At 72.1% G+C, this 57,671-nt stretch carries 46 protein-coding genes (2 of these 46 only partly in view); 14 read left to right on the top strand and 32 right to left on the bottom strand.

Translation table 11 applies throughout. The annotated features are described in order from the left end of the window. Positions 1-8,717 carry the 5' portion of a type I polyketide synthase gene (locus tag LADH09A_RS09960; protein WP_274529288.1) on the bottom strand. 1,357 nt of this gene lie to the left of the window's left edge, so 8,717 of the gene's 10,074 nt are visible here — the first part of the coding sequence; it begins with the start codon at positions 8,715-8,717; its stop codon lies beyond the left edge, outside the window. A 305-nt stretch (positions 8,718-9,022) separates the two neighbouring features. On the opposite strand from LADH09A_RS09960, the gene LADH09A_RS09945 reads away from it, so the two are divergent. Next, complete coding sequence (locus LADH09A_RS09945; protein ID WP_238644594.1) at positions 9,023-9,397, top strand: DUF5988 family protein; 375 nt, start codon at positions 9,023-9,025, stop codon at positions 9,395-9,397. Positions 9,398-9,475: 78 nt separating this feature from the next. Here the strand turns inward: LADH09A_RS09945 and LADH09A_RS09940 are convergent, their stop codons facing one another. Together LADH09A_RS09940 and LADH09A_RS09935 are read right to left on the bottom strand one after the other, a co-directional pair. After that, positions 9,476-10,228, bottom strand: a complete 753-nt coding sequence (locus tag LADH09A_RS09940; RefSeq protein WP_179778563.1) for an ABC transporter permease — start codon at positions 10,226-10,228, stop codon at positions 9,476-9,478. A 13-nt stretch (positions 10,229-10,241) separates the two neighbouring features. Beyond that, on the bottom strand, positions 10,242-11,210 hold the full coding sequence (locus LADH09A_RS09935; protein ID WP_238644593.1) for an ATP-binding cassette domain-containing protein: 969 nt from the start codon (positions 11,208-11,210) through the stop codon (positions 10,242-10,244). Between the two features lie 214 nt (positions 11,211-11,424). Between LADH09A_RS09935 and LADH09A_RS09930 the strand changes: the two genes are divergently transcribed. Then, positions 11,425-12,282, top strand: a complete 858-nt coding sequence (locus tag LADH09A_RS09930; RefSeq protein ID WP_238644592.1) for a metallophosphoesterase family protein — start codon at positions 11,425-11,427, stop codon at positions 12,280-12,282. Between the two features lie 198 nt (positions 12,283-12,480). Here LADH09A_RS09930 and LADH09A_RS09925 read toward each other — a convergent pair whose 3' ends face one another. Genes LADH09A_RS09925 through LADH09A_RS09915 form a run of 3 tightly spaced genes read right to left on the bottom strand, consistent with a single transcriptional unit; the run spans position 12,481 to position 17,474 of the window. After that, positions 12,481-15,255, bottom strand: coding sequence for a helix-turn-helix transcriptional regulator (locus tag LADH09A_RS09925; protein ID WP_238644591.1), 2,775 nt, complete (start codon positions 15,253-15,255; stop codon positions 12,481-12,483). A 46-nt stretch (positions 15,256-15,301) separates the two neighbouring features. After that, positions 15,302-17,077, bottom strand: a complete 1,776-nt coding sequence (locus LADH09A_RS09920; RefSeq protein ID WP_238644590.1) for a 2-isopropylmalate synthase — start codon at positions 17,075-17,077, stop codon at positions 15,302-15,304. 58 nt (positions 17,078-17,135) lie between these two features. After that, a complete protein-coding gene (locus tag LADH09A_RS09915; RefSeq protein WP_238644589.1) occupies positions 17,136-17,474 on the bottom strand; it encodes a hydroxyisourate hydrolase in 339 nt (112 codons plus the stop codon). Between the two features lie 272 nt (positions 17,475-17,746). Here LADH09A_RS09915 and LADH09A_RS09910 point away from each other — a divergent pair, with 272 nt between their 5' ends. Beyond that, complete coding sequence (locus tag LADH09A_RS09910; RefSeq protein WP_238644588.1) at positions 17,747-17,926, top strand: hypothetical protein; 180 nt, start codon at positions 17,747-17,749, stop codon at positions 17,924-17,926. Between the two features lie 104 nt (positions 17,927-18,030). Here the strand turns inward: LADH09A_RS09910 and LADH09A_RS09905 are convergent, their stop codons facing one another. Together LADH09A_RS09905 and LADH09A_RS09900 are read right to left on the bottom strand one after the other, a co-directional pair. Next, positions 18,031-21,246: an AfsR/SARP family transcriptional regulator gene (locus LADH09A_RS09905; RefSeq protein WP_238644587.1), complete on the bottom strand. Its 3,216-nt coding sequence runs from the start codon at positions 21,244-21,246 to the stop codon at positions 18,031-18,033. Between the two features lie 253 nt (positions 21,247-21,499). Continuing rightward, on the bottom strand, positions 21,500-22,939 hold the full coding sequence (locus LADH09A_RS09900; RefSeq protein WP_238644586.1) for an AMP-binding protein: 1,440 nt from the start codon (positions 22,937-22,939) through the stop codon (positions 21,500-21,502). A 240-nt stretch (positions 22,940-23,179) separates the two neighbouring features. Between LADH09A_RS09900 and LADH09A_RS09895 the strand changes: the two genes are divergently transcribed. Beyond that, positions 23,180-23,680 (top strand): hypothetical protein, encoded by a 501-nt coding sequence (locus LADH09A_RS09895; RefSeq protein ID WP_238644585.1) that lies wholly within the window; start codon positions 23,180-23,182, stop codon positions 23,678-23,680. 17 nt (positions 23,681-23,697) lie between these two features. Here the strand turns inward: LADH09A_RS09895 and LADH09A_RS09890 are convergent, their stop codons facing one another. Together LADH09A_RS09890 and LADH09A_RS09885 are read right to left on the bottom strand one after the other, a co-directional pair. Further along, positions 23,698-24,312, bottom strand: coding sequence for a YdeI/OmpD-associated family protein (locus tag LADH09A_RS09890; protein WP_238644584.1), 615 nt, complete (start codon positions 24,310-24,312; stop codon positions 23,698-23,700). Positions 24,313-24,396: 84 nt separating this feature from the next. Further along, positions 24,397-25,002: a TMEM175 family protein gene (locus tag LADH09A_RS09885; protein ID WP_238644583.1), complete on the bottom strand. Its 606-nt coding sequence runs from the start codon at positions 25,000-25,002 to the stop codon at positions 24,397-24,399. A 188-nt stretch (positions 25,003-25,190) separates the two neighbouring features. Between LADH09A_RS09885 and LADH09A_RS09880 the strand changes: the two genes are divergently transcribed. Then, entirely contained in the window at positions 25,191-25,910 is a 720-nt protein-coding gene (locus LADH09A_RS09880; protein WP_238644582.1) for a DUF8817 family protein, read from the top strand. 56 nt (positions 25,911-25,966) lie between these two features. Here LADH09A_RS09880 and LADH09A_RS09875 read toward each other — a convergent pair whose 3' ends face one another. Next, on the bottom strand, positions 25,967-26,332 hold the full coding sequence (locus LADH09A_RS09875) for a DNA polymerase ligase N-terminal domain-containing protein (RefSeq protein ID WP_238644581.1): 366 nt from the start codon (positions 26,330-26,332) through the stop codon (positions 25,967-25,969). A 67-nt stretch (positions 26,333-26,399) separates the two neighbouring features. On the opposite strand from LADH09A_RS09875, the gene LADH09A_RS09870 reads away from it, so the two are divergent. Continuing rightward, positions 26,400-27,044 carry an alpha/beta fold hydrolase gene (locus LADH09A_RS09870; RefSeq protein ID WP_238644580.1) on the top strand — a complete coding sequence of 215 codons (645 nt, stop codon included), beginning with the start codon at positions 26,400-26,402 and terminating at the stop codon, positions 27,042-27,044. 60 nt (positions 27,045-27,104) lie between these two features. Here the strand turns inward: LADH09A_RS09870 and LADH09A_RS09865 are convergent, their stop codons facing one another. The 3 genes from LADH09A_RS09865 to LADH09A_RS09855 all read right to left on the bottom strand — a co-directional run bounded on the left by LADH09A_RS09865 (position 27,105) and on the right by LADH09A_RS09855 (position 29,886). After that, positions 27,105-28,064 carry an alpha/beta hydrolase gene (locus tag LADH09A_RS09865; protein WP_238644579.1) on the bottom strand — a complete coding sequence of 320 codons (960 nt, stop codon included), beginning with the start codon at positions 28,062-28,064 and terminating at the stop codon, positions 27,105-27,107. A 112-nt stretch (positions 28,065-28,176) separates the two neighbouring features. After that, positions 28,177-29,019, bottom strand: coding sequence for an AraC family transcriptional regulator (locus LADH09A_RS09860; RefSeq protein ID WP_238644578.1), 843 nt, complete (start codon positions 29,017-29,019; stop codon positions 28,177-28,179). A gap of 66 nt (positions 29,020-29,085) precedes the next feature. Next, positions 29,086-29,886 (bottom strand): class I SAM-dependent methyltransferase, encoded by an 801-nt coding sequence (locus LADH09A_RS09855; protein ID WP_238644577.1) that lies wholly within the window; start codon positions 29,884-29,886, stop codon positions 29,086-29,088. Between the two features lie 216 nt (positions 29,887-30,102). On the opposite strand from LADH09A_RS09855, the gene LADH09A_RS09850 reads away from it, so the two are divergent. The 3 genes from LADH09A_RS09850 to LADH09A_RS09840 all read left to right on the top strand — a co-directional run bounded on the left by LADH09A_RS09850 (position 30,103) and on the right by LADH09A_RS09840 (position 32,967). Further along, on the top strand, positions 30,103-30,501 hold the full coding sequence (locus LADH09A_RS09850; RefSeq protein ID WP_238644576.1) for a hypothetical protein: 399 nt from the start codon (positions 30,103-30,105) through the stop codon (positions 30,499-30,501). Between the two features lie 189 nt (positions 30,502-30,690). Then, on the top strand, positions 30,691-31,767 hold the full coding sequence (locus tag LADH09A_RS09845) for an SMP-30/gluconolactonase/LRE family protein (protein ID WP_238644575.1): 1,077 nt from the start codon (positions 30,691-30,693) through the stop codon (positions 31,765-31,767). Between the two features lie 60 nt (positions 31,768-31,827). Continuing rightward, entirely contained in the window at positions 31,828-32,967 is a 1,140-nt protein-coding gene (locus LADH09A_RS09840) for a toprim domain-containing protein (protein ID WP_238644574.1), read from the top strand. A 27-nt stretch (positions 32,968-32,994) separates the two neighbouring features. On the opposite strand, the gene LADH09A_RS09835 is transcribed toward LADH09A_RS09840, so the two are convergent. Together LADH09A_RS09835 and LADH09A_RS09830 are read right to left on the bottom strand one after the other, a co-directional pair. Then, the gene (locus tag LADH09A_RS09835) at positions 32,995-33,960 is read right to left on the bottom strand and encodes a CU044_5270 family protein (protein ID WP_238644573.1); all 966 of its coding nucleotides are present in this window, start codon (positions 33,958-33,960) and stop codon (positions 32,995-32,997) included. A gap of 18 nt (positions 33,961-33,978) precedes the next feature. Beyond that, positions 33,979-34,548 (bottom strand): RNA polymerase sigma factor, encoded by a 570-nt coding sequence (locus LADH09A_RS09830; RefSeq protein ID WP_238644572.1) that lies wholly within the window; start codon positions 34,546-34,548, stop codon positions 33,979-33,981. Between the two features lie 187 nt (positions 34,549-34,735). On the opposite strand from LADH09A_RS09830, the gene LADH09A_RS09825 reads away from it, so the two are divergent. After that, entirely contained in the window at positions 34,736-35,107 is a 372-nt protein-coding gene (locus tag LADH09A_RS09825; protein WP_238644571.1) for a DUF302 domain-containing protein, read from the top strand. Between the two features lie 31 nt (positions 35,108-35,138). Here the strand turns inward: LADH09A_RS09825 and LADH09A_RS09820 are convergent, their stop codons facing one another. Then, positions 35,139-36,323, bottom strand: coding sequence for a MalY/PatB family protein (locus LADH09A_RS09820; protein WP_238644570.1), 1,185 nt, complete (start codon positions 36,321-36,323; stop codon positions 35,139-35,141). A gap of 61 nt (positions 36,324-36,384) precedes the next feature. Then, positions 36,385-38,622 (bottom strand): glycoside hydrolase family 97 protein, encoded by a 2,238-nt coding sequence (locus LADH09A_RS09815; RefSeq protein WP_238644569.1) that lies wholly within the window; start codon positions 38,620-38,622, stop codon positions 36,385-36,387. Between the two features lie 243 nt (positions 38,623-38,865). On the opposite strand from LADH09A_RS09815, the gene LADH09A_RS09810 reads away from it, so the two are divergent. Together LADH09A_RS09810 and LADH09A_RS09805 are read left to right on the top strand one after the other, a co-directional pair. Further along, the gene (locus tag LADH09A_RS09810) at positions 38,866-40,053 is read left to right on the top strand and encodes an amidohydrolase family protein (RefSeq protein ID WP_238644568.1); all 1,188 of its coding nucleotides are present in this window, start codon (positions 38,866-38,868) and stop codon (positions 40,051-40,053) included. A gap of 102 nt (positions 40,054-40,155) precedes the next feature. Further along, positions 40,156-40,722 carry a hypothetical protein gene (locus LADH09A_RS09805; RefSeq protein WP_238644567.1) on the top strand — a complete coding sequence of 189 codons (567 nt, stop codon included), beginning with the start codon at positions 40,156-40,158 and terminating at the stop codon, positions 40,720-40,722. Positions 40,723-40,755: 33 nt separating this feature from the next. Here the strand turns inward: LADH09A_RS09805 and LADH09A_RS09800 are convergent, their stop codons facing one another. Genes LADH09A_RS09800 through LADH09A_RS09780 form a run of 5 tightly spaced genes read right to left on the bottom strand, consistent with a single transcriptional unit; the run spans position 40,756 to position 45,305 of the window. After that, positions 40,756-41,466 (bottom strand): hypothetical protein, encoded by a 711-nt coding sequence (locus LADH09A_RS09800; protein ID WP_238644566.1) that lies wholly within the window; start codon positions 41,464-41,466, stop codon positions 40,756-40,758. Continuing rightward, positions 41,463-43,067 carry a hypothetical protein gene (locus LADH09A_RS09795; RefSeq protein WP_238644565.1) on the bottom strand — a complete coding sequence of 535 codons (1,605 nt, stop codon included), beginning with the start codon at positions 43,065-43,067 and terminating at the stop codon, positions 41,463-41,465. The genes LADH09A_RS09800 and LADH09A_RS09795 overlap by 4 nt, the downstream gene beginning before the upstream one ends. After that, positions 43,064-43,942, bottom strand: coding sequence for an ABC transporter ATP-binding protein (locus LADH09A_RS09790; protein WP_238644564.1), 879 nt, complete (start codon positions 43,940-43,942; stop codon positions 43,064-43,066). Before LADH09A_RS09790 ends, LADH09A_RS09795 begins: the two co-directional genes overlap by 4 nt. Beyond that, a complete protein-coding gene (locus LADH09A_RS09785; RefSeq protein WP_238644563.1) occupies positions 43,939-44,766 on the bottom strand; it encodes a cupin domain-containing protein in 828 nt (275 codons plus the stop codon). Before LADH09A_RS09785 ends, LADH09A_RS09790 begins: the two co-directional genes overlap by 4 nt. Beyond that, positions 44,763-45,305, bottom strand: a complete 543-nt coding sequence (locus LADH09A_RS09780; protein ID WP_238644562.1) for an RNA polymerase sigma factor — start codon at positions 45,303-45,305, stop codon at positions 44,763-44,765. Before LADH09A_RS09780 ends, LADH09A_RS09785 begins: the two co-directional genes overlap by 4 nt. On the opposite strand from LADH09A_RS09780, the gene LADH09A_RS09775 reads away from it, so the two are divergent. Continuing rightward, entirely contained in the window at positions 45,222-45,671 is a 450-nt protein-coding gene (locus LADH09A_RS09775) for a DinB family protein (RefSeq protein WP_238644561.1), read from the top strand. The two genes, LADH09A_RS09780 and LADH09A_RS09775, sit on opposite strands and share 84 nt — an antisense overlap. Positions 45,672-45,741: 70 nt before the next feature. Here the strand turns inward: LADH09A_RS09775 and LADH09A_RS09770 are convergent, their stop codons facing one another. From LADH09A_RS09770 to LADH09A_RS09760, 3 genes are all read right to left on the bottom strand, one after another. After that, positions 45,742-46,392, bottom strand: coding sequence for a uridine kinase family protein (locus LADH09A_RS09770; protein ID WP_238644560.1), 651 nt, complete (start codon positions 46,390-46,392; stop codon positions 45,742-45,744). A gap of 105 nt (positions 46,393-46,497) precedes the next feature. Next, a complete protein-coding gene (locus LADH09A_RS09765; RefSeq protein WP_238644559.1) occupies positions 46,498-46,986 on the bottom strand; it encodes a hypothetical protein in 489 nt (162 codons plus the stop codon). 135 nt (positions 46,987-47,121) lie between these two features. Next, positions 47,122-47,868: an MBL fold metallo-hydrolase gene (locus LADH09A_RS09760; protein ID WP_238644558.1), complete on the bottom strand. Its 747-nt coding sequence runs from the start codon at positions 47,866-47,868 to the stop codon at positions 47,122-47,124. Positions 47,869-48,069: 201 nt separating this feature from the next. On the opposite strand from LADH09A_RS09760, the gene LADH09A_RS09755 reads away from it, so the two are divergent. Beyond that, entirely contained in the window at positions 48,070-48,873 is an 804-nt protein-coding gene (locus tag LADH09A_RS09755) for an SGNH/GDSL hydrolase family protein (RefSeq protein ID WP_238644557.1), read from the top strand. Between the two features lie 146 nt (positions 48,874-49,019). Here LADH09A_RS09755 and LADH09A_RS09750 read toward each other — a convergent pair whose 3' ends face one another. The 6 genes from LADH09A_RS09750 to LADH09A_RS09725 all read right to left on the bottom strand — a co-directional run. Next, positions 49,020-49,205, bottom strand: a complete 186-nt coding sequence (locus LADH09A_RS09750; RefSeq protein WP_238644556.1) for a hypothetical protein — start codon at positions 49,203-49,205, stop codon at positions 49,020-49,022. A 15-nt stretch (positions 49,206-49,220) separates the two neighbouring features. After that, positions 49,221-49,898 (bottom strand): DUF6338 family protein, encoded by a 678-nt coding sequence (locus LADH09A_RS09745; RefSeq protein WP_238644555.1) that lies wholly within the window; start codon positions 49,896-49,898, stop codon positions 49,221-49,223. Beyond that, the gene (locus LADH09A_RS09740; protein WP_238644554.1) at positions 49,895-54,640 is read right to left on the bottom strand and encodes a CHAT domain-containing tetratricopeptide repeat protein; all 4,746 of its coding nucleotides are present in this window, start codon (positions 54,638-54,640) and stop codon (positions 49,895-49,897) included. Before LADH09A_RS09740 ends, LADH09A_RS09745 begins: the two co-directional genes overlap by 4 nt. Positions 54,641-54,837: 197 nt before the next feature. Continuing rightward, positions 54,838-55,701 carry an alpha/beta fold hydrolase gene (locus LADH09A_RS09735; RefSeq protein WP_238644553.1) on the bottom strand — a complete coding sequence of 288 codons (864 nt, stop codon included), beginning with the start codon at positions 55,699-55,701 and terminating at the stop codon, positions 54,838-54,840. 100 nt (positions 55,702-55,801) lie between these two features. Further along, entirely contained in the window at positions 55,802-56,737 is a 936-nt protein-coding gene (locus LADH09A_RS09730) for an RNA polymerase sigma-70 factor (RefSeq protein ID WP_238644552.1), read from the bottom strand. Continuing rightward, positions 56,734-57,671: the 3' portion of an NAD(P)/FAD-dependent oxidoreductase gene (locus LADH09A_RS09725; protein ID WP_238644551.1), read on the bottom strand. It continues 268 nt past the right edge of the window; the window shows 938 of its 1,206 coding nt (coding positions 269-1,206); its start codon lies off the right edge, out of view; it ends in the stop codon at positions 56,734-56,736. The genes LADH09A_RS09730 and LADH09A_RS09725 overlap by 4 nt, the downstream gene beginning before the upstream one ends.

Below are 57,671 nucleotides of genomic sequence, written 5' to 3'. Positions count from 1 at the left end.
CGCGGCGCGTAGGCGCGGCCGTCGCGGACGGCCAGTTGCGGCTCGCCACCGGCGAGGACACCGGGCAGGCTGGCCGCGGAGAGCGGCGATTCGTCGACGTCGGCGAGCACGATCCGGTCCGGGTCCTCCGACTGCGCGGAGCGGATCAGGCCCCAGGCGGCGGCGTGCGCCAGGTCGGGGGCGTCGGCGGCGGGGTCCGGTTCGACCGCGCCGCGGCTGAGCAGGATCAGGCGTGCCCCGGCGAAGGCGGGGTCGGCGAGCCAGCGTTGGGCGAGCGCCAGCCAGGCGTCGACCGCCGGGCCGGGTGCGGCCGCGCCGGCCTGCGCCGGGACGAAGACCAGGTCCGGTACGGCGCCCGAGGCGGCCAGCGCGTCCAGGTCCGGGTAGTCGTCGACCAGGGATCCGACGGCGGCCGCCGCGTCGGCCACGAACGGGTCGGGTGCGCCGATGACGGCGTACCGGCCGCCGGTGGGGGCGGCCTGCGGTTCGACGGGCGTCCAGTCCACGGTGAACAGCGGGGCCTCGTCGGTCGGTTGGCGCAGCTGGGTGACCGAGACCGGGCGCAGCACCAGCTTGCCGATCGTGGCGACCGGTTGTCCGGTCTGGTCGGCGAGGTCGATGCGGACCCCGTCGTCGCCGTTGGGGACGATCCGCACCCGGGCCACGGCGGCGCCGGTGGCGTGCAGGCCGATGCCGGTCCAGGAGAACGGCATCCGGCTCTGGGTGGGGCTGAGGCCCTGTCGCGCTTCGGCCGCCACGGCGAGGCCCATGGCGTGGGTGGCGGCGTCGAGCAGCGCCGGGTGCAGGCCGTAGCGGGTGGCTTCGGTGGCGGTCGGCTCGGCCAGGGCGACCTCGGCGTAGATCTCCTCGCCGCGTTGCCAGGCCGCCCGCAGGCCCTGGAAGGCCGGGCCGTACCCGTATCCGAGCTGGGGCAGGAAGTCGTAGAGGAAGTCGACCTCGATCGGGGTGGCGTCGGCGGGCGGCCAGGTCTCGTCCGCGTCGGGTTCTCCGACCGGCACCGAGGAGGCGGTGCCGGCGGCGTGCCGGGTCCACGGGCCGTGGTCGTCCCGGTCCGGGCGGGAGTGCACGCTGAGGGTGCGGCGGCCGTGGGCGTCGGCCGGGCCGACGCGGACCTGTAGCCGCGTTCCGGAGTCGTCCGGGATGACCAGCGGCGCTTCCAGGGTGAGTTCCTCGACCTGGCCGCAGCCGGCGTGGTCGGCGGCGTGCGCGGCCATCTCCACGAAGGCGGTGCCGGGCAGGATCGCGGTGCCGAGAACGGTGTGGTCGGTGAGCCAGGGTTGCAGGGCGGTGGCCAGTCGACCGGTGAACAGCACCTCGCCGGTGTCGGCGAGCGTGGTGACGGTGTGCAGCAGCGGGTGGCCGGTGCCGCTGTCGGCGAAATCGGCCGGGTCCGGACGCAGCCAGTAGGGCAGGTGCTGGAACGCGTACGTGGGTAGCGGGACGCGGCGTGCGCCGGAGCCGGCGTAGACCGCGCTCCAGTCGGGGTCGGTGCCGCGGGTCTGCAGCCGGGCGAGCGCGGTGAGGACGGTGACCGGTTCCGGGTGTCCGGCGCGCAGCGCGGCGACGGCGACCGCCGCCCGGCCGGGCTGGTCGGCGAGGGTTTCCTCGGCCATCGCGGCCAACACCGGGTCCGGGCCGAGTTCGAGCAGCGTACGGACCTGGCGCTGGTGCAGCGCGAGGACCGCGTCCGCGAAGCGGACCGTCTCCCGGGCGTGCCGCACCCAGTAGTCGGGCGAGGTGAGGTCGGCAGTGGTGGCGAGTTCCCCGGTCAGGGTGGAGACGATCGGGATCTGCGGCGGGTGGTAGGTCACCGCGGTCGCGGCCCGTCGGAACTCGCCGAGCATCGGGTCCAGGTGCGGCGAGTGGAAGGCGTGGCTGACCTGGAGCCGCTTGGCCCGCCGCCCGGTGTCGCGCCAGTGCGTCACGAGCTGCTCGACCGAGGCCTCGTCCCCGGAGACCACCGTGGAGGTTGGTCCGTTGACGGCGGCGACGGTGATCCGGCCGCTCACCGCGTCGAGGGTGGCGAGCACCTCCGCCTCGTCGGCCTGGAGGGCGGCCATCGCACCGCCGTCGGGCAGCGCCTGCATGAGTCGGCCACGGGCTGCGACCAGGGCGGCCGCGTCGGCCAGGTCGAGGACGCCGGCCACGTGGGCCGCGCTCAGCTCGCCGATCGAGTGCCCGGCCAGGTAGTCCGGGACGATGCCCCAGTGGGCGAAGAGCCGGAACAGGGCGACCTCGACGGCGAACAGCGCCGGCTGGGTGTACTCGGTGCGGTCCAGCAGGTCGGCGTGTGCCGGGTCGAGGACGAGGTCGCGGATCGACCGGTCGAGGTGGGCGTCCAGGTGGGCGCAGACCGCGTCGAACGCGTCGGCGTAGACCGGGTACGCGTCGTACAGCTCCCGGCCCATCCCGGCCCGCTGGCTGCCCTGCCCGGTGAAGAGCACCGCAATGCGCCCGTCGACGGTGACGTCGGCGCTGAGCGCGGGCGCCGTGGTGTCGTCGCGCAGGGCGGTGAGGCTTCGGCGTACCTCGTCGAGGTCGGTCGCGACGATGGTCGCGCGGTGGTCGAGGGCCGCCCGGGTCGTGGCGAGTGACCAGCCGAGGTCGGCGAGGTGCCCGGCGGGCTCCTCGGCGAGGTGGTCGAGCAGCGCCGCCGCCTGCGCCCGCAGGGCGGGGGCGGTCGCGGCGGAGAGCGTGACCGGTACGGCGGGGAGCGACCCGCCGGGGGCCGGTGCCACCGGCGCCGAGGTCGTCGGGTGTTCCAGGATGACGTGGGCGTTCGTGCCGCTCACCCCGAAGGAGGAGACAGCGCCTCGCCGGGGGCGACCGGTGTCCGGCCAGTCGCGGCGCCCGGTGAGCAGTTGGACGGTGCCGGCGGACCAGTCGACGTGCGGCGACGGCTCGTCGGCGTGCAGCGTGCGCGGCAGCACCCCGGCCCGCAGCGCGAGGACGGTCTTGATGACTCCGCTGACACCGGAGGCGGCCTGGGTGTGGCCGATGTTGGACTTCAGCGAGCCCAGCCACAGCGGGCCGGCCTCGCCGCGGCCCGGACCGTAGGCGTTGATGACCGCCTGCGCCTCGATCGGGTCGCCGAGGACGGTGCCGGTGCCGTGCGCCTCGACCACGTCGACGTCGGCGGGGGTGAGCCCGGCGTCGGCGAGGGCGGCCCGGATGACGCGTTGCTGGGCCGGGCCGCTCGGGGCGGAAAGGCCGTTGGACGCGCCGTCCTGGTTGACCGCGCTGCCCCGGATGACGGCCAGAACCTGGTGACCGTTCGCCTCGGCGTCGCGGAGCCGTTCGACGACCAGGACGCTGACGCCCTCGGCCCAGCCGGTGCCGTCCGCGTCCGCGCCGAAGGCCTTGCAGCGGCCGTCGGCGGCCAGGCCGCGTTGCCGGCTGAACTCGACGAAGACCATCGGGTTGCCGATCACCGCGACGCCGCCGGCCAGGGCCAGGTCACACTCACCGCGACGCAGCGACTGGGCGGCCAGGTGCAGGGCGACCAGCGACGACGAGCAGGCGGTGTCGACGGTCAGCGCCGGGCCTTCGAGGCCGAGCGCGTACGAGATGCGGCCGGAGATGACCGCGGTGGCGGTGCCGGTGAGCAGGTAGCCCTCGGTGCCCTCGGGGGCGTTGCGGACGCCGGCGCCGTAGCCCTGGCTCGACGCGCCGACGAACACGCCGGTCCGGCTGCCGCGCAGCGAGTGCGGGTCGATGCCGGCCCGCTCGAAGCCCTCCCAGGCGGTCTCCAGCAGGAGCCGCTGCTGGGGGTCGGTGGCAAGCGCCTCGCGGGGGGAGATGCCGAAGAAGTCGGCGTCGAACTCGGCGGCCTCGTGCAGGAATCCGCCGGAGCGGGTGTAGCTGGTGCCCGGGTGGTCCGGGTCGGGGTGGTAGAGGGCGTCGACGTCCCAGCCACGGTCGGCCGGGAAGTCGCCGATCGCGTCGCGGCCGTCCAGCACCAGTTGCCACAGGTCGTCCGGGGTGCGGACGCCGCCGGGCAGGCGGCAGCTCATCGCCACGATGGCGACGGGCTCGTCGGTCGTGGCGGGAGCCGTGGCGGGGTTCGCCGAGGGGGTCGGGACGGTGCCGGCGACCTCGTCGCGCAGCAGCCTGGCGATGGCCTGGACGTTCGGGTGGTCGAAGGCGAGCGTGGTGGGCAGCCGCAGGCCGGTCGCCGTGCAGAGCCGGTTGCGGAACTCGACGGCGGACAGGGAGTCGAAGCCGAGGTCGCGCAGTGCCCGGTCCGGGGTGACGGCGGAGGCGTCGGCGTGCCCGAGCACCGCGGCGGCCTCGGTGCGCACCAGGTCGACCAGGAAGGTGTCGCGTTCTCCGGGCGTCATCCCGGCGAGTTGCTCGCGCAGCCCGGCGGCCTGGCTGTCGTCGTCGGGAGTCGCGGCGGACAGCGCGGTGCGGGCGTCGTCGAGGTCGGCCAGCAGGGCGCTGGGCCGTCCGACGGTGAAGGACGGCGCGAACCGGTCCCAGCGCACGTCGGCGACCGTGACGGTGGCCTCGCCGAGCCCGACCGCCTGGGCCAACGCGACAGTGGTCTGCTCGGGCGGCATCGGCGGCAGGCCGCGGCGCAGCAGGTGGTCGGCGGTCTCCTGCTTGGTGGCCATACCGCCGCCACCCCAGGCACCCCAGGACACCGCGGTCGCCGCGCAGCCGCGGGCCCGTCGGGCCTCGGCGAGCGCGTCGAGGTAGGCGTTGCCGGCGGCGTACGCGATCTGCCCGCCGCTGCCCCAGGTGCCGGCGACCGAGGAGAACAGCACGAACGCGTCCAGGTCGTCGGGCTCGCCGAAGAGCCGGTCGAGGTTCTCCGCCCCGGTGACCTTGGCGTCCAGCACGTGGGCGAACTCGGCGAGGGTGACGTCGGCGATCGGCGTGTGCTGGGCGACACCGGCAGTGTGGATGACGGCGCGGATCGGGTCACCGGCGTCGGCGCTTTCGCGGACCAGTGCGGTGATCGCGTCGCGGTCGGCGACGTCGCACGCGGCGACGGTGACGCGTACACCGGTCGCGGTGAGTTCGTCGGTCAGCTCGGCGGCGCCGGGCGCGGCCGGGCCCCGCCGGCTGGTGAGGATGAGGTGGTCGGCGCCGTTGCGGGCGAGCCACCGGGCGAGTTCGGTGCCGATGCCGCCGGTGCCACCGGTGATCAGGACGGTGCCGGTCGGCTGCCAGGTGGGCGCGGTGCCAGCGGCGGCGCGGGTCAGCCGGCGGGCGAGGACACCGGACGAGCGCACCGCGACCTGGTCCTCGACGCCGTCGCCTTCGGTGATGCCGGTCAGGACCGCGCAGAGCCGGTCGGCGGCCCGCCCGTCGAGGGTCTCCGGAAGGTCGACGAGGCCGCCCCAGGAGGCGGACTGTTCCAGGGCGGCGACCCGGCCGAGGCCCCAGACGAACGACTGCGGGACGCGGCGTACCGGGTCGGCCGGGCCGGTCGAGACCGCGCCGCGGGTGGCCGCCCAGACCGGGGTCTGCGGGTGGGTCTCGCGCAGGGCGACCAGCAGGTCGGTGGTGGCGGCGGCGCCCCGGGTGAGGACCCGGTGCTCATCGGTGGGGTGGTCGTCGAGGGCGAGCAGGGACAGGATGCCGGCCGGGGCGGCACCGTCGAGCGCCCGGGCGAGTCCCGCGGCGGAGGTGACGGTGACCGTCGCGCCGGCCCGGGTCATCCGGTCAGTGATCGTGGAGACCAGGTCCTGGTCGGTGATCGTGGAGACCAGGTCCTGGTCGGTTTCCGCCGGTACGAGCAGCAGCCAGCTTCCGTCGAGTCGCGGCTCCGGCAGGTCGGTACGCGGCCGCCAGGTCACCCGGTAGCGCCAGGTGTCCAGCGCCCGGTGCTCGCGGCGTCCCCGACGCCAGTCGCCGAGCTGGGCGACCGCGTCGTTGAGGTGGCCCATGCCGAGTCCGGTCAGGTCGCCGTCCTCGACGGCCGCCCAGAACTCGGCGTCGACCGGGTCGGCGGCGACCAGCTCAGGTGCCGGGTCCGGCCAGAACCGGCGCCGCTGGAAGGCGTACGTGGGCAGGTCGGTGCGCCGGCCCTCGGGCAGCACGGTGGACCAGTCGACGGGGGCCCCGGCGACGTGCGCCTCGGCGAGCGCGCGGACGATCCGGCGCTGGTCGCCCTCGCCGCGGCGCAGCGTGTGCAGGACCGGGGTGGTGACCGTGTCGCTGATCCCGGCGATCAGCACCGGGTGCGGGCTGATCTCCAGGAAGAGCCGGTTGCCGGCGGTGGCCGCCGCGGTGACGGCCTGGTCGAGGCGGACCGGGTTGCGCAGGTTGGCGTACCAGTAGTCGGCGTCGAGGGTGCCGCCGTCGGCGAGGGCGCCGGTGACGGTGGACAGGAACGGCACCGAGGCCGGGCCGGGGGTGATGCCGGCCAGCGCGGTGGTGAGTTCGGCCGCGACGGGTTCCACGGCGTCGCAGTGCGAGGCGTAGTCGACCGCGACCCGCCGGGCCCGTACGCCCGCTGTCTCGCAGCGGGTCAGGAAGGCGTCCACGGCCTCGGCCGGGCCGGCGACCACGACGGCGCAGGGCCCGTTGACGGCGGCGATCGTGAGGCCGTCGGCCAGCAGGTCCTCGACCGTGCCGAGCGGGGCGCTGACCGAGACCATGCCGCCGGTGCCGGCGAGCCGGAGCAGGGCCCGGCTGCGCAGGGCGACGACCCTCGCGCCGTCCTCGAGGGACAGCGCGCCGGCCACGACCGCGGCGGCGATCTCACCCTGGGAGTGGCCGATCACCGCCGAGGGGGTGACGCCGTGGTCGCGCCAGAGTTCGGCCAGCGACACCATCACGGCCCAGAGCGCCGGCTGCACCACGTCGACCCGGTCGAGCAGGCCGGGGTCGTCGGAGCGGAGCACGTCGAGCAGGTTCCACCCGACGTGCGGGCGGAGCGCGTCGGCGCAGGCGGCGATCCGGTCGGCGAAGACCGGCGCGGTGTCGAGCAGGTCGGCGGCCATGCCGCTCCACTGGGAGCCCTGGCCGGGGAAGACGAAGACCACCTCGGCGTCCGCGACGGCGGTGCCGGTGACGACGTCGGTGTCGGTGGTGCCGCCGGGTGCGGCGGATGTGGCGAGGGCGGCAAGGCCGGCGCGGTGCTGCGGGCCGAGGACGACCGCGCGGTGGGTGAGCATCGAGCGGGCGGTACGCAGCGTGTGCGCGACGTCCGCCGGTTCGGTGGCCGCGCCCGGGCCGTCGAGGTGGGCGGCCAGCCGCGACGCCTGGTCGCGCAGGGCGTCGGCGGTGCCGGCGGAGATCAGCCAGGGAAGCTCCCCGACGCTCGGGGCGATCGGCTCGGCCGGCTCGGCGGCCGGTGCCTCCTCCAGGATGACGTGGGCGTTGGTGCCGGACATCCCGAACGACGACACCCCGGCGCGACGCGGACGCTCGCCGGTCGGCCACGGACGTTCCTCGGTGAGCAGGCGTACATTGCCGGCGGTCCAGTCGACGTGCGGGGTCGGCTCGTCGACGTGCAGGGTCCGGGGCAGCGTCTCGTGTCGCAGCGCCTCGACCATCTTGATGACACCGCCGACGCCCGCGGCGCCCTGGGAGTGCCCCAGGTTGGACTTGAGGGAGCCGAGCCACAGGGGACGGTCCTCGGGCCGGTCCTGGCCGTACGTGGCGATCAGCGCCTGGGCCTCGATCGGGTCACCGAGGACGGTGCCGGTGCCGTGCGCCTCGACGGCGTCCACGTCGGCGGTGGTCAGGCCGGCGTTGGCGAGTGCCTGCAACACGACGCGCTGCTGGGCGGGGCCGTTGGGGGCGGTCAGCCCGTTGGAGGCGCCGTCCTGGTTGACGGCGGAGCCGCGCAGCACCGCGAGGATCGGGTGGCCGTTGCGTTGCGCGTCACCGAGCCGCTCCAGCATGAGCAGGCCCACGCCCTCGGACCATCCGGTGCCGTCCGCGGCGCCGGCGAACGACTTGCAGCGCCCGTCCGGGGCGAGACCGCGCTGGCGGCTGAAGCCGATGAACGCGGTCGGCGAGGCGAGGATCGTGGCACCGCCGGCCAGGGCGAGGTCGCACTCGCCCAGGCGCAGCGCCTGACCGGCGAGGTGCAGCGCGACCAGCGACGACGAGCAGGCGGTGTCCAGCGTGACGGCCGGGCCCTCCAGCCCGAGCAGGTACGCGACGCGGCCGGAGATCACGCTGGGCGCGGTGCCGGTGAGGAAGTAGCCCTCGCTGCCCTCGGGTGGGTTCTGCTGGAGCAGCGAGACGTAGTCCTGGGTGCTCGGGGTGCCGGCGAAGATGCCGGTCCGGGTGCCGCGCAGGTGGTGCGGGTCGATGCCGGCCCGTTCGGTGGCTTCCCAGGCGGTCTCCAGCAGCAGCCGCTGCTGCGGGTCCATCGCCATCGCCTCGCGCGGGCTGACCCCGAAGAACTCGGCGTCGAAGGCGGCCAGGTCGGGCAGGAAGCCGCCGTCGCGGGTGTAGCAGGTGCCCGGGTTGTCGGGGTCGGGGTGGTAGAGCCCGTCGAGGTCCCAGCCCCGGTCGGTGGGGAACCCGCCGATACCGTCGCGCCCCTCGGCGACCAGCTGCCAGAGGTCCTCGGGGCTGTGCACCCCGCCGGGATAGCGGCAGGCCATACCGATCAGGGCGATCGGCTCGGAGCCGGCCGACTCCAACTCCCGAATGCGTTGACGCGCCTTGTGCAGGTCGGTCGTCACCCATTTCAGATAGTCCCGGAGCGTTTCTTCGCTTGCCATACGATGCCACCTCTTCAAGGCAGAGCGACCCGGAATGAGCTGGGCCGGAATACGGCGATCCGCAATCAGGACGCTATGGTCGCCCTGGTGGGCCAACAACCCCTGCGGGGTCGCGACGGACCCTCGCGCGCCCCGACGGGACCCCGATACTCCTCAGCCGATAGGGGTAGGTAGGGGATATCTACGGGGGTGCCCCGGGAGTCATTCTCAATACACAAAGCACGGAGCAGAACGGGACGGCAGCGAGGAAGCGCCGGTCCGGGCTCCGCCGGAAGGACCGGGTGACTCTTCGGGAGGGCAGCACAATGACCACGACACTGTTGACGCCGATCGATGCTCCGATTGACACTTTCGGCCCGCCGGCCGAGCTGAGCAGGTTCCTGGGTCAGCACTACTTCAGCCACGACGCCGCCAACCCGGCGACGAACCCGCCACTCGACTTCGAGAAGGCGGCCTTCCACTCCCGGACGGTGGTGACCGCCGAGCAGCTCACCTCCGTGGTGCAGGTCAACCTCGTCGGTGGACCCAGCGTCATCCCGCGCAGCCTGGTGGTCAGCAAGACGCTGGCGGCCAACGAGAAGCTGAAGATCTGCCACCTGGACGGGTACGAGCACTTCGAGCGTGACGCGGAGCTGGGCAATGTGTTCGTCTGGTCGATGCGTACCTCGATGGCTTTCTGACCAGCGCCGCCGGCCTCGGTGCCACGGCCCCTGCGGGGGCCATGGCGCCGAGGCCGGCGGCGTTGGGGGTGGCGCGGGTCAGGCGAGCTGGCGGCGCAGCAGCCGCAGGGACCAGGTGGTGGTGAGGGCCAGCAGGCCGATCGCGACCAGCGTGCCCACCAGCACGATCTGCTGGTCGTAGTTGCCGCTGATCAGCTCACGCTCGGCCTCGACGACATAGCTGAGCGGGTTGGCCCGGGACAGGTAGTACAGCCAGTCCGGGGCGCGGTCCATCGGCAGCAGCACACCGGACAGCAGCATCAGCGGTACGACGATGCCGCTGACCACCGGGGCCAGGGCGAACTCGTGCTTGAGCTTGAACGCCAGGCCGTAGGAGCCGAAGCCGACCGCGACCCCGATGATGGCGAGCAGGACCAACCCCGCGAGGATCGGCAGCACACCGGCCCGGAAACCGAGGATCAGCGCCAGCCCGATCATCAGGAGCGCCTGGATGAGCAGGAGCACCACGTCCTTGAGAACCCGGCCGGTGAGCAGGGCGACCCGGCTGACCGGGGTGACCTGCATCCGTTCCAGCACCCCGGAGCGGGTGTCCGGGATCAGCGCGAACCCGGCGTTGGCGGTGATGAACAGGGTGAGCTGGATGAGCATGCCGGGGACGAACCACTGCCAGGAGCTGAGGCCGTTCTCGTCGGTGGTGCCGCCCAGCAATGGGCCGAACAGGACCAGGTAGACCAGGGGCACCGCCACACCGACGATCAGCACGGCGGGGCTGCGCAGGGCGGGCCGGACCGCCCGGTCGAACGTCAGCCAGGTGTCTCGCAGGAACGACATGGGGATCCTCACTTCACAGGCCCGGGATCGCCGGGGCGGTCTCGCTGTCGCGAAGGCTGCGCCCGGTGACGGTCAGGAACACGTCGTCGAGTGTCGGCCGGCTGGTTCGCACCGAGAACACGTCGACGTTGATGCGGTCGAGTTCGCGCAGCAGGCCGGGCAGCACCCGGTCGCCACGGGCGATGCGGAACCGGACGGTCGTGCCGTCGACGGTCACCTCCGTCGCGCCGTCGAGTCGCTCGGCGGCGGCGGCGGTTTCCGGGGCCGCGGAGGTTTCCAGGGTCACCAGGTCGCCGTTGACCTGGGCCTTGAGTTCGTCGGCGGTGCCCTCGGCGACGATCCGACCGCCGTCGATGACCAGGATCCGGTCGCAGAGGCTGTCGGCCTCGTCCAGGTAGTGCGTGGTGAGGAAGACCGTCGTCTCGTAGTCGCGGCGCAGGTTGCGGATGTGGTCCCACAGGTTGCTGCGGCTCTGCGGGTCCAGGCCGGTGGACGGCTCGTCGAAGAAGACCACCGGCGGTCGGTGCAGCACACCCATCACGATGTCGATGCGCCGCTTCTGGCCGCCGGACAGGGCACCGATCATCCGGTCCTCGAGGCCGGTCAGGTCGTACTGATCCAGCATCTCGGCGACCCGGGCGCGGGCGACCGACGCGGACAGGCCCTGCAGTCGGGCGTGGGTGACCAGCTCCTCGCGGACCTTGTACTCGACCCCGGCCGAGGAGTTCTGGCCGACGTAGCCGATCAGCTTGCGGACCCCGGCGGGGTCGCTGAGCAGGTCGCAGCCGCCGATGTTGGCCTCGCCGGAGGTGGGCCGCAGCAACGTGGTCAGCATCCGCAGCGTGGTGGACTTGCCGGCGCCGTTGGGGCCGAGGAAGCCGACCATCTCGCCGGACGAGACGTCGAGGTCGATGCCGCGTACGGCCTCGACGGTGAACTTGTTGATCTGGAACGTCTTGGTCAGACCGCGCGCCTTGATCATCGGTGGTCTCCTCTCGACAGGGATCCCACCGTCGGCGGAAATCCTCGAAAACGGCGCTGGTACCGGCATTCGTCTATCGCAACCAGCATCGGGAGAGGCCCGTGCGCGGACAACCCTTAGCGGGCCCCCTAGCTCCCGTAGAGCAGCTCAGAGGGCCCGTGATCCGGTCCGCGAGCGTTCCGGCCGGCACCGGTCCGGGCCTACGATCGTCGTCGTGAGCGTTCCCGGTACGGTCCCGCACGGCAGGTTGTTGGCGATCAGCGATCTGCACGTCGGCTATGCCCGCAACCGGGAGACGGTGCTCGGGCTGCGCCCCGGGCACGCCGACGACTGGCTGATCGTCGCCGGCGACGTCGGTGAGAAGATGGCCGACGTCCGGTGGGCGCTGACCCTGCTGGCCGAGCGCTTCGCCACGGTGATCTGGGTGCCGGGCAACCACGAGCTGTGGACGCCCGCCGACGACCCGGTCCAGCTGCGCGGCGAGGAGCGCTACCGCGAACTCGTACGGATGTGTCGTGAGCTGGGTGTCGTGACGCCCGAGGACGACTTCCCGGTGTGGCGCGGGGCCGGCGGCCCGGTTGTCGTGGTGCCGTTGTTCGTGCTCTACGACTACACGTTCCGCCCGCCGGGGACCACGAAGGAGCAGGCGCGTCACTGGGCCGAGTCGGCCGGGATCGTCTGCACCGACGAGTTCCTGCTGCACGCGGACCCGTACCAGGGGGCCGACGACTGGTGTCGGGCCCGGCTGCGGGAGTCCGAGCGGCGCCTCGCCGCGTGCGATCCGGCACTGCCGACCGTGCTGGTCAACCACTTCCCGCTGACCCGGGAGCCGACCTGGGTGCTGCGCTATCCGCAGTTCGCCCAGTGGTGCGGCACGACCGGCACCGCGAGGTGGCACCTGGAGCACCGGGCGGCCGTGGTGGTCTACGGTCACCTGCACATCCCGAGGACGACCCTGGAGGACGGGGTCCGCTTCGAGGAGGTCTCGCTCGGCTACCCCCGCGAGCAGGACCTGTACGGCCGGCACGGTGACCCGCTGCGCGTCATCCTTCCCGCCGGCGAGCCGACCTGACCGCAGCGGTCCGCCCCGTCGCGTGGCCGCCGGGTCGAAGCCCGCCCCGCCCGCAGCGGCCCGCCCGTCGCGTGGCCGCCTCCGAAGCCCGCCGTGCGGCGCAGCCCGGGCCCGGTAGCCGTGCGCACCCCCTGAGACGCCCCCGCGTACACCGCGGCCCCGCCACGCGCTGACGCGGGCGGGGCCTGGTGCGCGGGGTCAGACGGTCGCGGACAGGTCGAGTTCGAGGTGGGCCGGCAGGTCGGTACGCCCCACCACGCCGAGCTTGCGGTAGATGCGCGTCAGGTGCTGCTCCACCGTGCTCACCGTGATGTAGAGCTTGTCGGAGATCTCCCGGTTGGTGTAGCCGATGGCGGCCAGGGCCGCGACCCGGCGCTCGGCGTCGCTGAGCATCGCGGCGCTGCCGGTCACGCTCGGCTGTGCCGCCGCGGTCTCCTTGTCGTCCCAACCGATGTCGCGCGAGAGCCGACGGAGCAGGGGCTGCGCGTCGCACTCCTCCGCCAGTGCCCGCGCCCGCCGACCGATCATTCCCGCCCGCCGCGACTCACCGAGCGCGTGGTACGCCTCGGTCAGGTCGACCAGAACGCGGGAGTGCTCGTACCGGTCGGCGCCGGACTGCAACAGGTCGGCCGCCTGCCGCAGCAGCATCGGCCGGTGCCGCAGCTGGCTGGTCGCGGCCAGCAGGCGCAGCGCGGAGCCGTGCACACGCGGCATGTCCTTGCCGCACCGGCCCAGCTGATCCTCGATGAGCCGGCGGGCCTGGTCCGGGCGTCCCATCCGCAGCAGCGCCTCGGCGGCGTCGGTGCGCCACGCCACCAGACCGGGAGCGTCCAGCTCCCAGGTCGTCATCAGCTCACCGCACTTCTGGAAGTCGCGAAGCGCCAGCGGCAGGTGGCCGGTGGCCATGCTGTAACGACCGCGGGCGTGCAGGTAGTGCAGCCCGTACCGGGTCTGGAACATGGTCTCCGGAACCGGCTGGTCCAGCCACTCGGCGACCTCCTCGAAGCGACCCATCGCGGTGCAGGCCGTCACCAGGCTGGCCAGCGGCGCACCGACGGCCACCCCCCAGCTGCTCGGCGGCATGATCTCCAGGGCCAGGCGGGCGTGCCGGGCCGCGCCGGGCAGGTCACCGAGGCGCAGTGCGACCTCGGCCCGGATCGCGGAGAGTCGGGCCTGCCGGCTGGGTGCGCGCCGGGTGTGCGCCTCCTCGATGAACAGGTCGCACCACGGCGCCGCCTGCTCGGCGTGCCCGCCGTAGGTGAGGGTGAGCAGGGCGCTCTCCACGGTGTCCAGGCTCATCTCGTCGAGCCGGGAGCTGCGCAGGATGCGCTCGACGACCCCGGCAACGCCCTCCGACGGGGTGTCGCTGAGCACGGTGGACAGCGCGTTGGCGGCTTCCAGGCGACGGCTCGCCGAGACCGTGGAGACGGTCACCGGTGCCGGCCGGAAGTGCTGGGCCAGCGGCGCGTACGAGCAGCGCAGCCAGGGCCGGGTCATGGCCAGTTCACCGGCGGCGGCCGGGTCGAGGTCCACTCCGATGGCGGCGAGGTGTTCCAGGATCACCTCCGCCTCGGCGAGCTGCCCGTGCCACAGCAGCGCCTTGGCCAGGATCACCGCGTCACTGCCCTGGAGGAAGCCCTTGTCCAGGGCCCCGGCGAGTTCGGGCAGGTAGCTGCTGGAGGAGCTGGGGTTGACGCGCCACTCCGCCCGTACCAGAGTGGTCATGATCTTGATTTTCTGCCGCTCGTCGGTGCAGGCCCGCCAGGCCAGCTTGAGGTAGCTGACGGCCGACTCCACCTGCCCCTCGCGCAGGGCCTGCCGGGCGGCGTCCTCCAGCGCCGCCACTCCCCACGCCTCGCTGGCCTCCTTGGCGCACAGCAGGTGTTCGGCCACGACCCGCGCCGACGCGCCGCCGTCGTAGGCGAGCACCGCCGCGCGCCGGTGCAGCTCCGCCCGCTCGTCCTGGTCGAAGCCGGCGAGCACGGCGGCGGCGGCCACCGGGTGCCGGAACCCGCCGAGGGTGAAGATGCCGGCCGTGGTCAGCGCCCGCATGGCCTGGGCGACCACGCCGGCGTCGGTGCGCAGGAGCCGGTCGAGCGCCTCGGTGTCGGCGAGCACGGCGACGCCGCGGGCGACCTCGAGAAGCTGCGGCTCGCCGCGGCGCAGGCAGGACACGACGGCCTGGGCGTACCGCTCCCCCACCACCACCTCGTCCGGCGCGGCGCCGGTCTCCTCGGTGGCGGTCTGGTAATCCTCCAGCAGGCCGCTGACCAGCAACGGGTTGCCGCCGGTGAGCTGGTACCACTGGCCGGCCAGCCGTTCGGCGACCTCCGTGCCGACCGTCTCGGCGGCGAACTGCTGGACACCGAGGCCGGTGAGCGGGGTCAACTTGACCCGGCTGCCGTGCCCCGGGCGCAGCAGTTCCGCCTGCCAGGACGGCTCCGCGCTGCGCCCGAACTCGGTCTGGGTGAAGGCGACCAGGACCGGCGCGAACCGGGCGCGCCGGGCCAGGTAGGCCAGGCAGACCACCGAGGCGCGGTCGGCCTGGTGCACGTCGTCGACGAGCAGTGCCAACGGGTAACGCTCGGCCAGTTCCAACAGGATGGTGCAGAGCCCGTGCACGATCTGCACGTCGATGTGCTCGTTGTCGTCCCGGTTGTCGGCGGCCAGGGCCGCGACGGTGCCCTCGTGCAGCAGGCTCATCGCCCGCTCGCGCTCACGGTCCTGCAGGGGCGCGTCGTGGAAGAGCTGACTGAGCAGTGCCAGGGGCAGGTTGCGCTCGGCGTGGGCGCCGCTCGCGGTGACCGCCAGGGCGCCGAAGTCGACCGCCCGGTCGGCCAGGGTGTGCAGTAGTTCGCTCTTGCCGGTGCCGACGGTGCCGGTGATCATCGCCACCCGTCCACGGCCCGCGACCGCCTCGGTGAGCAGACCCTCGAGGCCGGCCACCGCCTTGTCTCTTTCAACGAGTCCCATGTGGATCTCCCCCAGGTCAGGTGTGGTGAACGGCCTTGAGCGGTGTTCAGCCGGCCAGGTTGAGGCCGACGGTGCCGGCCAGGACCGGGCGCAGCCGGGGCGGCGCGGGATGCATCGCCGGGGCGTCGAGATCCCCGACCGTTTCCAGGGCGTTGCCGGAGCGGAGGGCGCGGCTGAGCGCGGCGCGGACGGCGGCGAAGGCCGCGGTGTCCGGCTCGGCGTCGATGCCGACCCCCCAGACGGTACGGGTGCCGAGGCGACACTCGGCGTAGACGACCACGTCGTCGCGCTCGCACACCGCGCCGACCCCGGTACGGTGCACGGCGCGCACGTCGATCCCCCAGGACAGCATCGTGGTGCGGATCTGCTCGACCGCGTCGGCCCGCGCGGCGCCGATGGTGAACCCGCCGCCGCCGACGTGCAGTTCGGTGGCGACCATGTCGCGGAAGCGCAACGGCACCGACAGCGGGCGTTGCACGACGTACTCCTGGAGGAACAGCTCCCCGATGCGGGCCGGTGAGATCTCCACGCCGGTGGCGTCGGCCTGCGCCTGGACCACACCGGCGAACTCCAGCTGGAGGTCGCGCGGCAGGCGCAGGCCGTGCTGGCTGGCCAGGACGTAGGCGATGCCGCCCTTGCCGGACTGGCTGTTGATCCGCACCACGGTCTCGTAGGTGCGGCCGACGTCCTCCGGGTCCAGCGGCAGGTACGGCACCTCCCAGGGCAGGTCGTCGACGGACGCGCCGATCGCCATCGCGGCCCGGGCACGCTCGTCGAAGCCCTTCTTGATGGCGTCCTGGTGCGAGCCGGAGAACGCGGTGTAGGCCAGGTCCCCGCCGTACGGGTGGCGCGGGTGCACCGGCAGCTCGTTGCAGTACTCGACGGTGCGCCGGACCCGGTTGATGTCGGAGAAGTCGATGCCCGGGTCGATGCCCTGGGTGTAGAGGTTGAGCCCGAGCGTGACCAGGCAGACGTTGCCGGCCCGCTCACCGTTGCCGAACAGGCAGCCCTCGATCCGCTGCGCGCCGGCGAGGGTCGCCAGCTCCGCGGAGGCGACGCCGGTGCCCCGGTCGTTGTGCGGGTGCACCGAGAGGCACACGTGCTCGCGGCGGGACAGGTTGCGGTCCAGCCACTCGATCTGGTCGGCGAAGATGTTCGGCATGGTCCGCTCGACCGTGGTCGGGAAGTTCAGGATGATCGGTCGGTCCGGCTCCGGTTGCCACACGTCCATGACCGCCTCGCAGACCTCGAGCGAGAACTCCAGCTCGGTGTCGTTGAACAGCTCGGGCGAGTACTGGTAGCGCAGGTCGGTGCCGGCGAGGGTGCGTTCCGCGTACTTCATCATCAGCCGTGTGCCCTGGACCGCGAGGTCCAGGCACTCGGCCCGGGTCATGCCGAAGACGACCCGGCGGAACAGCGGCGAGGTGGCGTTGTAGATGTGGATGCGGGCGCGGGCAGCCCCGGCCAGGCTCTCCACCGTGCGGCGGATCAGCTCGTCGCGGGCCTGCGTCAGCACCGTGATGCAGACGTCGTCGGGGATCAGGTCGTCCTCGATGAGCAGCCGGACGAAGTCGTGGTCGTCCTGGCTCGCTACCGGGAACCCGACCTCGATCTCCTTGTAGCCCATCTCCACGAGCAACCGGAACATGGCCAGTTTCCTGGCCGGGCTCATGGGGTTGGCCAGCGACTGGTTGCCGTCGCGCAGGTCGGTCGAGAGCCACCGGGGCGCGGTGGTGACCGTACGGCTCGGCCACCTTCGATCCGGCAGGTTCACCGGAGCGGCGGGCAGGTAGCGGCCGGCAGATCGTCGACTCGGGTTCACGATGGGTTCCTTTCCTCGCTGTGAGGAGCCGGGACTTGCGGCCCGGGCGCCACCTGACTCATCCGCGGGTGCCGAAGTACATCGAGTACGAGTAGGGAGTGAGGAGCACCTGGACCTGGCAGGTGTCGGACTCGTCCTGGACGCGGAAGGTGACCGCGATCTCCGGGTAGGCGGCGCTGACGCCGAGGCCGGAGAAGTAGTGGTCGCTGTCGAAGACGATCCGGTAGGGGCCCCTCTCCAGAAGCTCTGCCGCCCAGTCGTCGATGTGACCGTCGGGGTCGGACTCCGCGTCGGCGACCGGCTTCCAGCCGCCGTCATAGGCGCGTTCCAGTCGCGCCCGGATGCCCGCCGCGGGGCGGCCGAACACACCGTCCAAAGCTTGCGCCGAAACACTCATGTCGTTGTCACCTGCCAGTCAGTCCCGTCGCTCGGGCCCGCAGTGCGAGCGGGCGACGGTTGGTTGCCGGATTCCCGGCCTTGGGCAGAACTGTGCGCCGGCCGGCTATCGGATGGCCTTCGCCGTTCTATCGCCGGCTATCCGCCGCTATCCGATAGCGGTGATAGGGGTTGGCAGGTGAACAGATAACGCGGTGATGGGGCGTGTTCCTACGTTGGTGACATCGCCGAACACGGCGGAGCGAAAAGCCCCTTCACCTGGAGGAACATCCCATGCGCAACAACGTCTCGATCACCGTCAAGGCCCGTGTCGCCATCGCCGTCGCCGCCGCCGCCATCGCGGTCGGATTGTTCGGAGCGACCGCCGCACACGCCGACGGCGCCGGCGCCCCGGCCCCGGCGGCCACCCCCACCCCGAGCACGACCGCTTCCCCCAGCCAGCCCTGGGGCTGATGGTCACCGCGTGGGGTTCCGGCGGGCCATCTGATCAACGGCCACCGGGCGCACGTCCCGGGAGCCCGGTACGGCTGACGAGCCGGCCGGTAGCACCCCGAGTTTCAGCCCTGACGAAGACTCTGCACCACCGAGGAACCGCTGCCCGTGCGATCCGGCCGTTGCAGCCGAGGTTGACGCACCAGCGGAACCACGTTGTCTCGCACCGGTTCGGCCGCCACAGACGCCGGGTGGTCCCGGCCGCCGGCCGCCACGTACGCTTCGGTCAGCTTGGTCAGCACCCGCTGCTCGAACTTCGGCGCGCGGATGCCCCGGAACAGTCCCAGTGCCCGGTGCAGGTGCACCACCGCCTGCGTCGCGTAGCCGCGTTCGAGCGCGAGCTCACCGAGAGCCAGCGACACCCGCGCCTCGATGAGTCGTTCGCCGGCCGTACTCGCCAGGCTCAGCGCGCTGTGCAGCGCGGTTTCCGCGGCGACCAGATCACCGGCCGTCATGTGCGCCACGCCCATCCCGTGCAGCGCGTACGCCTCACCGACCGGGTCACCGATGTCCTGCACCACTGCCAGCGCCTCGGCGAAGGCGCTCGCCGCCGCCAGCGGATCCCCGGTGTTCAGGTAGGTGTCACCCATCCGGTGCAGCACCTGCGCCTCCACCCGGCGGCTGCGGGCGCTGCGGCTCAACGCCAGCGCCTCCGGCAGGATGCTCAGCGCCTCGTGCGGATTGCCGCTCTCCGTGTGCACCTGCGCCAGACTGTGCAGGACGTAGGCGGCCGCGCCCAGGTCACCGCTGCGCCGGAAGCTCGCCAGCGCGTGCTCGTAGCGGGTGGTGGCGGCCGGCAGGTCGCCCCGGATCCGGTCGGCGAACGCGATGTTGCGGGTGACCAGCGCCAGCCCCTGCTCGTCGCCGAGGCCGCGGAAGATGGTCCCGGCGGCTTCCAGGTCGCGGCGCGCCTCGTCGAACCGCTGCTCGGCGAGGCACAGTGAGCCGTTGGAGTAGAGCATCGCGGCCTGTCCACGGCTGTCACCCACTGCCAGGCTGGCGGCGAGCGCGATGCGGTGGGTCTCCCGCCAGTCGTTGAGGTAGATGCGCGGCTCGAAGAGGGTCACCGCGGTGTGGGCGAGCGTCCAGCACAGATCGGTGAAACCGGCCTGCGCGGCCTGACGCACACCGGCGACCAGCGAGTGCCGCTCCCGTTCGAACCAGCTCAGGGGGCGGGTGACCAGCTGCTCGGTCAGTCGGTCCGGCAGCGGCCAGCGCGGGGCGTCGCTGCTGAGGATGAAGTAGGCGCCGCCGTGCAGACCGCAGTGGGCGGCCTCGGCGAGGAACAGCAGCGCGCCGAGCACCCGGCCCAGGGCGGCGTTGCGGTCGGCGACGGTCTCCTCGGCGGCGAGGCGTTCGCGGGCGAAGACCCGGATCAGGTCGTGGAACCGGTACTGCGGGACCTGCCCCGGCCCCATGCTGGTGCTCTCCACCAGTTGCGCCTCGGCGAGGTCGTCCAGCAGGTCCTGGGCGTCCATCACCGGCTCGTCCAGCAGTGCGGCGCTGACCCACCCGGAGAACGACGGGACGTCGAGGACAGCGAGTCGACGGAAGAGCCGACGGGCCTCCTCGGTGAGGCTGTCGTAGGTGAGCGAGATGCTGGCCCGGATTCCCATCCCGCTGTGTTTCAGCTCGTCCAGCCGCCGCGCCTCGTTGTCGAGCCGCTCGACCAGGTGCTCCACGGTCCAGTGCTGCCGGGCGGACAGCCGGGCGCCCGCGATCCGCAGCGCCAGCGGCAGGTTCCCGCACAGGTAGGCCAGTTGCGCGGCCGCCTCGGGCTCCTGCTCGATTCGTTCCCGCCCGGCGACGTGCGCCAGGAGCTCCAGCGAGTGTTCCTCGTCGAAGACGTCGACGTCGAGGTGGATCGCGCCCGGCAGCCCGGCCAGACGGCTGCGGCTGGTGACCAGCACGGCCGAATGGGGGGTGCCGGGCAGCAACGGCAGCACCTGGCTCTCACCGGCCACGTTGTCCAGCACGATCAGCATCCGGCGGTCGGAGAGCAGGTCACGGTAGAGTTCGGCGCGCTCCTCCAGCACCTCCGGCATGGCGGTCCCGGGGACGCCGAGGGTCCGCAGGAAGCGTTCCAGCACCTGCATCGGGCCGACCCGCTGCGGGCTGCGGCCGTGCATGTCGGCGAACAACTGCCCATCCGGATACCGTGCTGCGGCCCGGTGTGCCACGTGCACGGCGAGGGTGGTCTTGCCGATGCCCGGTTTACCGGCTGCCACCACGATCGGCACCGCGAACTGCGTCGGGCTCTCGGCCGCCATCAACAGCTGCTGCTCGATCACGTCGATCTGCTTGGACCGGCCGGTGAAGTCGGCGATGTCCGTGGGGAGCAGGCAGGGCACGGTGACCGGGACGACCGGTTCGGTGTGGGCGACGATCACCGGCGGAGTGATCGCGCCGAGAGGTAGATCGTCCACCGGTGCGACGACCAGCGCCGGCGGGACCGGCACGGGCAGCAGCGGCGCTGGCGAGACCGGCGCTGGCAGGACCGCCGATGGCGGGGCCGGCGCGGGTGAGACCGGTGCGGCGAGTTCCTCGTCCGAGGTGAGGATGGCGTGTTCCAGTTGCTGGAGCCACTGGTTCGGTTCGAGGCCCAGCTCGTCGATCATGGTGCGGCGGGCCTGCCGGTAGACATCGAGAGCCTCGGCCTGACGGCCGGACCGGTACAGGGCGAGCATCAGCTGGCCGCGCAGCCGTTCGCGCAGCGGGTGCTGTTCGACCAGGTCGGAGAGTTCGGGGATGAGATCACGGTGCCGGCCGAGTTCGAGTTCGAGTTCGACGCAGTCCTCGTGGAGGTTGATCCGTCGTTCGTCCAGGCGGTTGGCTGCGGACTGGACCAGCCGGCTTTCCAGGCCGTAGAGGGCGCGGCCACGCCACAGGGCGAGGGCGGCGCGACTGTGCCGCACCGCCTCGTCGAGGTTCTGCCCGGCACGGGCCCGGCGACCGCCCTCGACGAGAGCGACGAACCGGTGGAGATCCAGGTCCCCGTCGGCGACCCGGAGCAGATAGCCCTGGGACCGGGTGACGATGGTGTCCGGGTGGTCGTGGGTGTTGAACAGGCGCCGTAGTGCCGAGACGCAGATCTGCACCTGGGCCCGGGAGGTGCTGGGTAGGTCGTCGCCGTAGATGGCCTCCATCAGACGCCCGACCGGGACGACCCGGTTGGCCTCCAGTGCGAGGCTGGCGAACACGATCTGCTGACGGTGCCCGCCCAGGTCCAATCGACTGTCGTCGATCAGAACCTCAAGCGGCCCCAGAACCCGTACCTCCACGAGCACCTCCCCCGCGGTGACGCGACGTCGGTGTCGCTCGGCGCCTTACTTTCGGTCGGCTGGCGATCCAGCCGTCCCACCGTAGCCAGACCGGTCTGAAGATAGGGACATCGAAATACACGACTCACCCCCCGTGTTCGACTAGAGACTACGAGCAGTCACCACGGGTCGAAAATATGAGAGCCGGTTAGCTGACCGAAGGTCCCAGCCAAACTCGACCTTTCGGCCAGGCAGGTCATCGAAATGCCACGTGTCAGTTACCGCCCGGCAACGTCCCCGATTCCATCAGCGACAGTAAAGTTGTCTTTTGCACCTTGCCGAGGGCGTTACGCGGCAACGATTCCACCAGGTGGACACGACGCGGTCGTTTGTGCCGGGCCAGCCGCTTCTCCACATAGGTCACCAGCGTACGGGCGGCCAGCGACTGCTCGCCGACGATGAACGCCACCACCTCCTGGCCCAGGTCGTCGTGCGGGGCGCCGACCACTGCCACCTCGCGTACCTCGGGATGGGTGAGCAGGCAGTCCTCGATCTCACCGGCACCGATCCGATACCCGCCGCTCTTGATGATGTCGGCGCTGGCCCGTCCGACGATGCGGAACTCTCCCGCCTCGCTGACCGTCGCCACGTCACCCGTGCGGAACCAGCCGTCGGCGGTGAACGTCTCGGCGGTCTTCTCGGGCAGGTGGAGGTAGCCGTCGAACAGCGTCTTCCCACGGATCTGCAGCGCCCCGAAGGTCTGCCCGTCGGCCGGCACCGGCGCACCCGTGTCGTCCACGAGCCGGGCCTGCACCCCGCGCACCGGACGACCAACCGACCCGACTCGCCGGGGCCCGTCGGCACGCGTACTGAGCGTTATCAGGGTTTCGGTCATGCCGTACCGCTCGACGGGCCGGTGCCCGGTCAGCCCCTCCAGCTCGGCGAAGACCGGCGCGGGCAGCGGCGCGCTGCCGGAGACCAGCAGCCGGGCCGCGGACAGCGCGCGGGCGGCCGTCGGCTCGGCACAGATCCGGCTCCACACCGTCGGCACCCCGAAGTAAATCGACCCGCGCGCGGCCGCGTAGCGGGCCGGTGTGGGCCGTCGCGTGTGCACCAACGGTGAGCCGACGCGCAGCGGCCCCAACAGACCAAGGATGAGACCGTGTACGTGGTAGAGCGGCAGCCCCTGCACGAGGACGTCCTCGTCGGTCCAGTCCCAGGCGTGCGCGACCGCGTCGATACCGGCCCGGATCGCGGCGTGACTCAACAGCACGCCCTTCGGCGGGCCGGTGGTGCCACTGGTATAGAGGATCAGGCCGGTCGTGGACGGGGCAGGGCCGTTCGTCGGCACCTCGCCGCGCCGACCGGGGTCGACCGGCACCACCGGTATCGGACAGTCCGCCAGCACCGGCGCGTCCGGTTCACCGGCCAACAGCAGCTCGGCCCCCGAGTCGCTGAGCACGTGGGCGAGTTCGGCCGCGCCGGTGTCCGGCGGCACCGGAACCACCGGCACCCCGGACAGCAGCCCACCGACGATGGCGGCGACCGTCCCCACGCTCGGGGTGGCGAGCACCGCCACCGCTCCGGCTCCGGCGATGTCGGCGGCCACCGCACCCGCAGCGGCTCGCAACGCCTCCCGCGAGATGACGTCGCCGTCGACGCGCACAGCGTCACCACGGTCGGGCAGATCTCCGGACAACGACGGCAACAGCATGGCCAGCCCCCTCGCGGCCGCACGAACGCAACCGAAGCTGAATCTACGGACCCGCCCGGCGTCGGCCCACCCCTAACCGCGCCGTCCCGTCGCCGGTGTGCCCTGCGGCGCAACCGTCGGCCTCACCAGTCGGTCGCAGTAGGCGTTGGCCGCCGTGAACGAGTCGGCGGTTGACCCGACTTCCTACTGTGTTCCACATAGACGGGCATCCACGCCATGCGGATACGGGAGGAAAGCACCGTGGACGAACCCTCGACAATTACCCCCGCCCCCGACCCGATCGCCGGAATCGTGGCGATCGCGGTGGACGACACCTTCGCCCACGTCTATCCGGACGTCGAGCAGATGATCAAGGACGGGTTCGGTGATGCCGACTCACGGCGCGGGGCGCTGGAATTCTTCAGCGCGGCCGGCGACCGCTTGGCGCCGGTGTTCGGGCCGACCTGGCAACTGGTCGACCTTCGGGCCGGCGGCGTCGAACGCGACCCCGACCGGCTGCGCCGGCGTCTCACCGCCGTGGTGGACCACGTCGCGGCGTACCTCCGGGAGCACCCCGACGACGTGGAGGCGACCGGACTGACCCTCGACGAGGCGATCGCCCAGCTGCCCCGACCGGCCGAGCAGGACCTCGCCGACGTCCTGGCCCTGTTTCCGCACCGCATCGATGACAGGACCATCCGGCCGTTCAGCCGAGGAAGCTACTTCCACAACGCTCTGCACGCTGCCGGCTGGACACACTGAGCACCACCGCCGCGGCGCTATGCCGATGGCGACGGGTCCGCGGGCCTGGCCCTCTGCGGGTAGATCGTCTCCTGGCGGGCCAGCATCGCGACAGACTCACGGATCTTCCGCTCGCGCGTCTCAGCCCGCTTGACGCCGTTGACCCGATGGATGAGAGCGAACCGGTTGGCCTTGGTGAGAACGTCCAGCATGGCCTGGGCAGCGGGGTCGGCGGCGATCGCGGCGAGGAGGTCGGCCGGTACCTCGGCCTCCGAGGGTGGGGCGTAGGCGGCCGCCCACCGCCCGTCCGCCTTGGCGGCCTCCACCGCGACACGGCCCGAGGGCAGCATCCGTCCCAGCGCCTCCAGCCGGGCCACGTTGGCGACGTTGCGCTGTGACCACGAACTGCGGGGCCGGCGCGGGGTGAACCGGATCCAGGAGCTCTCCTGGTCCCGCTTACGGGCCTGCCCGTCGATCCAGCCGAAGCACAGCGCCTCGTCAACCGCCTGCTGCCAGGTCAGCGTGGTGACCGTACCGCCCTTCCTGGTCAGTGCGAGCCAGACCCCCACCGACGTGGCGTGGTTGGTCGACAACCACGCACGCAACGCGTCACCGTCCGCGACGATCAACTCATCCAGCTCGGCTCCCACCACGAGAGCAGGCTAGCCCGCCGCCGACCCGCGCGGCCCGCGGCGGGCCCTTCGGTCCGCGTACGGCCTGGCGTCGGGAACCTGGGGCTATCCAGCCGCGTCCTCGCCGTACTCGCCGCGGATGGGGAGGTAGTAGGCGGGCAGGAAGCTGGCGATGATGACGACGCCCGCGATCGGCACGAACGCGCCGACGAGGATGCCGGAGCCGATCCAGACCAACGCGAGTGCGAATCGACGGCCGATGGCCCGGATGCCGAAGGGGCCGAGGTCGGGGTCCAGCAGTCTGGCGCGGCGGAGGTGGGCCCAGATGATGTTGAACAGGGCCGCCGCCGTCCAGAGTGTCGCGCCGTAGACGACCACCGCGACGCGCAGCCCCTGCTCGGCACGCAACGCGTCGGCGAGCAGCGACGTCGAGAACGGCAGGAAGGCGATGACCATCAACAGCACGGTGTTGAGGAACAGGACCTCCCGGTCGACGTGCAGGACACGGTCGAACATGACGTGGTGGTTGACCCACACCTGCCCGATGAGCAGGAAACTCAGCGCGTATGCCAGGTACGACGGCCACAGCGCGCCGAGACCCCGCAGGAGATGGCCGAAGTCATGTGGCGGTTGGATCTCCAGGACGAGAAGCGTCACGGCGATGGCGAAGACACCGTCGCTGAAGGAGATCAACCGACCCGGTTGACGCACCAGACGAGGCTTGTCGCTCCTGGACCGCACGCCCTGATTATGCGTTGACGGGGCTTCTGTCGGAGTGTCGATCGCCGAAGGCGCCAGAACGCAGCACATGCTGGCCGCATCGGCCGATCGGGCTGCCGAGGGCGACGATCGGCCATTTCCATGTGCGACAGGGCACCCGCTACGCCTAGGAATGAGCCATGACCAACGAGGTGACCGTTCCCCTGCTGCCCTGCGCGTCCATCGACGACATCGTCACCTTCTACACGGCTCTCGGGTTCCAGACCACGCACCACCAACGGAAGCCCAACCCGTACGTGGCGTTGCGACGCGAGGACCTGCACCTGCACTTCTTCGAGATGGCCGGGTTCGACCCGGAACAGTCCTACGGCTCCTGCCTCGTCCTCACCTCGGACGTCGGCGAACTGCACGGGGCGTTCGCCGCGGGTATGCGGGCCACGTACGGCAGGGTGCTGGTGTCCGGGATGCCACGGATGACCCGGCCCCGGGCGCGGAAGAACTACGACGGTCTGGGCGGGTTCAGCGTCATCGACCCGGGTGGCAACTGGATCCGCGTCGTCCAGAACGCCACCACGACACCCGCCCCGGCGACGATGCCCGTCGGGCGGCTCGCCAAAGCCCTGGCGAACGCCGTCGTGCAGGGCGACTCCAAGGGCGACGTCCCGCAGGCCGTCCGAATCCTCGACAGCGCACTGGCCCGACCCCAGGCCGACGACGACCCGGTCGCACAGGTGGAGGTTCTGGTCTACCGCGCCGAGCTGGCGATGGTGCTGAACGACCAGGACACCGCCACGGAGATGCTGGCCCGCGTCGATCGTGTCGTGCTCACCGCGGACCAGACCGAACGGGCAGCGTCCGCTTTCGACACGGCCGCCGACCTCGCCGGGGCGATGCGGTGACCCGACAAGGGGCACCGGCCCGCTGACCCACGTGGCCGCAGGGCCGTCGGAGGCCTCTATCCGAGATCGTCCGAGGGTTGCTCCTTCGTCAGGTGGAGCAACCAGGCCTCGCCGGTGCGAATCAACGCGTACCGGCGGCGGCCGGTGCGGCCGTGCAAGGTGAACAGCATCCGACGGTCGGTGCGGTCGTGCTCCTCCCAGGTGCCGATGTCGGCGATCGACTTGTCGGCGTCCTCATAGGTGAGGTGGTCGAGGTCGTGGTCGGGCACGGCGATGGCGAGCCGGTTGTCGCGGGGAGTGTCCGGCAGGCCGCGAGGCACTGCCCAGGAGCGCAGCACACCGTCCTCCTCGAGCCGCAGGTCGAAGTGCGGCCGCGGTTTGCGGTGATCGTGCAGGACGAAGGCGGGCGCCACTCTTGCCATTGTCGCCGCTGGGCGGCTCCATCGCTTGCCAACGCGTATGTCGTACCCGGGTGCGAGGCTTGGGGTCATGGCGACGTTCGTTCTGATCCACGGCGGCGGGGGCAGCTCCTGGGACTGGCATCTGGTGGCCCCCGAGCTGACCAGCCGCGGCCACGACGTGGTGGTGCCGGAGCTGCCGATCGAGGACAGGTCGGCCGGGTTCGCCGAGTTCTGCGACACGGTCGTCAGCGCGATCGGCGACCGGCGCGATCTGGTGGTGGTCGGCCACTCCTATGGTGCGTTCACCGCGCCGCTGATCACCGACCGGCTGCCGGTACGGCTGATCGTCCTGCTCACACCGATGATCCCCGAGCCCGGTGAGAAGCCCGGGGACTGGTGGGGCAACACCGGTTACCGCGGCGCGGAAGGGCTCAGCGAGGAGGAGCAGTTCTACAACGGGGTGCCGGCCGAGCTGGTCGCACAGGCTGCGGCGCACAACCGGGACCAGGTCAGCGCGGAAGGCGACGAGCCGTGGCCCCTGGATGCCTGGCCGGACGTGCCGACGAGGGTGCTCATCGCTCGGGAGGACCATTTCTTTCCGGTGGCCTTCCAGCGCCGGGTGGCCGCCGACCGGCTCGGCGTCACCCCCGATGAGATCGACGGTTGCCACGCGGTGTCGTTCAGCCACCCGGAGCAGCTCGCCGACCGGTTGTCCGCGTACGTGTCGCGGTGAGGCTGCGTGCGGCTCGCCGGCGAGCCGCACGACGCCGAGCGGATGCCGAAGGCCTGGTTGTCATCGCGGGCCCCGGTGCAGATGACCACGCAGAAAGGTGAGGATTTCACGTCGCGCCGGCCGGGCCGCCGGCACCAGACCGGGAATACTCAGAAAGCTGTGCGTGGCCCTCGGGTAGCAGGTCAGTTGAGCATCGCTGCCGTCCTCGCGGAGCCGTTCGGCGTAGCGCCGTCCGTGGTCGGCCAGCGGATCCAGCGCGGCCGTGACGACGAGGGCCGGCGGCAGGCCGGCGAGACTGTCGTACGTCAGGGGCGACACGCCGCGAGCGTCGAGGCGCGGTGGGACGCTCAGCCTCCGGGCCGCCCGCATCCGGGACATCGGCAGTGTGGGGTTGTCGGCATTCTGGTCGACCGACGCGTACCCGCTCATGGTCTCGGTCCAGTCCGTGACGGGATAGTTCAGCACCTGGGCACGCAGCGGTGGGCCGTCCTTGCCGGCGCGTAGGGCGATGAGCGCGGCGATCGTACCGCCGGCACTCTCGCCCATGACCGCGACGGCGTCGGGATCGACACGCCAACCGGCGGCGTCGGCGACGAGCCGCACGAGGGTGTCGTAGCCGTCCTCGATCGGCTGGGGCAGCGGGTGCTCCGGGGCGAGTCGATACTCCACCGACACGACCACCGCCGGGCAGCGGGCGGCGAGGTGGCTGTTGAGCCAGTCGTTCTGGGCTGCCGTCCCCGCGATGAAGCCTCCGCCATGAAAGGACACGATCAACGGCAGTGTCGGGCCGGCGGCCTTCGGCCGGTGTACGCGCAGCATCAGGCGGCGACCCGGAAGGTCGATCGTGGTCTCCGTGATCTGTGCGCGGCGGTCGGGCCGGCCGGTGACGATCCAGGCGGCACGCGACGTTGCCGCCCGATTGGTCTTCTCGCGCGCGAGGATCACCTGGTCGTCGCTCAGTGCCTCCCAGTCCTGACTGTCCCTGAGGATGCGGGTGCCGAGCGGAGCCTTGCTTCTCATCTGTCCTCCGACCTGCGACGACGGTGTGCGCCCACTGTCGCAGTTGGTGCTCGTCGGTGGATTGGACGATTGTTCCCGGGTCGCCAGCCACGGATCGCCCTCGATCGTCCCGTCAGGGGCGGGCAGACCACGCAACCCCGTCGACGGCGAGGAACGGGGCCCTCGCCACCGTCGCAGGCGTCAGCCCGGTGAAGGTCCGGACGTCGCGGTGCAGGTGGGACTGGTCCGCATAGCCGCTGTCCACCGCCACCACGGCGGCGGCGTGACCAGCGGCAAGACGGTGGGCCGCATGATCGAAACGGATGAGTTGGGCGGCACGCTTGGGGTTGACGCCGATCTGCGACCGGAACCGGGACCACAACCGTTTGCGGCTCCATCCGATCTCGGCGGCCAGCCGTTCGACCCGCACCTGCCCGCGCGTGTCCACCAACCGCGCCCAGCAGAAGGCGACCTCGGGATCGACGGCGCGGCCCGCGTCGTGACGCCGGGCCAACGCGACCTCCACGATCGTGAACCGGTCCTCCCACGACGTGGCGGCGCGCAGCCTCTCCTGGAGCCGCGTCGCGTCGCTGCCCCACAGGTCGTCAAGGTCGAGCACCGTGCCGGTCAGCTCGGCGGCAGCACCCAGGACCGGGCGCGCGAGCGTGGGCGACAACCGCACCTGAAGGCACGTGAAGCTGCCCGGTTGGCCCTGCCCACGGACCCGGTTGGGCGCAAGCCCGGCGACGGCACGGCCCCGTTGTTGCTGCCCGTTGCCGTCATCGATGACCAGGGGCCGGTCGCCGAGGTCGAAGACCATCATGACGCCCGGATGCGGGACCACCTCGACGTCGACCAGGCTGTTGGCACGGTCACTGAAGCCCGCCATGGTGGTGCCGGCCAGCCGACTCGGCCGCGTCGGGACCGCGATGTCCCAGGTTGGCCCACCGACGTGATCCGGCCCCGCAGGACGCATGTCCCGATCGTACGGGTCATCGCAAACGGCCCCGGGTCATCGCATCCGTCCACCGGAGTGCGCGGATCAGACCCTCGTCGCCCGGGTGCCACGGACCGCCCAGGCGCGGGCCGTGAGCCGGATCGAGCCGTCGGGTTCGGGCGACAGCCGGGTGGCGAGCAGATCCCGCAGGGCAGCCTGCTCGGGCTCCGCCAACGAGGCCAGGTACGCCGGGGCGGAGCCCTGCCCGCCGAGAAAAGGTGTCCAGTAGTCGGCGAAGCCGGCGAAGACGGTTGGTACGTCGATCGCCTGCACCGAGATGCCCGTCAGCCCACCGTCGCGCCACAGCTTCTGGAGCGCGTCCGGGCGACACAGCGAGAAGCCGCGCCCGTCGTCTCGTCCGGCCGCCGCGGGATCGAGGGCGCTGGCCGCATCCCAGAAGTGCCGCATCATCTGCATTCCCTCGGCGTAGTCCCAGACGTAGGCGGCCACCACTCCACCGGGGCTGACCACTCGGGCGAAATCCGCCACCGCCCGCACGGGTTCGGGGACGAAGTTCAGCACCAGACCACTCACGACCACGTCGACCGCGCGATCCGGCAGGGGCAGCACGCGGGCGTCGCCGACGGCGAAGGCGGCCCTCGGGTCGGTGACCTGGGAGCGGGCCTGCGTCACGAAGCCCTCGGAGGGGTCCACGCCCGTGATCTGGCGCGGCTGAGCGGTCGTCAGCACCGTCGAGGTCAGCACGCCGGTGCCGCTGCCCACATCCAGCCAGCGCAGCCCAGCGGGCAGATCGAGCCAGCGCACGAACTCCACCGCGACGAGCCGGCTCCAGCGACCCACGTAGGCCTCGTACGCCGTGCCGTCGACCCAGACTGGGGATGCCATGGCGGCACCATACGACGGCGGCGCTGCCCGGACCGCCACTTTCGTACGGCACGACGGGGCGTTCCGCTCGGGTTCTCCCTGGTCATCGAATCGGACACCGGATCTCGTGCACGGGCGCGGTCAGCCGTATCGTGGAAATCGGAGCGCAGCTCAACGAATTCGGTGGAGACGACGGGTCGTCTCCACCGAGAGGCATCTGCGGTCGAGGAGAGCGTGATGATCGATATCGTGACCGTCGGCGCGATCGTCGCCGTCCTGCTCGTCGGTGTCGTGGTCCTGGTTCGCCGGCCGGCCGACGCGCGACGGGTGGTCCGCTGGTCGGCCCTGGTGATCACCGTGCTGGTGGCTGCCGCGTTGACCCCCTGGACCGTTGACGATTCCGGGGCGGCGGCCAGCTACCTGCTCGGCGTGCCCGTTCTGGCCGCGACGCTGCCGGTTCTCGCACAGCGGATCGGTCGGCTGACCGGGGTCGCCGACGTGGTGGCCGCGCTGGTCATCGCCGCCTGGGGGTTGCTGCTCGGGCTGGGTATCGGTGGCGCGTTCCTGCCGGTGGCGGTGCTGCTGGTCGCCGGCGCCGTGGCGATCAGGGCACCGCGACCGTCCACGACCGTCTGACGTCGGGCGGACGCGGGGTGACCGCAGCACGGTGAATTAACCGAAACAAAATCGACACACGTCACTGTCTTGTCACTTATGCTGCCCTGGTACCTCACAGACGGCCCGCGCCGCACCGCGCCGGCCCCGCGACCACGCGCGCCGTCGACCGCCGGGCTTCGCGCCCGCCGACGTCGACAGGAGTCTTCGATGAACTGGCGTCCCACCATCGCCGCGCTGGGCGGCCTGTGCCTCGCGCTCAGCACCGCACCGATCACCAGCGGAGCCGCCGCCGCACCCCCGGACCTTCTGCGCGCCGCCCATGTTAGCGCTCACTCCGCAGCCGGTGGCGTGCTGGCCAATCCGCCCGGGACGCCTCCCGGTGTCTGCCCGACGGGGACCGCGTACGGCCCACCACTGCCCGCCGGCTCCGTGACGGCGCCCAGGATCCAGGGTGGATTCTCGTTCCTCGAAGGGCCGGTCTGGGTCGCCGACGGCGGCTACCTGCTGATGTCCGACATGGCGGCGGGCACCGGTCCGTACAACGTCCAGCCGTCCACGATCCGCCGGTTCACCCCACCGGCGACCTTCGACACGTTCGTCGCCAACGCGGGCAGCAACGGCCTGGCGCTCAGCGCCGACGCCCAGCAGGTCGTCGCGGCCACCCACGACCAGCGGAGCATGTCCGCGTACCGGCTGAGCGACCGGGCCCGCAGCACCGTCGCGGCGAACTACCAGGGCCGGGCGTTCAACTCGCCCAACGACGTCGCGGTCCGCTCGGACGGCGTCGTGTACTTCACCGACCCGAACTTCCAGCGCGGCAACCGCGCCGACCAGATGAGCGGGCGCACCAGCGTCTTCCGCGTCTCGGGTGGTCAGGTGTCGCTGGTGGACGACCGGCTGCGCCAACCCAACGGCATCGCGCTGTCGCCGGACGGAACCGCACTCTACGTGGGCGCCTACTCCGAGAACAAGATCTACAAGTACGCCGTGCAGCCCGACGGCAGCACCGGCGCTCGCAGCGTCTTCGTGAACTACATCGGCGGTCCGGACGGCGTGACGATCGACTGTGCCGGCAACGTGTACTGGGCGTCGGGCTCCGACGCTCTGGTGCACGTGTACTCCCCCGCGGGCACCCAGCTCGGCACGATCCGGGCCGGCACCTCCGGTACGACCAACGTGGCGTTCGGCGGCCCGGACCGACAGACCCTCTACGTCACCTCGGGCCCGAGGAACGACTCGGGCCTGTACAGCGTGCGACTCAACATTCCCGGCTATCCGTACTGAAAGCCTGTTCATGGCGGGGACGGGCCGGCGGCGGCTAGCGTGGATCCCGGAGGTAGGCCCATGGGCGCACCCCGACTCAGTCAGCCGACGCCAGCGGTACGCGGCACCGGGCTTGAGCCCGGGCGCCTGCTGGCGGCCGTCGACGCCGCGGTGTCGTACTACCGCGCCCAGCTCGCGCACGCCGACGCGCCGCGCGCCTACCTCGCCGAACGTGGCCTCGGTGTCCTCGTGCGGCGGGAGTGGCCGTGGCGGGTCGGGTACGCCCCACCGGGCTGGAGTGCGCTGACCGGCCACCTGCGTGCCGCCGGCTTCACACCGGAGGAGTTGATCGGCGCCGGCCTGTCGGCCCGCACCCGGACCGGCCCCGACCGACTCATCGACGTGTTCCGCGACCGGGTCATGTTCCCGGTACGCGACCCGGCCGGGCACCCAGTGGCATTCCTCGGCCGCTCCGGACCGTGTGCCGGAGACGTACCGAAGTACCTCAACAACCCCCGGACGGCGATCTACAACAAGAGGCACCTGCTGTTCGGTCTCGCCGAGCAGCAGGATCGCATCACCGCCGGGTGGACCCCGGTCCTCGTCGAAGGGCCCGCCGACGTCCTCGCGGTGTGGTTGTCGTACTCGCGCTCCGGCCGGACCGGCGCCGTGGCCCTCGCGCCCTGCGGCACCACCCTCAGTGACGCCCAGGCGCACATCCTGCGGTCGCTGCCCGGCGCCGCGCGGGGCCTGGTCACGGCGTTCGACGCGGACCCGGCGGGCCACGCGGCGGTGGACCGCGCGTGGCACCTGCTCCGACACCCGCGCTGTCCCGGCCCGCTGCTGGCGGCCGAGTTCAGCGCCGGCGCCGACCCGGCGGACCTGCTGCGCGCACCGCACGGCAGGGCTCGGCTGCGGGCGGCCCTCCAGCGGCGGACGCAACCCATGCTGGACACGGTCGTCGACCATCGACTCAACCGGCTCGTCGAGCGGCATCCCCGGCTGCTGGAGGACATCGACGGCAGGTGCGCCGCGGTACGCGCGCTGGTGCCGCTGCTGTTCGAGGCGACCAGCCCGCAGGAGGCGATCAGGGTGGCTCGGCGCATCGTCGCCCACACCGGGGTGGGGGTCGACACCGTCGCGACAGCCGCGATCGCACATCTGGAAGGCCTGCTGAACGACCTCGGCTCGCCCGGTGAACGCCGACAACCCAGGAGGTGACGCCGACGGGTCGGCGCCCGGCACCGGTCAGGGCAGTTGGCCCGGCCGGTCCACGATGGCGACCCGGATGAGCGCGCCGGACGCGTACAGCGACTCCTTGCCGTTGCGCACCACCGACATACGTCTGCCGAGGTAGACGTGGCTGTCCCGGTCGAAGAGGATCTCCGTGTTGCCATCGATCATGCCCGGCACCCGGATCGCCACCCCGTGCCGGCCGGCGGCGTCCACCACGTCGCCCGAGACGACGACCGCTCCGGGCTCCCGAGCCAGCAGCTCGTACAGCGCCGCCAGCGCTCGGGGCGGCACGTAACCGCTGAGCATCATCCGCGCGGTGGTGTAGGCCATGCTCTCGTCCCCGTAGACGGCCTCCTCGTCGGCACCCTCGGGAAGATGCAGGTCGACCGGGTGCTCCCGAAGGTGTCGAAGCAGCTCGTCCGGATCGGTGGGCAGGTCACCGTGGTACGCGGGCGGCGGGAGCACGTCGAGCTCCTTTCCGGGATTGGCGGCATCGTCGATGCGGTCCACCCTCAGCTCGCTCCACCCGTTCGGGTCGGCCTCCGGTCGAAAACGTGTCTGCGCGTGGGCCACTCCCCCAGCCGACTCCCACCTCTGCACCCGCCCGGTGACGTACGGGCCGCTGTCCGGCGGCTCCCGCATCGTTGTCAGGTGCTCCGTGAAGACGTACTGATCGGGTCGGGCGGTGAGCTCGGGTTGCTGCCGGGCGGCGTCGGCCGCCATCCGGAAGATCTCCGCGGCGCTGGCCGTGGGCGGCGGCTTGTCGCCCACCCTCATCGTCTGCACCGCCAGCGCACCGGCGGTCAGTGTCACTGCCAGCCCGAACGCCCCGGCGAGGCGCCAACCGCGCTGGAACCGGGCACGACGTCCGGCGGGACGGGCCGCCGAGACCAGCTCGGCCCGCCGGGCGACGTGTGCGGTCAGATCCGTGAGGAGCTGCTCCTCGAAACCGTGCGGCGACTGATCGGTCTTGCTCATGACGTCATCTCCGTTCCATCAGGCGAGGGTGGTGGCCGGGCGGGCGAGCACGGCGCGGACGAGGCGACGGGCACGATGCAGACGGACCCGGGCGGCGACCGGGGAGATCCCCAGCGCGGTCGCCGCGTCCGCGACGGTGAGGCCGTCCACGGCGACCAGCTCGACCAGCGTCCGGGTGTCCTCGGGCAGCTCGCGCAGCGCGCGGTGGGTACGGCGGGCCGCCGACTCGGCATCGATGCGCTCCTCGATGCGGGCGATGTCGTCGGGGCCCAGGTCCCGTCGTCCGGCCAGCCGGCCGGTCACCCGCAGCCGTTGGGCCGCCCGACGTCGTTCGTCGCCGATGACGTTGCGGGCCACCCCGTACAACCAGCCGATCTGGCTGCCCCGGTCCGGTCGGTAACCCGCGGCCGACTCGATCACCGCCAGGAACACGTCGGCGGTCAGGTCGGCGGCGAGGTGCGGATCGTCGACCCGCCGTGCCACGAACCGGCCCACCGCCTCCACGTGCCGTCGGTAGAAGACCGCGAAGGCCACCGGGTCGACTCCGATGCCGCGGATGTCATCCTCCGCTGGGCTGGGGTCATTCACAGGTCGTCCTCTCGTAGCCGTTACACCCCTTATTCGTTACGCGAGGCGCGGGTGTTACCGGAGCCGACGCGGCGACCAACGGCCCGGGTTGCGGCAAACCTCCCCGAACCGGCCTGAGTTGCGAGCAGGATGAGATGGGTTCGCCCAGCGACACGGTGAGCGGGGGTCGGCCGTGAACGACGGACTGATGACCAGGCGAAGCGCCCATGACGTCGGAGAGACGATCTCCGCGCTGCGGGCCGAGGCGCAACGGCTGGGCGCAGCGGTGGTGGCGGTGGTCGACCATGCGGCGGCCGCCCGGAAGGCCGGGTTGAGCATGCCCGACACCCAGGTGATCATCTTTGGGAACCCGCAGGCGGGCACGCCGCTCATGCTGGCCCGCCCCGAGATCGCCATCGACCTGCCGATGCGGCTCATGGTGCGCGACGACGGGCAGCCCGGCTCGCTGATCACCTGGCAGGACCCCGCGTACCTCGCCCAGCGCTACGGGCTCGGTGCGGACCAGCTCGCGCCCCTGAACGCCCCGGCCACTGTCGCCTCCGCCGTCGAGGGTCGCTGAGCCCGGCCCGGCCGCACCGCGCGGAGTCTCCCTACGGGCGAGCGACGGCGGCGGCCATCCGGCGGACCGCCTCGGTGATCAGCTCCGGTGCGGTGGCCAGATTCAACCGGACGTGCCCGGCGCCGCCGGTGCCGAAGGCCAGGCCGGAGTTGAGCGCCACCCGGCCCCGGTCGAGGAACACGGCGGCGGGGTCGTCGCCGAGGCCCAGGGCACGGCAGTCCAGCCAGGCGAGATAGGTGGCCTGACCGGGCTGGTAGCGGATGGCCGGCAGGTGCTCGGCCAGCAGCGCGGACAGGAGCCGACGGTTGTCGTCCAGGCCGGCCAGCAGCGCGTCTAGCCACTCGCCGCCGTCGGTGAAGGCGGCGGTGTGGGCGATCACGCCGAGGTGGCTGGTGCTGACGCTGGCCTCGAACGGCACGCGGGCGAGGTCACCGGCCGCGGCCGCGCCGGCGACCAGGAGACCACCGCGCAGGCCGGCCAGGTTCCACCCCTTGGAGGCGGACATCAGCGACAGGCCGTTCTCCGCGCCGGGCACCGAGAGGTACGGCACGAAGCGCGCTCCCCCACCCACCACCGGCGCGTGGATCTCGTCGGCGACCACCCGCACCCCGTGCCGCTCGGCCAGACGGGCGACGGCGGCCAACTCGTCCGCGGTGTGCAGGACGCCGGTCGGGTTGTGCGGGCTGCACAGCAGGTACGCCGCCGGACGCCCACCGGCCCGAGCCTGCCGGAACGCGTCCTCCAGCGCGCCGAGGTCGATCCGCAGGTCCTTGCCGAGCGGCGCCTCCACGATCCGGCGGTCGGCGTGCGCCACGAACTCGTAGAACGGTGGGTAGACCGGGCAGTTGACCACCACCGCGTCCCCCGGCTCGGTGACCAGCCGCAGCACCTCGACGATGCCGTGCATCACGTCGGGCACCAGCGCGGTGCGCTCCACGGCCAGCCCGTCCCACCCCCACCGATGCCGGGCGAACTCCGCCAGCGCCCGCGGGTACGCCGTGCCGGCGGTGTAGCCGGTGTCGCCGCGGGCGACGGCGTCGGTGATCGCGCGCGCGACCGGCTCGGCCAGCGGCACGTCCATCTCCGCCACCCAGAGCGGCAGCACGTCGTCGGGGTACTCCCGCCACTTGAGGCTCGTCCGTTGCCGGAGCTGGTCGATCGTGAGCTGGCGAAGGGGGTTCACGGGGTTTCGGGCACCACTGAGCACACCACTCATGGCTGAAGCCTATTCCGCTGCGTCCGGGCCCTCACCGGCCTCGGTCGACGAGTCGACGGGGTCAGGACCGGGACCACCTCTGGTTGCCGCCGCCGTTGCAGGGCCAGAGTTGCAGCAGGGTCCCGTTGGCCGTCGCCGCGCCGGTGGCGTCCAGGCACTTGCCGGAGGCGACGCCGACGACCGTGCCGTCCGCATTGACGTTCCACTGCTGGTGGGCGCCGCCGTTGCAGTCGAAGATGGTGACTCCCGCACCGTCGGCGGTACTCGCGCTGTCGACCTCCAGGCACTTGGTGCCGTACACCCGCAGTTCCCTTGATGCGGTGGCCAACCACGCCTGGTTGGCCCCGCCGTGGCAGTCGAAGAGCTCGACCCGGGTCCGGTTGGTCTGGCTGGCGAAGGGCACGTCGACGCACCGCCCGGACGCCTGCCCCCGCAGGACCGCGAGTGTGTCGGATCCGCAGGTGGTCAGGCCCGTGGTGTACGGGCAGACGACGGAGGCGAAGCCGCCGCGCTCCAGCATCGCCACCGAGAGGCTGGCGGTGTTGGTGACGACTCTGGTGTCCCGGACGAGCGTGGAGTTGGCCCCGTCCCGGACGGTTTCCAGCAGCCACTGACCGCCCCCGAGGAAGCTCAGCGGCGTCGTGTACGTCCTGGCGGACTGGGCGGAGATCCCGCCGACGTACCACCTTGCGCCGTTGCGGCGCGCGAGGTAGGCGTCCTGACCGGGCCGTCCGCCGAGCAACCGGGTTTCGTCCCAGGCGGTGGGGATCTGGTTGAGGATGCGCAGTGCCTCGGGTCGGGCCTCGTAGCTCTCGGGATTGTCGCCGAGGTGCTGCCACCCGGACTCGAAGACGATCGACGTGGCGAGTTCGTGTGCCGGGGTGGTGTCGCGGTTGAACGGGCTGAACACGACCGGGGTGTAGTCCATGCTCGAGATGACGTTGCGGTGGAACGGCAGCATCGTGTTCTTCGACGCGCGGAGGTACTGCTCCGCGCCGTGCACCGCTTCGGCCGTCAGGACGTGCGGCCAGGTGCGCTGCATGCCGCGCGGGGTGGCAGAGCCGTGGAAGTTGACCATGAGCTGGAGCTCGGCGGTACGGGCCAGGATGGCGTCGTACCACTGGAGGGTCGGCTGGGTGAACTCGTAGCTGAAGTCGACCTTGATGCCGGTCACTCCCCAGCTCCTGATCCGCGGCAGCCAGGTCTCACGCTGCGCCGCGGTCCAGAGGCTGGACGAGTTGAACCACAGGATCACCTGCACCCCTCTGGACTGGGCATAGGCCACCGTCGCGGGCACCCAGCTCTCCTGCCAGCCTTCGTCGATGAGCACGTAACCCCAGCCGTTGCGCGCGGCGAAGTCCACGTACTGACGCTGGCGGCTCTCGCTGGACGGGCTGGAGTGTTCGGTGAGCCAGGACCAGGCGACGGTGTCGGGCCGCACCCAGGAGGGGTTGCCCATCCGCGACGGTGCCGAGAGGTCGTCGACGATCGTCGACTGGGTGACCGTGGCGAGGGCACCGACAGCCGCGGTACGCCATGGCGTCGACAGCGGCAGGCTCGTGGTCACCGTCGAGCTGTCCAGCACGGTGCCGTAGGTCCCCGACCCGGACGAGTGGGTCAGGCTCGCCGCCGCGTACCGTCCGTCGAGGTTGGCCTCGGCGACCAGCGCGAACGCCCCGCCGGCCTCGAACAACGCGGGCACCCGGAAGGTGCCGGCGGCGGCTGCGCCTGCGGTCGTCTGTGCCGGGTATCCCTGGTCCTCGCGGTCGGCGGGCAACAGCCAGGCGTTCGACGACGTCGGCACGGTCCAGGACGACGCCTCCCGGCGCACGGTGACCGATCCGCTGCCCGGCAGCACGTACCGGTAGGCCGCACCCGACTGCGACGCGCGAACCACGACGTCCAACCTGGCACCGGTGGCACCGGTGAACGACAGGGTCGTCTCGGCGTAGACAGTGGACCGGCTGCGCTGCTTGCCGGTCGTCATCGTGTAGGCCTCGGTGACCGTGCGGTCGGCGCGGCCCGTGAACGTGAGGTTGCGGGTCAGGTCGGCGGCGCTGGTCTCGATGCCGATAGCCGACGGGGACAGCACCGTGCGGTCCTGGTGGGAGACGGAGAATGACAGTGTGCCGTTGTCGTTCAGGACGACCTGGGCCGCGATCGGCGACGTCGAGGGGCCGTTGACCGTCCAGGTGGTGGCGGCGGAGGCGGGGGTGGGGACGCCGGGGACGATTGTCGCAAGCAGCACGAGCGTCAGGGCGGAGCCCAGCACCCTGTGTCGGCGCTTTCCTTCAGGCATGGCGGTGCCTTTCCAGACGAGGGAGGCAGGGACGCGCAGAGCCGGCGGGTCGGACGGAAGGCGGGCGCGCACCGAAGAATGCCGAGCCCCGAACATGTTTGATTCCGTTCATCCATGCTCGGCTATGTTTACATAAGACAGCGCCTGTCTCGGCCTGTCAAGCCCGACCCCCGTGGCGGCTGGAAGCGGTTCGCCGTCACCTGGGAGCCTGACCGGAGCGGTTCACTTCAACGGGGAGGGTCGATGATGAAGCACGCGATCCGGGTGGCGCGGATGTTCGACGGCGAGCGGCTCGTGAACGGCGGGGTGCTCGTCCTGATCGACGGCGGGCGCATCGTCGACGTGCAGCGGGGTCGGACGGAGGCGCCGGAGGGCTGGCCGGTACGCGAGGAGCCGCACGGCACCGTGCTGCCCGGGCTGGTGGACGCCCACGTGCACCTGTGCGCCGATGCCGGGCCCGACGCGCTCGGCCGTCTCGCCGAGTGTCCCGAGACGGACCTCGACGCGGTTGTCGAGGCATCACTGCGCACCCATCTGACAGCCGGCGTCACGACCGTCCGGGACCTGGGCGACCGGCGCGACGCCGTGCTCCGGTGGCGGAGTCGAGAGGTGCGCGACGACCTGCCCACGGTGGTGGCCTCGGGCGCCCCGGTCACGACCGTCGGGGGGCACTGCTGGTCGATGGGGGGCGAGGTGAGTGGCGTCGACGGGATCCGCGAGGCCGTGCGCCTGAAGGCGACGGCCGGCGCCGACCTGGTGAAGGTCATGGCCAGCGGTGGCGTGTTCACCCCCGGCACCGACACCACCCGGCCGCAGTTCACCGACCAGGAGCTGACCGCCGCGCTGACCCGGGCACACGATCTGGGCCTACCGGTGACCGTGCACGCGCACGCGCTCAACGCCGTCGAACAGGCGCTGCGCGTCGGTGTCGACGGCATCGAGCACTGCACGTGCGTGACCGCGACCGGCGCCCACGTCCCCGACGAGGTGGCCGACCGCCTGGCCACGTCGGGGATCGCGGTCTGCGCCACGCTCGGCACCGACCCGGCGGTGGTCACACCGCCGGAGGTGGTGGCGATGGCGGCGCGGGCCGGGCTCAGCGAGGCGGCGCTGCGCGACGGCGCCGCCACCCTGCACCGGGCCGGGGTCCGTCTGGTGGCCGGTTCGGACGCGGGCCTCGGCCCCGCGAAGCCGCACGGGATCCTGCCGGAGACGCTGGTCGAATACGTCGCGTGCGGCATCCCCGCCACCGCCGCCCTCGCCGCGGCCACCTCGGTGAGTGCCGAGGTGTGTGGCCTGGGGCGGCGCAAGGGCCGCGTCCGTGTTGGGTTCGAGGCCGACCTGCTCGTCGTCGACGGCGACCCGACGAGCGACATCACCGCACTGCGCCGCCCGCTCGCCGTGTACCGCGCCGGAGACGCGGTGAGCTGACGAGGTCTGGCTGGCGTCGTCCGGGCGGTCGAGGCCTCGGCTGATCACCGCGAGGCCGGTCCCGGGGTTTCGCCGGCCGTCGCTTCCGGGTAGCGGTGGTCCATGAACCGCAATCTGGTCAAGGCTCTTCAGGTCGCGTGGGGGCTGCCGGAGTTTCGCAGCGGGCTGCGACACCTCATCGATCTCGACGAGGTGTCGGTGCTGCTGGCCACGCTGTCCGTCGCCGATCACGACCGCGAGGTGGAGAGCAGCCTGTTGAGCCTGCTGCGCTCCAGCCTCGACACGGTCGAGATCCGGGAGGCGGTGTTGCTGCTGCTGGAGCGCGACGAGGTGCGCCGGCCGCTCGTCGCGGCGGTGGTGGAGCCGCTCGCGGACCGGCCGGGTCAGGCCGCTGCCATCGCCTCGGCGGCCGAGGATCCCGCGGTGCGACGCGAGGTGCGGGCGGTGCTGGACAGCGCCAAGGCACGCGAGCTGATCTGGCAGGCGATCGACAACCAGGTGAGCGACAACCGGTTCGGTCTGATCCGTCGGGCGGCGGTGCTGTTCGTCCGGCACCCGAGCGTCCGACGCCTCGCGTGGGCCGCGCACCGGCACGGCGTGTTGCGCGAGCTTCGCCGCAAGCCGCTGCCCACGCCCGACATCGCCGAGGGTGGACAAGCCCGAGCGTAGCCAGCGACGGAGCGCACTCGCGTCGGTGGCCGATCACCGGCGGCGCCGCCGACGGACGGTGAGCACCCCGACGGTCGCGACCAGGGCCCCCGCCAACACGTACGCCCAGCGGTCGTGGGCCGCGTCCCAGCCGTCGCCGGTGGCGACGAGCAGCCTCACCGGGGCCGGCAGCAGAGCTGTCACCGTCATCGCCAGCAGCAGCGCCGAGACGGCGATCGGACTGCCGATGCCGCGCGGCGAACGTCGCCAGCCGATCGCCGAGGCGAGGAACGCGACCGCCACGACCGCCGCTGCCTCGCAGGTCAGGTCCGCATACGGCAACGACATGGTTTCCAGTCCCGACCGGGTCACCACCAGCGCCGCCACCCAGCACGTACCGCCGACGGCCGCCGCGGCGACCGCTCGGATGAGCGCGCCGAGCCAGGCCGGGACCGGCAGGGTCTCCGCCGTCGGCTTTGCGGGGTCGTCGAGCGCGAACGTGACGCCGATGCCGACGCAGGCCATCACCAGCCGCAACACCGTGATGTGCGTGTCGGGCGGCAGCACCGACCCGGTCACGGCCGGCGGGATCACGATGGCCACACCGACGAGCCCGGCCGTGAGCAGTGGGACGATGCGCATCGCCCGCAGCGTCGGCCAGACCAGCGCCACCGCCGTCCGCGCTCGCCCACCTCGCCTCAGGACGGGCACGCGGGTGGCCCGCCCCGAGGTGTCGACGGCCTCCGGTGCGGGCACTCGGCTCACGTGGTGCACAGCCCCTCGCCCTCTTCCGGTGACAGCGGCTGGACCGGCACCCCGAAGATGGCACCGAAGCGTTCCAGCGGAGTGTCACGCGCGGTCAGCTCGGCCCAGTGCCGCTCGACGAGTGGTGGCACCTCGGCAGACGGCCGCTTTAGCAACGCCAACGCCGGTGCCGCCGCCCGGTCGGGTGCCGAGATGCCGAACAGGGTGGACACGTCGCTGAAGCTGAGCGCGCCCATACTGGTCTCGTCCAGCGAGCGCATGCCGGCCAGGGTGGTCGGTGACGCCTGCCCGACCAGCCACACCAGCAGTGCCGCTCGGGCCCCGCACAGCGAGAACCCGCCGTCGAATGCCTCCCCGGCCATCAGCCGGTACGCGACCCCGGCGGCGAGGACGGCGCTCGCCCGTGCGTCGCCCCATTCGGTGCCCACGCGTACCGCCTCCGGGGTGCCCGCCGCCGCGTCCGCGGTCTTCCAGGCGGCCACCGTCCGCACGGCCTCGGCGATCGATCCGGTCTGGTACGCCGAGATCTCCTCGAGGGGGACCCGCTGCCGCACCGCGAGCGGCGGCCCGGACGAGGCGGCACTGTCCGGTACGACCGCGCGTACGGACGTCACCACCTCATCCCACCCGGAGACGAAGCCGCCGAATCCGTCGAAGAAGCAGTAGGTGACGTCTGCGCGGGTCACGCACGACTGGATGCTCGCCGGCCGGTCCTCGACCGTCGCGCGGGCCGCCGCCATACCCGGGTCGGGCCACGACTGGGTCAGTCCGCCGCCGACGGCGAGGATCAGCCCGACGGAGAGAGCGGCCGCGACGAACGACCGCCGCGCGGCGGCCCGGGCCAGGACTGCGGCGACGAGCAGGACGGTGAGGCCGACCAGGTAGGCGAGGTGCCGGGCCGCGGGCCGGTCGGAGACGCTGGCGGGCACCGGGACCGGGAACTCGCTGGCGTAGACCGGCAGCAGGAACCGCCAGCCGGTCCCGATGATGGACGGCATGGTCGCCACCAACTCCAGCACGAGGACGAGCAGGACGGCCAGCGGGGCGACCAGTACCGAACGGATCAGGACCCCGCAGAACACCCCGACCGCGCCGAGGAGCAGCACCAGAGCCGCCGGGGTCACCAGTGTGGCGACGTCGACGGAGCCGACGGCGCCCGGGAGCAGGGCGGACACCCCGACCCGGACGCCGACGAGCAGCAGGCTGACGCCGGCCAACGACAACAGTGCCAGCAGGAACCCGCCGAGCCGCCACGCCGGCGGTAGCACCAGCACGTCGTAGGACGCGTCGACCTTGTGCCGGTGAGCGCGTAGCGTGACGAGGTTCGCCACGATCAGGGCCGACCCGCCGAGGATCGGCAGCGCCAGCAGTTGGATGACGATCAACTCGTCGGAGAGCACCGGATAGCGGTTGGCGGAACCGGACAGCCAACCCCACAGCCACGGGCCGAGAAACAGCAGCGCGGCCGCGATCGTGAGCGGATGTCGCAGCATCCGGAACGCCTCGAAGCGGGCGAGCGCGAGGAGCGCCTGTCGACGCCCGTCCGTGGACGACGGCGTCGGACGGGCCGGCGCCGGGGCCAGCGTCGACGTCGCGGTCACCGGGCGCCGCCCGCGGTCGCCGGTGCCTCGGCGCCGGTGGCGGCACCGACCAGCGTCAGGTAGCCGTCCTCGATCGACGGCTCGACCAGCGCGGCCCCGGGCGGCGGATCGCCGACGTGGCGGTGCAGCCCCGTGCCCGTCCGCCACGACGCCAACGCCCCGGCCTGGCGCTGCGTGCTCGTCCACACCCGGCCGGCGGCCAGCCCGGCCAACTCCGACGGGGTGCCCTCGAACCGCACCCGGCCCCGGTCGAGCACGACGACCTCCTGGCACAACGACATGACGTCCTCGGTCTGATGCGTGGACAGCAGCACCGTCTTGCGCTCGCCGAGATCCGCGATCAGCTCCCGGAACCGCAGCCGCTGCTCCGGGTCCAGGCCGACCGTGGGTTCGTCGAGGATGACGAGGTCCGGGTCGCCGACCAGGGCGGCCGCCAGCGCGAGCCGTTGCCTCATGCCGCCGGACAGGGTCCGGATCCGGGACCGCCGACGGTCGTCGAGCCCGACGGCGGAGAGCACCCGGGCGACCTCAGCGTGCCGCGCCGAGCGGTGCGTGAGCTCCTTGAGGATCGCGACGTAGTCGACGAACTCGAACGCGGTGAACGACGGGTGGAAGCCCGGGTCCTGTGGCAGGTAGCCGAGCCGACGCCGGACCGCGAGCCGCCCGGGTGGCGTGCCCGGGTCGTGGCCGAGGATCCGCAGCGTCCCCCCATCGGCGGGCAGGGCCGTCGCGACGATCCGCAGCAGCGTCGTCTTGCCCGCGCCGTTGGGGCCGAGTAGTCCGGTCACCCCGGTGCGCAGCGAGAACGACACGTCCTCCAGCGCGGTGGTGCGCCCGTAGCGCAGCGCCAGGCTCGTTGCCCGAACGGCTGTCATGGAACCCTCCTCGTGAGGTTGGGGACGTGGTAGCGCTCGTAGGTGCCGCGCTGACGGGACAGTGCGACGGCGGCGATCCCACCGACGACCGCGACGCCGACCTGCCCGGCGAGGGTGAAGACGAGCCGGTCGCCGAGGGTGGCGGTGACCACCGCCGCCCAGCCGACGCCGGTGACGACCGCGGCCGGCGCCGCGCCGAGCCGGGTCGAGAGCAGCAACGACAGCACGGTCAGGGCGAGCGAGGGAAGGAACCAGCTGGTGGCGCGCAGCCCGTACCCGTGGATGAAGAGGCTGGCCACGGTGGACAGCGCGGTGGTCGCGGTCAGCACCGCGACGCAGCGCAGCAGCAGTAACCGGAACGAGCGGACCGGGGCGACCACCGCGATCTCGTAGGTGGGGTCGATGCCCGGGGCGAACGACATCGCGACCGCGACGAGCGGCAGCAGCGGGGCCACGGCGAGGAACACGACCGGGTCGGTGAGCACGGCGACGGCCGCCGTCAACGTTGCCGTCACGGCGATCGCCAGGAGCCAGGACAGCCGCAGCGCCGGCGTCGCCGCGAGCAGCCGCGCGGTGTGCTCGGGCACGCCGACCAGGACCATCAACCGTTCGACGGGCCCCGGCCGCGGCGCGTCCAGGGCCGCGTCGAGGCGGGCCCAGCCCACGTCGAGCGCCCACCCCATGTCGACGGTCGCGGTGGCGGCGAGGCGTTCGCGGCACTCGCCGCACGCGGCCAGGTGCGCCTCCGCGGACCACAGGGCAGGGGCGGCGAGGGTACGGGCGGCGTAGGCGCGGATGTCGTCGTCGAGCAGATGCCAGGTCATGTCAGCTCCTCTCGCAACTGTCGGCGGGCCCGCATGGCCCGGGTCTTGACGGTGCCGGCGGGGATGCCGAGCAGGACGGCGGCCTCGGCGGTGGAGAGGCCGTCGAGGACGGTGGCGCGGATGACCGCGCGCAGCTCCGGGGAGAGCCGGTCGAGGGCGCCGCCCAGGTCGCCGTGCTCGAGACCGATCAGCACCTGCTCCTCGGCGGACGACTCGTCGCGCCCCCGCAGCCGGGCCAGCAGCCGGCCGAGCCGGTCGCGGGACGTACGGCGACGCAGCGCGTCGATGAGTCGGCGCGACCCGATCCGCCACAGCCAGGCGGCGGCGTCGGTGTCGCGGGGCCGGAACGCGGCGGCGGCGCCGCTCCAGACCGCAAGGAACGTCTCCTGTACGACGTCGTCGACGAGGGCGTCGTCGGCGCAGCGGTAGCACAGGCGCAGGCGCAGCCATGGCGCGTGCCGGCGGTAGAACGCCTCGAACGCGTTCCGGTCGCCGCCTGCGGTCAGGGCCAGGAGGTCGGCGTCATCCTGGGCGGTCATACCTACCTATCGCAGCGGGATCGGGATTTGGTTCGCGGGACCTCACCACGACATCGTGGTGCACGGCGACCCGGCCGGGCAGCACGTCACCTGGCGGCAGAGCATCATCAGACCGCTGCGCATCACCAGACCGCCTTTGCCACGCGGCACCCGAGCCTCGCCGAGGTGCTCGACCTGCGTGCCGAGCGGCAGGCCATGGTGCGCGGCTTCCTCGCGAACGTCACACCGGAGCTGCTCGCCGAACCCCGGCCGATCCCGTGGTCACCCTCGCACGAGCAGCCGGTCCTGAAATGCCTCCACGTGATCTTCGACGAGGAGTGGGAGCATCTACGCTTCGCGACACGCGACCTCGACGCGCAGGAATAGGAACGGCTGCGCTCGGTAGTGCACGACGCAGGGGATCACTGCGCCACCATACGGTGCGCGAGAACGCCTGCTAGGGGCTGACCGGTGGGGCCACGACCAGTTCGGTGTCCGGGTCGTGGTCGATCCGCGAAGAGCCGGCCACGATCAGGGTGGCTCGGGACCAGGGTCGTTCTCGCAGCATGAACGGCAGTTCCTCCCGCAGCCAGTTCGTCACGTGCTCCCGCTGTTCGGGAGAGTCGCCGTCGCGAGCGACCAGCAGCCGTTCCTGCTCGTCAAGATCTCCCTGCACGTACACGGAGGCGTCCAACCACGGGTCGAGCTCCTCCCGGATGATGCCGGTGCCCTCGACCCACACGACGTCGACGCCGGCAGGGATGGTGATCGATCCCGCCCGATCGTGACGGACCCAGGCATCGGGGCGAAAGCCCACCGACTCCCCTCGGTGCAGGGGTTGCAGAATGTTCTCGGCGAGTACGGCGCCCCAGTCGAAACAGGCGTGGTTCCAGGCGACGTCGTCGGTGTGCACGATGGCGGAGCTGGGTTGCACCGTGCGCAGCTTCTCAGCCAGGGTCGTCTTGCCCGCACCACCCCGGCCATCGATCGCGATCACCCGCGGACGTCCGGTGACGTCGGGTGAGGCATCGCGTAGCTGGCGGACCACGTCGACCACGGTCGCCCGCCGCCAGCCGACGGCTTCGGTCTCACCGTGATGAAGTCGCATCGACGGCCTGTACCCCGAACGCCGGCGAAGGATGCGACGCCGAGACACCCCATGTTCGCGTGCCACGCGTCTGTACGCGCACGGTCAGCGACAGAACCGGCTGCCTCACCGAGACGGGTCAGCTGATCTTCTCGCTGATCGGCGGCTGTAGGAGACGGTGGTCCCCACCAGCAACACCGCCCCGGTGAAGAAGTAGGTGTTGATGGCGATGCCGATCCAGAACTCGCCCGCCGAGATGTCGGCGGCTCCCATCACGCCGCCGCGACGGACACCTGTGACCATCAGCAGATTCTCGGCCATCCCCGGCACACCCCGGATGACGAGCAGCACGCTGCCACAGACCAGCGGCGCCAGCAGTAACCAGCGAGGCAGATGCCGAGAGGTCGGGCGGACGGTGGCCAGGACGACGACTGCCCCGATGGCCGACATCGAGATGAGCACAACGTTGAAGATCACGTAGGCCCTCATGTCCCAGGGGCCACCACCGGTCGGATCGTCACCGGGGAAGAGCACCAGGATCACGTGCGACACCACAAAGAAGATCAACCATGCGAGGGCGCCGTGCGCCCAGCGACGATCGGTGGCAGCGGGCATACCACCACTGTGGCCACGCCAGCACCCCGACGCCTCCCTCTCTGGGTGGGCCTGACTCCCCCGGAGGAGCGAGGCGCGAGCGTGGTCGCACGCATCGTGCGCGACGATGCCCACGTCCCTCGAACCGACGTACCCTCAGCCCTTCCTGCTCAGGTACGTGTCGGCCAACTGGCGAAGCCGTGCCCTGTCGAAGCTGTGCCCGTGCCCGGGGTGGACGACGGACACGTCGAGGTCGGCGAGGATCCGCATACTTTGCCGGTAGGCCGCCACGTCCGAGTTCGGCAGATCGTCGATCAGGGCGCCGTCGTAGACGATGTCGCCGGAGTACAGGGTCCCGGTGCGCTCCTCCAGCAGGGCGATGCTGCCCGGTGTGTGGCCGGGGAGGTGCAGCACGGTCAGCACCCGCCCGCCCAGGTCGATCCGGTCGCCGTCGTCGAGCAGGCGGTTCAGGGTCAGCGGTGCGATGCGGTAGCTGGCCGGGTCGTAGTCGGGAGCGGGCAGGGCGTCGAGCATGAGCTCCGGGACCGGTTCTCCCGCTGGGTCGATCCCGAGTTTGTCGTATAGCTCCGCGCCGTACAGGCTCGCCGGCACGCCCGCCGCCAGGACTCCCGCCTCCGCGGGGTGTGCGGCCCGGTCGGCGAACTCGGCTGCCCCACCGACGTGGTCCAGGTGCGCGTGCGTCAGCAGGACCATCGGATCGCGTGCGAACAGGCCCGGAATCGCCTCCCGCAGGGCGACGACACCGAGCCCGGCATCGATCACCAGGTCACGATCGTTGCCGCCCAGCCACCAGAAGTTCGCGGACAGCAGCTCGTTGACGTGCGGCTCCGAGATCCGGATGACGTCGTCACCCACGTCGGCCTGCGTGTGCCAGTCGACCATGTCCACCAGTGTGCCAGCCCGGTGACGCCGCCGAGATCCCGTCGGACCCCTGCCCTGCGCCGCGGGGAGGGCCGGTGAGGCGCGGTCCCCAGCCCCTGTCGACGGGGCCGCACCCCCAGGAGTCGGCCGAGGATCTTTCCCACGTCGATATCCAGTGATATCTATGTCACACCACACCTCCTACCACCACCGGAGCGCGACGTGCGGAGATCCCGTCTGGCAACCCTCGCCCTGAGCCTGGCCACGGCCCTGGGCGCCACCCTCACTCTGGCAGCGCCCGCCGAGGCCGCTCCCAGCGACCATTACGTCGCCCTCGGCGACTCCTACTCTTCGGGGGTGGGTGCCGGCAGCTACACCGCCGAGAGCGGATCCTGTCAGCGCAGCACCAACGCCTACCCGGCGCTGTACGCCGCCAACGTGCGGCCCGCGTCGTACCGGTCGGTTGCCTGTTCCGGTGCCACCACCGCCACCGTGACCAACACGCAGCTCAGCGCGCTCAGCGCCACCACGACGCTGGTCAGCGTCACGGTCGGCGGCAACGATGTCGGATTCGCCAACATCATGACCACCTGCGTGCTCTACGGGACCAACGACTGCGTGGCCGCCGTGCAGACCGCCGAGGACAAGGCGCGGGCCGACCTCGCCAACCTGCTGCGCACCGTCTACAGCGGAATTCGTACCCGTGCGCCCTCGGCCCGCGTGGTGGTCGTCGGTTACCCGGTCTTCTACCAGCTGGGCACGACGTGCATCGGGCTCAGCGCCACCTCGCGTGCGAAGATCAACGAAGGCATCAACCTGGTGAACGACCTCACCCGAAGTGCCGCCCAGACCGCCGGCTTCACCTTCGCCGACGTCCGGTCGCAGTTCGTCGGGCACCAGCTGTGCAGCTACGGCGACAAGTGGTTGCACGCCCTCAACTTCGCCAACCTCGGCATCTCCTACCACCCGACCGCGGCCGGCCAGTCCAGCGGCTACTACCCGGTCTTCCGCTCCGTCGCCGGCTGACGTCGAGGGGCGCGCGGGGCATCGAACATCGCCCCGCGCGCCCCTCGTCGAACGCCACCGGCCAAGCGCCCCGGCGGCTGACCTCCACGCACCCCGGGTCGCACCGGGTTCAGGCAGGCTCCCGACCAGATCCGCGCGACCGACGCTCAGCCCGGGTCCGCCGGTGCTGCCTCGTCGGCGGCACCACTGGTGCCGGATCGGCCCGAGGGCGGGCTCGCCGGCTTGGGCGGTGCGGTACGTGCCGTCGCGGTGCGGGCGTCGTCCTCGCCGCCGAGAAGACCGCCGAACTCGCGTTCGACCGCCCTCTTGCGGCGAAACGGCCAGATGCCCATGCGGGGCCTCCCTCGCTAGATGGTCTCCGGGTCGTTGGAGTCCTCGGGGTGCAGCCACTCCACGATGTCACCGTCCTTCAGCGACACCCAGACGCCGGCGCTGGCGGTCACGGCCGCACCGATCGTGCCGTCCGGCTCGATGTGGTGCTGGTCCTCGATGAAGATGTCCCTCGGCTCGGGATAGGTGCTGACGAAGGAGTTCACGCCGAACCAGCCGCCGACCCACCGACCCTCGGTGAGGCGGATGCGGACCCACCGGCCCTGGAGGCGACCTGCGGCCTGGTCCCAGGCGGTCGGCACCGGGGAGTACGTGGTGCGGCGCAGTGGCAACGGGATCCGGAGCCACCGCAGCACGGTCACCCGCTGCCAGCGTGGCTCGCCGTGACCGAGATACGCGAGCAGCGCCGGCACGAGCACGCCGAGCCCGAGGATCGCGGTGGCGGCGAGCCGCGGCTGCGCGGTCAGGGTCGCTCCGCCGTCGGCCACCCTGCTGACCGCCGGCGCGCCCAGCACCAGCAGGTAGACGGCGTCGAGGATGACGCTGACCAGGATGGCCTGCAGAACACGCGGCGCCCAGTCGCGGTCGTGCGGGCGGAAGCCCGAGACAGCCGCCCGTACGACGCCGAACACGATGCCGGGCAGCACGAGGACGAGGAAGACGGCGACCGCGTACGCGGAGGTGGGTAGCGTCATCGGCGCTCCTCGTCGGTGGAGGTGGTGCCGGATCGCTCGGCCCAGCCGGTGAGGTCGGCGACCTCCTCACGCAGAGCGGGCGGCATCTCCTGACCGGGGTCGGTGAAGGTGTCGGCGACGTCGGCCAGCATCTGCCCGACGGCCTGGGCGGCCTCGGCCGTACGGCCCAACTCGATCAGCCACCGGGCCAGGGCCGCCTCGAAGGCCGCGAGGTCGACGCGCCACCAGTCGACGTCGCGGTCGTGCTCCTTGAGTGTGGTGATCGCGAAACGCAGCAGCTCCAGCGCCGTGATCATGTCCCCGTGCACACGCAGGGACGCGGCCTGGTCGGCGAACGCCATCACCACGTACGGCCGGAACCGCACCATGTCCGTCGCCAGCAACTCGGTGTAGATCTGCAGGGCGCGGACGGCGAGGTCCGCCTGGTCCTCGGCGGGCTGCCCGTCCGGCGGGTTGCGCCAGAGGTGGGAGCAGTAGGCGGCAAGCACCGTCCGGCCGCGCAGCGGGTCCCTCTCGGCGGCGGCCTCCAGGAGGGCGAGGGCCACGTCGGGGCCGACCGGGCCGCACACGGTGGTGACGCTCTCGGCCGTCCGGGCAGCCAACTCGTGCACGGTGCTTCCCATGGTCGACCATCGGCCGGAGCGCTCGTCGATGTCGTACGCCCAGGCCAGCGCCTCGGCGGCCTTGCCTCCCGCACCGCTGGCGTACGCCTTGCCCGCCGCTTCGAGGAGGAGCCTGCGGACCTCTGGTCTCTCGTCGGGTCGGCGGTCGTCCTTCACCATCCGCACCAGCACGTCGACGTGGGTTTCGTGGAATCCTCGGCGGGGGTTGGGCAGCCGCAACTGCGTGGGCCAGCGGAGTGGCTCGGTCGCCCGCAGCCGGTGGGCGGACGCGGCACAGACGACGAAGACCGCCACGGCGAGCAGGGCATACCCGGCCAGGCGGCCCATGGTGGGGAGGTCCACGTCGAGGACGGGTGTGCCCCAGCGGCTGTCGCGGCGAAACCCCGGGTAGAACAGCGGGCTGAGCGCGGCCGGTATCGCCGGACGACCGGCCCGTTCGCAGGCCAGCCCGCCGAGCCAGGCGCCAGCTCCGGCCATCCAGACGACCGGCTGACCGACGATCGCGGCGAAGCGGCCCGGCGCCCGGCGCACACCGCGCAGTGCGGTGACCAGCTGCGCCGCCACCGCCCCCTCGACACCCGCGAGCACGGTGAACAGCAACGCCTGCGGTGTCTGCGGGAGCCCGGTGGCGCGCAGCACCGCACCGGTTGCCAGCAGGACGCCTGCGGTGACCGCCGCGAACAGGAAGGTGGGCCATGCCCGGTCGGTCACGTAGCCGGTGGTGTCGCGCCGCAAGGAGGTCAGCAGTTGCCGGGGTTTGCGGCGCCACGACATGGCGGCGAGGCCCACGGAGAACGTGAGCAGTCCCGTCACCCTGCCGGCCCGTGGTCGCGCGACCGGATCGTGGCGGCGCATCCACCGACGGATGAGCGCGGCGGTCTCCGTGTCGGCTGCCGACGCCAGGAGGCGGTCGAACTCCCGTGCCCCGATCTCCTCGCGCAGATCGAGGAACTCCTCGACAGGACCGCCGATGGCGGACGGGGTGGCGCTGTGGCGGGCGAGCCGGAACGCGCGCACGGTGTCGGTCATCGCCTCCTCGGTGCGGCCGAGTCGCTGGTGCACGCCCGCGAGGCCGGTCAACGCCCGTGCCTGCGCCTGGAGGTCCCTGGCGTCCTCGGCACGTTCCAGTGCATCGCGGTACGCGGCCAGCGCCGCGTCCGGTCGGTCGTGCCGTTCCTCCAGGTGTGCCAGCAGTCGGTGGGCCTGCGCCTGCCCCGGCAGGTCCCCGAGCAGCTCGTACGCCTCCAGCGCGGCCCGATAGCAGTCCTGGGCGCCGGTGAGGTCGTCGCTGTCCTCGGCGAGACCACCGAGTCGCTGGACGTACAGCGCGTTGATCGCCATTGCCGTGGGCAAATGCTCCCGGGCGGTGTTTCTGGCCCGGTGGTAGGCGATCCTGGCCTCGTCGCGCAGCCGCTGCGCCCGGTAGAGGTCGCCGAGATCGAGTTGGACGAGGCAGACGCCGCGGTGGTCGGCCTCTGCCTGGTAGAGCGCGAGAGCACGGTGCAGGTGCACCTCCGCCTCGGTGTAGCGGTGCTGCTCCAGGTCCGCGCGCCCCAGGTAGCGGTAGGTGGTGGCGATACCGAGCGCCGCACCGAGCGCCTCCGCCCGGGCGCGCGCCTCGTCGAGCAGCCGCCGGCCCCGGGTCGCCTCGCCGGTCCGCAACGCCACCTCCCCGAGACGGCGCAGGGTCTCCACGATCTCGCCCTCGTCCGCGAGTCGACGGAAGGTGATCAGCGCCCGGTCGAAGTGGGCCTCGGCCTCCGCGTCGTCCCCGGCCAGCGCCCAGAGGTCGCCGATGGCACGCGCGATGCGGGCGTACGACGCGGAGCCCGGGTCGACCCAGTCGCTCACCGTGAGGTACTGCTCGTGTGCGTGCTCCCATCGACCCACGTCGGCGAGCAGCCGGCAGGCCTGGTCGTTGACCCGCAGCGCCTCGTCGCGCTCGCCGACGGCCGCCAGGTGGTCCCGGGCGTGCAGCAGCGCGGCCGCGGGGTCGTGCGGCCGTCGGACCGTCCGCCAGTAGGTGGCGGCCCGGCGGTGCGCCACCTCGGCCGCGTCCGGCCACCGCCTCAGCAGCGCGCCGGCCACCCAGCGGTCCACCAGGTAGTGATCGCCGGTACGGGCGACGAGGCCGCTGGCGCAGAGCCGGTCCAGCGCCGCCTGGAGCGGTACACCCGACGAAGGGGCCGTGAAGGCGTCGGCGTCGACCGGTTCTCCGAACACCGCGACGTCCGCCAGCAACTGCTGGTCGGTGTGGTCGGCGAGGCGGTGCACCCCGGCCTCGTCCACCGAGTCGGTGACGGCACGGTCGATCAGGGGCTGCACGTCAGCATCCGGCCCGCGCCGGTCGGCCAGCGCGCCGATGCGCCGGTACGTGCCCGGATGCCCGCCGACGGCCTCGCGTACCCGGGTTTGTTCGGCCGGGTCCAGGGTGGACAGGCGGCGGGCGAGTTTCCGTGCCTCCGCCGGGGCCAACGGCCCGACCTGGTGGCGGTGCACAGGCGGCTCGCCGCCGATGGTGAACCGCTGGCCCGCCACGATCAGCAGGGGCTCGGCCGGCACGAGCCGGGTCCACGCGGCGAAGAACCGGGCCAGTTGCGGGTCGGCGAGCCGCCAGTCGGCGTCGCCCGGTCGTTGCGGGGGCAGCACCGCGTCGTCGGGCACCTCGGCGACGAGCGCGACCGGGCCGTCGCGCAGCGCGGGGTGCAGGGCCTGGAGGTGGTGCAGCCAGGAGCCGACGATCTCCTGTTGGGGCTCGCCCAGCGCCTCGCGGAGATCCCGCAGAACCCCGTCGACGCCCTGGTCGCAGCGGACCTGGACGACTCTCGGCTGGGGGGTCAGCCGCGCGAGGAGCGTCCCGGCGAGTGTGCGTACCCCGCTGCCGCCAAGCCCGTGCAGGAGCAGGAACGGTCGCGGTGAGCGCAGGAGTTTACCCAGCTCGCGCAGGTCGCCGCGGCGGCCGACGAAGGTCGCCCGCGCCGGGCGTGGTGTCGGCGGTGCGGTGCCCGTGCGGTACAGCGGGCCCGGCGCCACGCGGGTGTAGAGGGCCGGAACCCACCACTCCACCTGGTTCTGCCCCGGCGAGGTCGGCGTGGAGACCTGCCGGGCGTCCTCCAACTCGTGCCGGGCCCGGGTCAGTGCGGTCAGCGGGTCGGTGACGTCGTCCGTGACGAGCATCCGGTAGAACGCGCCGGCAAGGTCGGTCGCGTAGGCGTCGCTCACCGCCGAGGTCATCGCCAGCACGGTCGGTACGCCGTGGTGCATCAGACCGCGTGCCAGGCCGCTGAACTCGTCCGAATCGCCCGCGCCGGAGCCGACGCCGGTGGAGCAGGCCGCGAGCACCACGACCGGTGCGGCCCCGGCGCCGGCCAGCACCGCCGCCGCGAGCCGGGCGGTGGTCACGTCGTCGGGATAGCCGTCGTCGTCCTCCAGGCGCAGGGTCCCCGCGTCGGCGTGGGCGGTCACGTGCACCACGTGGTACGCGCCGGCCCGCACCGCCTCCTCGATCGCCGTCAGCGTGCCCCACTCGAGCACGTCGACCTCGGCGCCACGGCCTCCGTGCACCGCGGGATCGGTCGCCGACAGCAGCCGGTCGACCTCGGCCTCGTAGTCGAGCAGCGTGTCGGCACCGCGTTCGGGGCTGGCCACGACGGCGAGAATCCGCAACGGCCCGTCGGTGGGCGTGTTCGCGGCCTCGGTCCCGCCGTCCACGGTGCGGCAGAGCTGCACCCGTCGGTCGAGCCCGAGCGGCACGGTCTCGCCCGGCGGCACCAGGGCCTCCCACGGCAGGTCGGTGAGTGCGTGGTCGGGCACGTCGACCTCGACCCGCAAGGGCCCGGGTTGCGCCGCCCGCATCGCCGCGGTCAGCGCCGCACCCGTGGGGCCGGCCAGGAAGTGCTCACCGAGGCGGCGGCCGAGCTGGTCGAGCGCGTCGACGTAGCGGTCGACGGCGCCGCCGGACGCCCGTTGGCCTGCCGCACGACGCCGCGCGGTCGTCACCGTTCGCAGGTCGGCATCGATGCGGTGCCGCTCTGCCGTCACGCGGTGCCGGGTACGCACTCCGCCGTACTCGACCGTCACCTCGTCGCCGACGATGCGTAGCCGCACGGGAACCCCCATGCCCCGCACCCTAGATCGGCGGACCGCCCACTGAGAGTCGTGGATGCGTCAGTGCGGCCACCGAGGTACGGCCGATGACGAATCGGGCCTGAGTAGCCCCGGGCGTGTCCGCCGAACAGTCGGCGGCGTCGATGAAACACTCACGCCCGCTCGGTCCGAACGACGCCAGCACGAGGGCCTACGGGCCGATGGCATGGTCACGCGAGGAAGGTGTGCAGCGTCGTCGTGAGGTCGTCGGGATTCTCCTCGGCGACGTGGTGCCCGGACTCGATCGGGTGGCCGCGCAGATCGTCGACCCAGGGCCGCCAGACGGCGAGCGGATCACCGTAGAGGTCCTCCATGTCGTCGCGGGTCGACCAGAGGAACAGCGTCGGACAGCGGACCGTGCGACCGGCACGCCGGTCGGCTTCCTCGTGCTCCCGGTCGACGCCCAGGCCGGCGCGGTAGTCCTCCAGCATCGCCCGGACCGTTGCCGGGTCGTGGATGGCCTTCCGGAACTCCTGGTAGTTGTCGGCCCCCATGCTCTGCGGCTGGGCCTTGCTGGCGTACCAGGCGTCCGGGTCGGCGGTGATGGCTCGCTCGGGCTTGTCGGGCTGCGCGAAGAAGAACCAGTGGTACCAGTCGTGGGCGAACTTCGCGTCGCACCTGGCGAGGGCCTCACTGATGGGCACACCGTCGAGGACCACGAGTCGGCTGACCACGTCGGGATGGTCCAGCGCCAGGCGCAACGCCACGTAGCAGCCGCGGTCGTGCCCGACCGTGGCGAATGTCGGATGACCCAGGATGTCCATCAGTCGGACCAGGTCCGCCGCGACCGCCCGTTTGGACTGCTGAGAGTGGTCCGCGAGGATTCTCGCCTTGCCGGACTGGCCATAGCCCCGCATGTCAGGGCAGACGACGGTGAAGCCGCGGTCCACCAACTGTGGTGCCACCCGGTGCCACGTCGACCCCGTGCGCGGATGGCCGTGGACGAGGAGCACCGGGGGCCCCTGCCCGGCGTGCCGGACACGAAGTTCCACCTCCCCGACGTCGACCCTCTCGTCGGTGAAACCGTCAAACATGCGCGACGAGTATCCGAGCCGCCCGCCCCGCAAACCTGCGCCCACGTACCGTCTGGTCAGGGCATCGACCGGGTCCCGGCCGCACCGACCGTCACCCGCGTCAGCGCGGAGGAACTGATCGGGTACGGACGTCGCGCGCGGTGCCGTCGGCGACGGCCTGGAGTTTGTCGGGGTTGGCGACGTTGTGGATGCCGATGATGCGCCCGCTGGCGTCGACATCGACGGTGACGGTGGCGACCACCCGACCCGACCCGCGGAAAATCATGCCCAGCCCGCCATTGATCTCGACCAGCTCGGCGCTCATGTCGGCGGGCTCGACACCCTGGTAGGTGACGGTGCCGATGGCCGTGAACCAGGCGGCCACCGTCTGTGCCCCCACCACCGGACGCATGGCCTGGCGAACCTTGCCGCCACCGTCGGTCCAGAGTGCGACGTCCGGCGACAGCAGCTCCATGAGGGCGTTGATGTCCCCACCGGTCGCGGCGGCGAAGAACCGCCGGGTGACCTCGTGCTGCCGCGACCGGTCCGCGACGAAGCGGGGCCGCCGGGCCCGCACGTGCTCACGAGCGCGGTGCGCGGCCTGGCGCACCGCGGCCTCGGAACGCTCCACCGCCTCCGCGATCTCGGCATGGCTGAGGTCGAAGACCTCCTTGAGGACGAACACCGCGCGCTCCAGCGGACTCAGTGTCTCCAGCACCACCAGCATGGCCATCGAGACGGACTCGGCGGTCGTGACGGCGTCGGCGGTGTCCCCGGTGGTGAGAATCGGCTCCGGAAGCCACGGCCCGACGTACGTCTCACGCTTGTGCCGGGTGGAACGCAGCCGGTCCATGGCCAGGTTCGACACGATCCGCGTCAGATAGGCCCTGGGGTCGGCCACCTGTGCGCGGTCGGCGGCCGACCACTTGATCCAGGCGTCCTGGACCGCGTCCTCGGCGTCGGCCGCCGTGCCGAGAATGCGGTATGCCACCGAGAACAGCAGGTTGCGATGCTCGTTGTAGACCTGCTGGTCGAGCTCCCGGAACGGATGGGTCACCGCGCGTCCCGAACCCGGGTGAAGCGGCCACCGCGGGGCCAGAACGCGCCCGCGGACGGCATCCGCTTCATGCGGCCGTACGTCGGCCAGGGTGAGGCAGTCACCGTCTCCTTGTACCAGGCCGCTCGACGGCCGGTCAGATACAGCCGTCGAGGGCTGTCGTCGGGGTGGGTGAACTGGACGACCGCGTCGTGCCGTCCCAGACTCACCGGTGTGTGGTAGTAGCCGAAGCGAAAGGGCTCGGCCTTCCTGCCCTCCAGTGCGCGGGCGATCGTCACCGCGGCGTGCACCCCGGACGGCATGCCGCCCTGGCAGGTGCCGTGCATGACGCCGTAACGCTGACGGATCGCGGCCGCGTCGCCCACGGCGTACACGTCGGGGTGCGACACCGACCGCAGCGCGGGGTCGGTGACGACGCGACCGCGACCATCGACGGTCAGACCGGCGGCGGCAGCCAGCGGCGACACCCGCGTGCCACTCGTCCACAGGACGACGTCGGCGGCGACGGTCTCCCCGCCAGCCAACTCGACCGAACCGGCCAGCACCTTCACCACCTCGACCCCGCTGCGCACCCGAACGCCCAGGCGATCGAGCGCGGACCGCAGATGTGCCCTGACCTTCGGGATCATGGTCGAGCCGGGCTCCTGCCGACCCAGCAGCACGACGGTCAGCTCCGGGTGCCGCTCGGCGATCTCCGCGGCCGACTCGACGCCGGTCAGACCACTGCCACCGACCACCACGGTGCCGCTGCCGAGCCGCGCCAGCGAGTCAGCGAGCACCTCGGCGTCCTGGACGCTGTTCAGCGTGTACGCGTGGTCCCCGACACCCGGCACCGACTCCGTGTCGGCCACACCGCCCAACCCGTACACCAGGGTGTCGTAGTGCAACACCCGGTCGTCGTCGAGCCGCACGGTCTTCGCGTCCGCGTCCAGCG

It is taken from the genome of Micromonospora cabrerizensis (assembly GCF_022230955.1).
Taxonomy (GTDB): Bacteria; Actinomycetota; Actinomycetes; order Mycobacteriales; family Micromonosporaceae; genus Micromonospora; species Micromonospora cabrerizensis.
This window is presented reverse-complemented; position numbering and strand designations above follow the sequence as displayed.

Excerpts from the sequence above, each read along its gene's own strand:
- LADH09A_RS09880 (WP_238644582.1), top strand. The coding sequence starts at position 25,191 with ATGACCAACGAGGTGACCGTTCCCCTGCTGCCCTGCGCGTCCATCGAC.
- LADH09A_RS09810 (WP_238644568.1), top strand. The coding sequence starts at position 38,866 with ATGATGAAGCACGCGATCCGGGTGGCGCGGATGTTCGACGGCGAGCGG.
- LADH09A_RS09785 (WP_238644563.1), bottom strand. The coding sequence starts at position 44,766 with ATGACCTGGCATCTGCTCGACGACGACATCCGCGCCTACGCCGCCCGT.
- LADH09A_RS09825 (WP_238644571.1), top strand. The coding sequence starts at position 34,736 with ATGACCAGGCGAAGCGCCCATGACGTCGGAGAGACGATCTCCGCGCTG.
- LADH09A_RS09760 (WP_238644558.1), bottom strand. The coding sequence starts at position 47,868 with ATGGTCGACTGGCACACGCAGGCCGACGTGGGTGACGACGTCATCCGG.
- LADH09A_RS09935 (WP_238644593.1), bottom strand. The coding sequence starts at position 11,210 with ATGATCAAGGCGCGCGGTCTGACCAAGACGTTCCAGATCAACAAGTTC.
- LADH09A_RS09910 (WP_238644588.1), top strand. The coding sequence starts at position 17,747 with ATGCGCAACAACGTCTCGATCACCGTCAAGGCCCGTGTCGCCATCGCC.
- LADH09A_RS09735 (WP_238644553.1), bottom strand. The coding sequence starts at position 55,701 with ATGTTTGACGGTTTCACCGACGAGAGGGTCGACGTCGGGGAGGTGGAA.
- LADH09A_RS09845 (WP_238644575.1), top strand. The coding sequence starts at position 30,691 with ATGAACTGGCGTCCCACCATCGCCGCGCTGGGCGGCCTGTGCCTCGCG.
- LADH09A_RS09915 (WP_238644589.1), bottom strand. The coding sequence starts at position 17,474 with ATGAGTGTTTCGGCGCAAGCTTTGGACGGTGTGTTCGGCCGCCCCGCG.
- LADH09A_RS09770 (WP_238644560.1), bottom strand. The coding sequence starts at position 46,392 with ATGCGACTTCATCACGGTGAGACCGAAGCCGTCGGCTGGCGGCGGGCG.
- LADH09A_RS09925 (WP_238644591.1), bottom strand. The coding sequence starts at position 15,255 with ATGGGACTCGTTGAAAGAGACAAGGCGGTGGCCGGCCTCGAGGGTCTG.
- LADH09A_RS09940 (WP_179778563.1), bottom strand. The coding sequence starts at position 10,228 with ATGTCGTTCCTGCGAGACACCTGGCTGACGTTCGACCGGGCGGTCCGG.
- LADH09A_RS09855 (WP_238644577.1), bottom strand. The coding sequence starts at position 29,886 with ATGGCATCCCCAGTCTGGGTCGACGGCACGGCGTACGAGGCCTACGTG.
- LADH09A_RS09850 (WP_238644576.1), top strand. The coding sequence starts at position 30,103 with ATGATCGATATCGTGACCGTCGGCGCGATCGTCGCCGTCCTGCTCGTC.
- LADH09A_RS09790 (WP_238644564.1), bottom strand. The coding sequence starts at position 43,942 with ATGACAGCCGTTCGGGCAACGAGCCTGGCGCTGCGCTACGGGCGCACC.
- LADH09A_RS09945 (WP_238644594.1), top strand. The coding sequence starts at position 9,023 with ATGACCACGACACTGTTGACGCCGATCGATGCTCCGATTGACACTTTC.
- LADH09A_RS09820 (WP_238644570.1), bottom strand. The coding sequence starts at position 36,323 with ATGAGTGGTGTGCTCAGTGGTGCCCGAAACCCCGTGAACCCCCTTCGC.
- LADH09A_RS09860 (WP_238644578.1), bottom strand. The coding sequence starts at position 29,019 with ATGCGTCCTGCGGGGCCGGATCACGTCGGTGGGCCAACCTGGGACATC.
- LADH09A_RS09745 (WP_238644555.1), bottom strand. The coding sequence starts at position 49,898 with ATGACGCTACCCACCTCCGCGTACGCGGTCGCCGTCTTCCTCGTCCTC.
- LADH09A_RS09780 (WP_238644562.1), bottom strand. The coding sequence starts at position 45,305 with ATGACCGCCCAGGATGACGCCGACCTCCTGGCCCTGACCGCAGGCGGC.
- LADH09A_RS09840 (WP_238644574.1), top strand. The coding sequence starts at position 31,828 with ATGGGCGCACCCCGACTCAGTCAGCCGACGCCAGCGGTACGCGGCACC.
- LADH09A_RS09900 (WP_238644586.1), bottom strand. The coding sequence starts at position 22,939 with ATGCTGTTGCCGTCGTTGTCCGGAGATCTGCCCGACCGTGGTGACGCT.
- LADH09A_RS09805 (WP_238644567.1), top strand. The coding sequence starts at position 40,156 with ATGAACCGCAATCTGGTCAAGGCTCTTCAGGTCGCGTGGGGGCTGCCG.
- LADH09A_RS09835 (WP_238644573.1), bottom strand. The coding sequence starts at position 33,960 with ATGAGCAAGACCGATCAGTCGCCGCACGGTTTCGAGGAGCAGCTCCTC.
- LADH09A_RS09740 (WP_238644554.1), bottom strand. The coding sequence starts at position 54,640 with ATGGGGGTTCCCGTGCGGCTACGCATCGTCGGCGACGAGGTGACGGTC.
- LADH09A_RS09865 (WP_238644579.1), bottom strand. The coding sequence starts at position 28,064 with ATGAGAAGCAAGGCTCCGCTCGGCACCCGCATCCTCAGGGACAGTCAG.
- LADH09A_RS09875 (WP_238644581.1), bottom strand. The coding sequence starts at position 26,332 with ATGGCAAGAGTGGCGCCCGCCTTCGTCCTGCACGATCACCGCAAACCG.
- LADH09A_RS09765 (WP_238644559.1), bottom strand. The coding sequence starts at position 46,986 with ATGCCCGCTGCCACCGATCGTCGCTGGGCGCACGGCGCCCTCGCATGG.
- LADH09A_RS09815 (WP_238644569.1), bottom strand. The coding sequence starts at position 38,622 with ATGCCTGAAGGAAAGCGCCGACACAGGGTGCTGGGCTCCGCCCTGACG.
- LADH09A_RS09750 (WP_238644556.1), bottom strand. The coding sequence starts at position 49,205 with ATGGGCATCTGGCCGTTTCGCCGCAAGAGGGCGGTCGAACGCGAGTTC.
- LADH09A_RS09870 (WP_238644580.1), top strand. The coding sequence starts at position 26,400 with ATGGCGACGTTCGTTCTGATCCACGGCGGCGGGGGCAGCTCCTGGGAC.